The organism is Aetokthonos hydrillicola CCALA 1050, from assembly GCF_017591665.1.
GTDB lineage: Bacteria > Cyanobacteriota > Cyanobacteriia > Cyanobacteriales > Nostocaceae > Aetokthonos > Aetokthonos hydrillicola.
Genome location: NZ_JAAKGC010000005.1, coordinates 115,344 through 168,236 on the forward strand (window position 1 = coordinate 115,344; position 52,893 = coordinate 168,236).

Consider the following 52,893-nt stretch of genomic DNA (forward strand, 5'->3'; position numbering starts at 1 on the left):
TGCCGTGATTGGCACTTTGGAAACAGCGCTAAAGAATGCTCCCATCCCTACCAAAGCATAAGTAATAGGGGAAGCAGCTCCTAAAACGTAAGACTGGCAGACACCTACTAAGTAGCCGAGAGTACAGCCCAATACAAGACTAGGTGCAAATAATCCTCCGGGAACTCCTGAACCGAAGGCAACCAAGGTAAGGATAAACTCGGCAACAAAAGCGATCGCTGCCCAAGTAGGATTAGCAGATCCACTAATTATATAATCTCCCCACTTAGTAGTATCCCGAAAAGAGACAGGTAGCAGAGCAACTACAGCACCAGATATCATTCCGGCTAAAGCTACCCGCATAGGTAAGCTCATGCGGAATTTTCTGTAAAACTTAATACTCGAGACAACACCTTTATTAAACAATGCAGCAAACAATCCAGCTAAAATCCCCATAACTAGGTAAAAAGGGATTTCTGGAACTGAAAAACTGCTAGTATATTCTGTTGATTGCAGGAGATGTTGGAGAGCACTACCACCCAATAGCCGAGATACCACCCCACCAATAAACGAAGCGATAATTGCTGTTCCCAGGGTGAGTCCTGATAAATCCTGAAGTAACTCTTCGACGATAAACAATACACCTGCAATTGGAGCATTGAAAGCCGCTGACAAACCAGCACCAGCACCAGCAGCAATCATTTGTCGCCGATGGTCTGGGGACGTGGGAACCAAACGACTGATTCCTGCTGCTAAACCGGCTCCTACTTGGACTGTGGGACCTTGTCTTCCTAGCGTTATGCCTGAACCCAAAGCAATGATGGCACTTAGTAACTTCACAATAGCCACACGCCAGGATAATCTCATGGGTATGTTAGCTAGAGTTGCTTTGACTTGGGGGATACCACTACCACCAGCCTCTGGGGCTAACCTTTCTACTAGTAAACCAGCCAAAAAGCCAAGACAAAGACCAATTGTCGGTAAAGCAACCCAAGCCGGTAGAAACTCAGTAGTCTCTACTCGCCATGTTCCTAGCCATTGTGTTCCAAATTTCAGTAAAACAGCGGATAAAGCAGCAACGATACCAATAACAGACGCTTCTGCGATCGCTAAACCTTTTGTTGGGTGCCATAGAGTACGAAAGCGATGAACAACAGAAAGAGGTGATACATAAATCCAAGATTCAGGTTTCAAAAGTGGTAAACCCCATTCCTAGTTAGTTACAACAATCCTGTTCAACTGTTTCTTCCAATGATTGATAATCCTTCTACTATGAGAGACGGAGTATAGCAAGAACCATTCCAGTCCCCATCGCCACCCAGTGTAACCAATTGTTTAAGAACTGTGTAGACATTTCCTGCGACCATGGTATCTTTAACTCGCCCGGTGACTTGACCATTTTTGACCCGGTAGCCCAAATCAATATTGATGGAAAAATCGCCAGAAATACCATTTCCTCCTCCCAGCATTTGATCCACAACCAAGCCATCATCTAGTTGTTCAATTAAGTTTTGTAAAGATCCAGACCCTGGCTCAATTAAAAAATTAAATAGCCCAGGAGTGGGATAACTGCCTAAACCAGGACGAAAACCATTACCAGAAGAAGTCATACCTAAATGGCGTCCAGTAGTGCGATCGCAGTAAAAATTTTGCAACACGCCATTTTCGATAAAGACTAGGTGCTGGGTTGGTGTACCTTCGTCATCAAATGGGCAGCTATATGGTCCTGCTTGAGGATCTTGGTAGAGGGTAAGGGTGGGTGATGTAACAAGTTGACCGAGGCGTTCTCCCCAGGGGGAAGACTTTTCCTGTACTCGCTTACCATTCAAAGCTGCTTGGACAGTACCCCAAAGCATATCGGCTGCTTTAGAAGTGAACAAAACAGGAACCCGCCCTGTTGGAGAAGGCACATTTTCTCTTGCCCAGTCTAACCTCTGTATAATTTGTTGGGCGACTTTCTCTGATTGGAGTTGACTACGTTCAATTTGACCATCAGAAACACTTAAAAAATCGTCACCCCTTACCAATTCTGCTGTTATATAGCAGCTAAGAGTCGTATCAGTATAGTAGCAATCTAAACCTTTGCTGTTAACAAGTCTGGTAGTTTCAAGATCACATTCCCAATCAGCAGCGCAGACAACTTCTGGATAAACTGAGCGAATAAGGGCGATCGCGTCTTTGCCCCAATCAACCAACTTTTTTACTGGCACGTCTTCCCCTAAATTTGGGTAAGAAGGCTTAAAATCACCGTTTAATTCCACGACTTCGGGTTGATTGAGCTGACTCAGGAGTATAGCACGCTCTACCATTGCTTGTGGTTCTACAGGACCATAGGCAACAGTTAGTCCAGGACATCCGTTTCGCCACAGCCGTAGAGCTATGCCTTCAGCTTGACTGGTTTCTAACTGCTTGAGTCGGTTAGCTTCAAAAAACACTGGTCGCGATAGCGATCTCGACTGATAAACCTCTGCGGCTTCTGCTCCAGATTTTGTAGCTAGTTCTAGGAGTTGTTCTGCTAATGGATCTTCTTGTAAGTTTTCAGGCACCATGGTTGTTGTCGGTTCTCGAATTGTTAGGTGTTAGTTGTTAATTGTTGGGGATTGGTGATTGGGGATTGGTGATTGGGAAAGAACTTTTCCCCAGTACCCAGTACCCATTACCCAGTCCCCTCTCATGACTAACCACTAACCATTCCCAAATTTACGGCAGATTGACCTCTTGCAACAGCCAAAACCCAGTAAAAGATTCTGCTTGCGGATCAGACTGTATTGAGATAAAATGCACGCCATTTGCTTTTTGCTTTGCTTGTTCAAAACCTTTCGCTTCTGCTAAGGTTTGGGGATTTTTGATACTTGCCACAATCCAGCTTTCGTTAAAACCAGTCTCTAAAAGTAATCTTGCGCCTTGACTGTCATCAAACTTTAACCAAGCCAACTCTAAACCAGACATCCAGGCAGCTATTGGCAATGCTCTAGGAGAGAAAATCAAAATACCAGGAATTCGATCTTCAGGAGAAACCTGTGCCATTTCTAACGGAAAACCTTCGCCAAAGCCTATTTCCCATTCATGCATTTCCTCCAGTTCTTTTGCTTGTAAGGTAACAAATGCCCATTGTTGTCCTTCCAACGCATCTGGTAAGCGTTGGGGTGAAGGATTTTCTACCCGTACTGAGGGATTAGTGCCTGCTTGATACCCTGGTTCATTCGGGTACACTTCCTCCATCCTTTGCTCTAGCCATTGATTAAGTATTAAAGTGCGACGGCTAGGCTGAGCGGGTATGCTCAAGTCTTTGCAAGCTTTTGTGATCATATTGTTCATTTGCCGTCGGAAAAAGCGGATTCTTTTCGGCGGTTCTCCAGCTTTGCTGATTGCTTCTTCCAATGCCTGACGCAATGTCACGGAGTTAACCTCAGTACTCGGGCAATACTGAGCATACCGAAATAAAGAATCAATTTTCGTGCGCGTATCTGAGGGACTTTCGCACACCAAGACTTCCCAAACTTTTTTCTGATTTTCGTCCAGTATAGGACGCGAGTAAAAATCTAGTTCCCAAATACTGCCCATGTTATGCCGAGAAATCTCGCGACTTTATATTTTCGTTATATTTTAATCATACGAGGCTATGAGCAGCATCGACTAAAAAAGATGTTGGTAACGACAAGCAAAGTTATTAAAAGGAGTCAGGAGTCAGAATACAGGAGCCAGAATACACCACCCATAAAGGAACGGTGTTTTAGGAAAAGTTTCAACCCTTGTCTCGGTAACGAGTAGACGAGATTTTAAACCAACAACTTCATTCTGACTCCTGACTCCTGAATCCTGAATTCTTCTTGATAAAATACCAAAACTTAACAAATATCGCAGAAAAATTCATGATATAATCACACGGCTGATAGATCCCTAACTATGGTCTACTGCCTTTATCCCAGTTGCGAGAAGCCGTTAAATCCTAAAAGATCAAACTTCTGCCAAAGTTGCGGGACACAACTGGTGTCTTTGTTGCGGAACCGCTATCGCATTATCCAACCTCTTGGAGGTGGTGGATTCGGCAGAACTTTTTTGGCAGAAGATGAAGACAAGCTAAAAGAGCAGTGTGTAGTCAAGCAGCTAGTGCCGCAGGTTCATGGAACTGGTGCTATGCGTAAGGCAATTGAGCTGTTTCAAGAAGAAGCACGGCATCTACAAGAGTTAGGAGAACATCCACAAATACCAACTTTGTATGCTTACTTCAGCCAAGATAATTACCTGTATTTGGTTCAGCAGCTCATTAAAGGGCAAACCTTACAACAGGAACTGAAACAGCAGGGAAGTTTTAACGAGGAAAAGATTTGGCGACTTTTAAGTGAATTATTGCCAGTTCTCCAGTTTGTCCACGAACACCACGTTGTTCACCGTGACATTAAGCCAGAAAATATTATTCGGCGATCGCCCCAAGGGGATCTGGTACTAATTGATTTTGGGGTAGCCAAACTGTTAACAGGAACCGCTCCAACCCAACCAGGTACAAGCATTGGTTCACAAGGTTATGCTCCGATGGAGCAAATGAAATATGGTCATGCATCGCCAGCGAGTGATTTATTTAGTTTAGGTGTGACTTGCTTTCATCTCTTAACGGGAGTCTATCCATTTCACTTGTACCTGGAACAGGGCTATGGCTGGGTAACCCATTGGAGAAAATACCTAAAATCTCCCATATCTCCTCAATTGGAGCAGGTGCTAGACAAGCTGTTACAAAAAGATTTAGATAAGCGCTACCAGTTTACGCACGAAGTTTTACATGAATTATCGGGATCAACTCCACGAAATTTTTCTGCAACAAAACCGCCATCACGGATTATCCCCAAAACATTAATTTCTTCAAGAGGTTTTTTTCAAAAAATAAACCAGTTAAAAAATCCAGCGGTAGTCGGGATTGCCATTCTGGTTTTAGGATTAGCAGGTTATCGCTACTGGCAAAGCTTCGAACCTTTCACAACCCTGACAGGACATTTAGACGAAGTAAATTCCCTCGCTTTAATTCCTCAAACTAGTACTTTTGCTAGTGCCAGTGATGACAAGACCATTAAACTCTGGGATCTTAACACTAGAAAGGAAATCCGGACCCTTAGAGGACACTCAGACTGGATTTATTCTGTTGCCATCAGTCCAAATGGTCAAACTATTGTTAGCGGTGGTAAAGACGACACCATCAAAGTTTGGAACTTGAACACTGGAAACGAAAAACAAACTCTTAGGGGGCATAAGAGTTTTGTTAATTCTGTGGCAATTAGTCCAGATGGTCGTAATATTGCTAGTGGTAGTTATGACACTACTATCAAAATCTGGGACTTAAAAACTGGAGGTGAAATTCGCACTCTCAAAGGCCATTCTAGTGCTGTTTTATGTGTTGCTTTCGGCTTAGACGGTCAAACCCTTATCAGTGGAAGCGCGGATAGGAAAATAAAAGTGTGGAATTTTAATACAGCAAAGGAAATACGCACTATGACAGGTCATTCAGGTGATGTTAATGCCCTTGCTATTAGTCCAAATGGTGATCTGTTGGTTAGTACTAGCGATGATAAAACGATTAAAGTCTGGAATCCAAACACAGGTAGGGAAATACGCACTCTAACAGGTCATTCAGCTAATGTGCAAGCTGTCGCCTTTAGTCCAGATGGTAAAATGATCGCTACTGGTAGTGATGATCAAACTGTTAAAATCTGGAATTTACGCACAGGAGCCGAGGTAAAAACCTTAACAGGTCATTCAGGCGAGGTTTTTGCTGTTGCTTTTAGTCCAGATGCGAAGAAGCTTTTGAGTGCTAGTGCGGATAAGACTATCAAGATTTGGCGGCTTTCGCCTTAATTCTTACGTAGCTCACTTTCAAACCATGCCATGACCTGAGAACTGATGTGAATTCCTTGTTTACTCAACTGGTGAACAGCCTCTATGGCTCGTGTCTTCGATATTAGTCCTGCCTGACAAGCTGCAAGCATTATTCCTACAGTCCCTTTTACAGGTAACTTCATCGTTCGTGCAATCCGCCTCCCCAATCGTTCATCGATGATTACCCAATCTGCTTGAATTTCTTTAGCCAAAAGTAACACTTGCAATTCGCCTTTATCTAACCCTAACAGTAAAGGTTCAATTGTTGGTGAAGTTCGAGGAGCTTGTACCTGAATCCATTGAACACTAGCGAGTTCGGCAGATCCTGGTTGACCTGAACCTTGAATCACAACTTCCTGATACACCGCAAGGGGAACAAACACTTCATCAAACAATTTATTCAGCAGTTCTAGCTGGTTGATGAGTGAAAGTGCAATCAGTGGAGTGGCGTTAACAACAACTTTCACAAATTTTTCGTCCGAGTCGCAATTTCTCGACTGCTAATAGCTTCAGCATCAAGTTCTTCAGGATCTAAGTCAATAACTGAAAATCCATAGTCACTAAGCTTTCTGTAGAATTCCTGTCGGCTACAGTTTAGGATTGACGCTCCGATACCAGACGAAATCTTCCCTTGTTCGTACAGATGTCCTAGAGTGTAAATCATCACCAAGTGCGAAAATGTTTCAGGGGTCTCTCTAGAGGCAATCAACAATTCTTCAGGAAAGCTGACACTGATGTCCATAAAGCAGGTATTATATCAGGTTGACCATGTAACTATTCTAGAACATCTCTTCTAATTCCAATATTTAGGACTTACCCATTGACCAAGTCTATTGACACACAAAGTTCTTTGTGAGACTAATTGTGCTTCCTACTGTTCCGTGATAATCTGGCTAAACTCATTCACAGCATCATACTGATCTCCCATACGCGAAAACTTTGCCAGCAATTCTAAATCTAAGCTTGTAAGTAAAGAACTTTTTGTCACCTTTTGGTATTCCTCTTCATGTAAACAGTAAACAGAAAGCGTCCCATCTTCCCAAAACCACACCTCTGGAACTCGGAGACGTTTGTAGACCTGTAGTTTATCAATTCCACCACTGGTAACGGTAATTTCAACGACCAGATCAGGAATGGGTTTCTTAGTCCCTAAGTTATAAGACTCATCAGGCTCTGTTCGCGTACCGTCTTTTCTTTGACCTAGTGTAGCGCTTCCCCGACCGTAAAAACGGATATTTTTGATTCGCATGTAGGTTTCAAGCAACATTGCAACGGTTGTTTTAAAATCTTCATGATCGTCAGAAAGTGGGGACATGATTTCTAGAGTTCCATCCAAATAAGTTAGTCGCGCGCCTGTACCTTCTAGATCCACATCCAGCTTTTCAAGTTGATCCCAACTAACATTATCTAGTAGAACATATGAAGTCTTTGGGGTGGCAGGTTTTTCAAGCACTGGGGAATACATAGCGCTATAGCTCATCGACAAAGTTTTTGTCTACATAATAGACCACTTCCCCATTGATAAGGAAGTGCTAATGAGAAGTTAGCCCTATCAGCAGGGAAGCGGTACAATAATCCTAATTTTCAAAGCTTGACTCATACAAATATGACGATGCATCCTCTACTCAAACGTGCATTTATTGAGCGCCGCGCCCTCAAGGTTATCAGTGGGTTGAATAATTTTGATAGCGATCGCGTAGCTGCAACAGTTAAGGCAGCAGATCTAGGCGGTGCGACTTTTGTAGATATCGCCGCCGATCCCGCTTTAGTTCTATTAGCAAAAGAATTGACAAATCTGCCTATTTGTGTTTCAGCAGTTGAACCTCAGAAGTTTGTCGAAGCTGTAGCCGTTGGAGCAGATTTGATTGAAATTGGTAACTTCGATTCTTTCTATGCCCAAGGACGTAGATTTGAAGCTCCGGAAGTTTTGGCATTAACTCATCAAACTCGTGCTCTTCTTCCTGAGATTACCCTTTCTGTCACAGTTCCCCACATTCTCCCATTAGATCAACAAGTACAGTTAGCAGATGATCTAGTAAAAGCTGGTGCGGACATCATCCAAACTGAAGGCGGTACCAGTAGCCATCCAACTCACTCTGGTGCATTAGGACTCATCGAAAAAGCTGCTCCTACCTTAGCAGCAGCTTACGAAATTTCTCGTGCAGTATCAGTACCAGTGCTGTGTGCTTCCGGTATTTCTAGCGTGACAGCACCCCTTGCTATTGCTGCTGGTGCTGCTGGTGTTGGTGTTGGTTCTGCCATCAACCAACTTAACAGCGAAGTGGCAATGATTGCTGCTGTGCGGGGCTTAGTGGAAGCATTAGCAACTGGGATTAAAGTCGGTTAAAGCTTGGTTTGTTGTAAAAGAATTTCGCAAAAATTCTGTAAAGCTATCCATAAACAATATGGGTATGCCTGTGTGTTAAAAATTTGGGACGGGTAATACATTACCCGTTCGTTTCCCTCCGTGGCCTAAAGACACATGGTTTCTAAACTGATATCTTGCACCTGGGCTGTCAGCCAGCCAGCGATTTAAATCGCTGGCTAATAGCTAAAGTCCTCTTTAGAGGACTGCTCAAGGATTTGAGTCCATTTCAACGGAATGCGAGCTATTAGCCCGGAACTTCAGTTCTGGGTGGGGGATCGGGCTGATTCAGTCCGGGTGCAAGATGTCAGTAAACGTATCGGGAGGTTTGTAGATGACTATAAGTATAGAAGCTGTTTATGAGCAGGGAGTACTTAGGCTATTACAGCCAATTCAATTAGCTGAGGGAACTCGTGTTGAAGTCACTGTAACTCTAACACCTAAAGACAAAACTCCTAAAGAAATTCTGGCGGAAATTGCTGCCATGCCTCTAGAAGTTTGATCATCACTTTCGGCAATTCGGTTTCGTAAATGTTGTGCCTTAAAAGCGGGCGGTGGGCGGAGCGTCACCCGTCGCGAAGAAAAGAAAGATTACTCCCCACGCCCCATGCCCTATGCCCCATGCCCTATGCCCCATGCCCTATGCCCTATGACGTCTGCCCATTGCCCTTTATGCCAAACAATCTTTCAAGCCATATATGACTTGATCTTGCTGTTCAGATGATAACTCTGGGAACATGGGTAAGGATAAAACTTCATGACAGGCTTGCTCTGCCACAGCTAATTGTCCGACTTTATAACCCAGGCTCTCATAAACTGGCTGCAAATGTAGAGGGCGGGGATAGTAAATCATTGTATTTACGCCTCGCTCTTGTAATTGAGCGCGAAGCCAGTCCCTTTTTTCACCTAAAACCCGAATGGTATATTGATTCCATACTCCCAACCCTCCAGCTAATTCTTGGGGTGGAATTATACCAGGAATTTGGTTCAAGAATTGGTGGTAACGATCTGCTATCGTCCGGCGCTGGTTATTCCAAACATCTAGGTAACGCAGCTTAATTTGAAGAATAGCAGCTTGGATTGCATCTAGTCGGCTATTGACACCAATTTCTTCATGGATGTAGCGATTTTTTTGCCCATGATCCCTTAGCATCCTTAGCTTAGCAGCAAGCTCTGGGTCATTTGTGGTTATTGCTCCACCATCGCCACAACCACCAAGATTTTTAGTAGGGTAAAAACTAAAGCAACCTATATGTCCAATGCTTCCTACTTTTTGCCCTTGCCAACTTGCTCCTGTTGCTTGCGCACAATCTTCGATGATTGCTAAATTTTGGACTTTTGCAATATCCATTAGTGCTGTCATATCGACAGGCTGCCCAAACAAATGCACTGGTATAATAGCTTTGGTTTTGGGTGTGATTGCTTTTGTTATTTGCTCTATATCTAGATTAAACGTAGTGGCATCAGTATCGACAAATACAGGCTTTGCACCTAGAGTGCTGATAACTTCGGCGGTGGCAATAAACGTGAAGGGTGTAGTAATAACTTCATCGCCTGCACCAATGTCATATGCTCTGAGCGCTAGGTAGAGTGCATCAGTACCAGAGTTACAGGCAACACATTGTGCGACAGAAATATAAGCAGAAAATTGTTGCTCAAAGCCTTCGACTGAGGGACCACCAATATAACGACCAGAAGCTAGAACCTCCAATACGGCTGCACTCACTTCTGCTTCAATACTTGCGTATTGTTGCTTGATATCAAAAGCAGGAATGGACTGTACACTTTGAATCATGAGTTTTTATCTTAATTTTTGAAGATAGATGCCAATGCTAAGCCTTTGCAGATTGGACTTGAAATGAAAAAGCTACTGGCAGAATGTCTACTCAAATTGACCTTTGTAAGAGTTTTTACTTAGGTGAATTATCAACGAAGCTACCATTTGCTAGGGAAGATCTAAGATATAACAAACAAGGACAAATACCAACGATGAAAGTTCCTCTGGTGTTCGATTTCTGCTCTTGAGTAGAGAATTGTTAGTAATACTACTGCCATCTCACTCATAAATTACTATTATTGAACCACAAAAAGATAAAAAACCTATGCAAGATCTAATTAAACTGGATTTAGTGAATTTGGCTAGTGCGGTAGCATTAATGGGCATAGCCATTGGTTTATCTGCGTGGGAAAGAATAGGACTAGAGTTAAATTTGGCTCTTGCTACGGGGAGAAGCATTTTACAACTAGTGGTCTTAGGATACGTTTTAGACTTCATCTTTGCTGTTGACAATCCTTGGGCAGTTTTGGCGATTTTAGCAGTATTGTTGATAATTGCAGCGATTGTCGCACGAAATCGCATTACTCAAAAAAGTCCTCAGACGTTGCTCTTAGTGTGGGGAGCAATTTTGGTCAGTACTGTCTTAACACTGGTTTATAGTCATTTGTTGATAATTCACCCAGATAAATGGTATGAACCGCAGTATGTAATTCCCTTGGCAGGGATTGTATTTAGTAATGCTATGAATACCGCCGCTATTTCAGGAGAACGTCTTGTCAGTGTAATTAACAGTAGCCAGATGGAAATAGAAACTCACTTGAGCTTAGGTGCAACTCCACAACAGGCAGTTGCTCAATATCGCAAAGAGGCTATTCGCGCTGGATTAATTCCTACCCTCAATCAAATGATGGTTATAGGCATGGTGTCGCTGCCGCCAATTTTCACGGGACAGTTATTAAGCGGTGTTAATCCACGCGAAGCTGCATCCTACCAAATTGTTATCATGTTTATAATTACTTTTGCTAATGTACTGACGACGCTGTTAATCACTCGCGGTTTATCTCGTCAATTTTTTAACTTTGCATATCAGATTCAAATAAGATAAAATACGGATCTTTTTTTGTTAAAATATTGTTAACTTGACAAGAGTGGGTTAATTTGAAAAAATAATTAATCTAATCTACTAAATTACATAAAATTGAGAAAAGGAAGATATTTTTTCCGGGTTAAGTAATACTTATGATAATCATAGGCGTAAATAAATCTACCATCTATTCTCTTGGGAAATACTGATAAAAAACAGATTTGGAATTACCAATGAGTAATTTTTGATTTTAAAGATAACAGTAATAATACTTTATTTTTCAAGCAGGGTGCGGCAATTATATTTAAGGGCAGCACCGTAGCTACATAGTAAATTTAGTAAAAAAAGGTGTATGTCGATGGATTTGTTAGAATACCAAGTTAAAGAATGGTTTGGGAAAATAGGCATTCCTGTATTGCCTTCCCAACGAATTAGCCATCCTACAGATTTAAAACGGTTAAAAATTAGCTACCCAATTGTACTGAAATCTCAAGTTCATGCGAGTGGAAGAGAAAAAGCTGGTGGGGTGAGAGCCGTAGAAACGACTATTGATGCGATCGCCACCGCACAAAATATTTTCAATTTACCAATTTTAGGAGAACTACCAAAAGTATTACTAGCAGAAGCTAAGTATGATGCGGAACAAGAATTTTATCTAGCGGTGGTTTTAGATACTGCTGTTTGTCGTCCGGTACTTTTAGGTTGCAAAGAACCAGACATTGATTGGGAGTCCGCAGGCGAGAAAATGCAGCATGTTATTGTTGAACAGGAATTCTCTCCATTTTACGCGCGACAGTTGGCTTGGAAAATGGGCTTACAGGGTCACTTAATGCAGTCGGTAAGCGCTGTTGTGGAAAAAATGTACCACCTATTTGTGGAAAAAGACCTAGATTTGGTAGAAATTAATCCTCTAGCTGTGAAAGACTCTGGTCAAGTGATGACTCTCAATGGTAGTGTCAGCATTAATGAAAGAGCAATCAGACGTCATCCTGATATTGCGGAAATAGCGAAAAAAATGGTAAATCGTTACACTAGTAGTGAAACAATCAGGAACTGGGGCGATTGGGATGGAGTAGAACTCAACGGTAAAATTGGGATTTTAGGCAATGGTGCTGGTTCAGTCATGGCAACTTTAGATTTAGTTGCTAGTGCTGGTGGAAAGCCTGGTGTTTGCGTAAATCTACGACATGCTTCTCCTATCAATACCTCACCGACAACTTTTAAAAGTCGCTTAGACGAAGCCTTGAAGAATTTAGCCGCTGACAAAAGCATTCAAGTGATACTTGTTAACTTTCTTAGTCATATTGCTGAAGCTGAAAGTGTAGTTGAAGTGATTGATAACTTTGTGCAACAGCACACAGGTCAATTCCAGCCACAAGGTATAAGTTCTATTAGCAGTATAAACCCCCGAGAGAGAAATTTTCCTCGTTTGGTTTTGCGTCTTGCAGGTTTTGAGTTTGATAAAGCTAGACAATATTTCGCAAAACTCAAAATCTACGGTGATGCGCTTATTGTAGTGGATAATTTAGATGAAGCGGTCGCAGAAGCAGTCCGTCTTGCTAAATCAACAGCTTACAAAAGAGTTTAACAATTTTATCAGTAAATCGGTTAGTATTTGGATCTACCTCTATGTAGATTATTTTACTTCTCTTAAGAGTTTAAAGTAGAGCGTTTATTTGAATATATATAGTTCATAATAGTACATAAGTTTACGTAATTACAAAGTTTTTTGATTGGTTGAGTTGTAATCTATTTAACTTAATTAGGAGGAATTGCAAACTTAAACTTGAGAGCTAAGAAATACTACAAAACTACAAATTGAATCCGTCTGACGCGTTGTATTCTGCCTTTTCTTCTCAGAAGCTTTAGCTACTGGGCTATTCAATTTCGGTGCTTTTTTATGAACTTAACGCCAAACAGCAAAGTATTAATTCAAGGCTTCTGTGAATTTATAACACCAACTAATGTGGCTCAAATGAAATCCTACGGTACAAATCTGGTAGCTGCAGTGATTTCAGGATCTGGTGGACAGCAACTAGCATACGATCTGCCAATATTTGATTTGGTAGAAGAGGTCATAGGGCAATTTGGAATGATTGATACCACAATAATCTGTGTAGATCCTTACGAGGTTTTAGATGCAGCGTTAGAAGCGATCGCATCTGGTATCCGTCAAATCATCATTATTTCCCCAGGGGTACCACCTTTAGATATGGTGCAGTTACTTCGCAAGGCTGAGGCTACAGAAACTTTGATAGTTGGGCCAAATAGCCCAGGAATTATTGTACCAGGGAGAATTCTGTTAGGGACTCAACCAAGCGAATTTTATACCCCTGGTCCTGTGGGAATCCTCAGTCGTAGCACCACTCTTACCTACGAAATAGCAAGAGAACTCACTCAAGCTGGTTTGGGACAATCAATTAGTGTCAGTATTGGTAGTGATGCAGTTGTTGGTTCGTCATTTATTCAATGGCTACAAATTCTTGATGAAGATGAAGCTACACAGGTTATCGTTTTAGTTGGTCAACCAGGTGGTGGTCAAGAAGAAGCCGCAGCAAGGTACATTGTTGAGGCGATCGATAAACCTGTCATTGTCTATGTTGCAGGTACAAAAGCACCACCAGTAAAACATTGGCGTCACACCGGGACTTTAGCAGCAGTTGTGGGGCGAGATCCCGATTTCGGTACAGCAAAAAGCAAAGTCGCTGCTTTTAATGAAATACGAGTACCAGTAGCTGAACGCCCTTCTCAAATTCCCCAATTGGTGAGAAAAGCTTTGAGATGACTAGCACCGCTGCGCAAAAGTCAAAAACATGGAGCAGGCGGTAGGGAGTGTCGGTTTTCCCATCTCCCATCACTGCTAACAGATCCCCGTTCCCTGCTTCCTCTCCCTGTAGGGCTTTGTCAGGATTTCTGACTAATTAGTGCTTTTGTAGCTGACTCCCCTGCTAGTTTCAACTGGTTTTTTAACTTAAAGATTAATAACGTCAAGACACTTAATTCAGCTAAGACGGCCATGAAAATTGTTGTCGTTGTGGTATATTCTATACCAGCCCAGGAAAAAATTGAAAATAGCCACGGCACAGGATTATTTTGTATGTGACTGCCTTGATATAGAGCAATTATCGGTTGCAAAACAATTGATGATACAGCTAGACTTCCCCAAGCAACTCGCTTAGACTTTTTGAGCATCATGACGATCTGAAATATCGTTGCATAAATCATCATCAAGCTGAAGAATAAAGCCACACCTAAAATCAACTTGATTTTGGTGGTTGTATGAAAAATATTACTATTAACAGCATCTACTGGTAGTAAAACAATCCCAATTAGCAATGGAAGACTTGCAATAATAAGGTTAATAGAGATCGCTATTAATGCAGGACTTTTTTCGCCTTTTACTAAATCGTGGAACAAAGACTTGAAACCCCGACGTCCAGAATTTTCTTGGTGTCGATAGCGCGCCCAATCCTGTAAAGTTTGAAGCTGTGGTGAAAGCATGATAATTAGAGCCATCAACAACACTAAGTTGTAGAAAGATATCAAAATAAAATTCGTCGACGCGATATTCCGCCAATTATCAGCAGTGGTTCGTCCCTGGACAGCAAATCCTACAATCATGATCTCAAAAAGAAACACCAACGTATAACTTTGCTGCTTAGTCAACATTGTCCCATTTGGATTATGGAAACAGCGCTTGATTGCTTGCCAAATCCAAAAACTACATAGCGTATAATTTATGAGACTGAATGCTACAAAACTTAGGTTACTAGAACCAAGCGGTAAATAAAACCACTGCAATTGATTTAAGCTTAACCCATCATGTGTGTGCATTAATGTTGGCAACAAATATGCCATGGTAGTAAAAGGGCTCAACAGTACCAGCCAACTTGTGACATAATTTGAGTAAGCGCTAGGATAGTCAGATAGATGCAGCGTCACTATTAAAAACAGTAAAAGTAATCCACTGCCTAACCAAGGTTGAAAACCACTAAACCAAGAAGGACGTAAACTGAATAGTACCCCAGCGCTGTAAAATGAAATGCAGCTTGCAATTAAAACAGCCCAAAAGCTTAAAATCGAAACTAAGGGAATTCCTGCGCTAATTCCTGCGAAAATATGCAAAGGTATTGCTATTGCAATCACCAGGTAAATTAAAATTGGCACTCCTAGCAACTTCCCGATGAAAATGCTTGTTGCTGTCTGAGGACTGAGGCGAATAAAATTCAATGTACCACGACGATATTCTTTGACTAAATCGTTGATAAGTAAGTAGGTTCCTGCCAAGAATAGCGTAAAGACAAAAATGATACTAAGTGATAGAAATAAGTAGCCATAATGGTCTTGCCACCATTTCTGAAAATTAATTGCATCTAATGTGCAATAAGGCTGGGAAAAGTTTAGATTAATGTCATCTAGTTTCTCTTTAGTTTGAGCAATTTTATTTCTGATATCCTCAAGATTGGCAAGATTAAGTTGCTTCTCTTGGCTATTGATAAAAAACTGGTTTTGTAGGTTGTGATACTGTTCTTGCAGTTGATTTCTTTGCTGTTCATAAGATAGTCTTAACCCGCAGTATTCACCATAAAATGAATATTCCTGTGTAGGAACATTACCTAACTGAAATAGTACTAGCAAAGACTGAACAAGCAATGATACAAAGATTGCTATACCTACAGATAAAACTTTGAGCCGCCCTTTCATCTCTCGAAACAGTTGCGGATTCCAATCTCCTAACCTATCAATAAAATTGAGCATCATATAAAAAACTCCTCAAATAACTGACACAATTAATTAAACACTTTGCTTTCCTAACCCATAACCCCTCTTGATAACTGATTACTGATAACTGTTCACTGATTAAGGTGCTCCCTCTTTAAGAAGCCTGTTTATGACCTAGTTTGAGAAAAATAGTTTCTAGGTCTTCTTGGGAAGTGTGAAAATCAGTTAAGGGAATTCCAGCTTGGATCAGCGATCGCAATAAATCAGCACAATCCTCCTGCTTGCCAGAAAAGTTCACACGCACACTGTTCTTTGTAGAAAGCACTTCCCACTCTTCTACCAAGGGATTATTTTTGAGTTCACCCAAAAGTTCCTTTAATTTCCCTAGTGTTGATATGACAATTTGCTGGCGGGAAAGACGATGATAAAGTTGTTCTAGTGAGGCACTTTCTACTAAAAAACCCAGTTCCATAATTCCCACTGAGGTACACAACTGTGCTAAGTCACTAAGAACGTGGGAAGAAATTAGTATAGTCATCCCTGCTTCTTGCAACACTTTGATAATTTCACGAAACTGCATCCGTGCAATTGGATCAAGTCCCGAAACAGGTTCATCTAATAGCAGTACAATCGGTTCATGGATAATCGTTCGTGCTAGACATAAACGCTGCTTCATACCCCTAGATAAGGTAGATATTAAGCTTTTGCGTTTGTTGCCTAATTGAATGAGATCTAAAACTTCATGCAGACGCTGTGTGCGACGTGGTTCTCGTATATAGTACAGGCGTGCAAAATAATCTAGGTAATCCCAAACTGTGAGCTCATCATATAGAGGATAATCGTCTGGTAAGTAACCTAAGTGACGCTTAAAGGTATGGTTGCTTTGGTCGCACACAAGGCGATCGCCATTAATATAAATTTCACCTGTAGTTGGTTCTTCAGCCGACGCTAACATTTTAATCAGCGTCGTTTTACCTGCACCGTTGGGACCTATAAGTCCGTAAACCTCACCAGTCTGGATCTCTAAATCAATGTCATTAACAGCAACATGTCTGTCAAATTGCTTAGTCAGTCCACGAGTGCAAATTGCCAGTTCTTTTCCCATAGCTGGTGACATACCGGTATAAGTTATTAATTAACTTATCCTTTCTCTACAGGATTTGTCAGCCTCGTTTCGGAAAGTGAAACTGATTTTTATACAAACTTGATTTTATACCTGAATTGCACGGATATTAACAGCAATTTTTATACTTTTTGCCTTAAGAATGGGAGGAATTTTGTCAACTATGTAACGAAATGTGAAATCCAGAGCTTTTAACAGCAACAAACTATATGGATGAGATCGATTCAGGGAGCATCCCAATGAGTGTACATAAACCTGTGCGCCCTCACCCCCGTCCCCTCTCCCAAACTTGGGAGAGGGGAGAAATGGTTCTAGTTCCCCTTCTCCCATAAATGAGAGAAGGGGTTAGGGGATGAGGGCTATTTGGGATACTCCCTCAATTCATCTGTTTATGCTAAAACTCACCTTATCTACGCCTTCAATCATCTCTAAAGCAAATTCAGCAGAGGTAAAGCTGTTTGTCTTCAACTTAGCTTTAATATTTGCCGCAAGTTGATTGATATCGAGCGTTCTTGTGGCTGCATCGTTATTTTTCCAGCTTATATTGTCCAACAATATATTTGTTTGTTGGCCATTTAAGTCTTTTAATTGTTTTGAGAAGGTTTTCTTTATACTATCAAAATCTAGTCCAAAATGTAGTGTTTCTGGTTTTAGGTGAATCTGGAGTGTTTTTACTTCTCCTTTGAATAGACAAATCAACACATTCGCTGAAAGCCGATCTTGTCGCAGTATGGGAAGTTTATCTTGGTCAGAAATAGAGGAATTATTATCAATCACCTTATTGTAACCATCTATGATTAAACCAGGCCAGCCTGCTACTACATCAGATCGCAGTAAAAAGCCAGTGACTATTTCATGAGGGTTAGTAGCAGGACTATTGTTATTTGCTTTATGGCTACTATCATGACTATGGTCTGATGAGGTTACTCGTCCAATACTGAATGCTCCATCTAATAAGCATTCTATCCATACGGGATCGATCCAGAAAAAGCGGATGGATTCTATGGGTAAGAGATTTTCATCAGGGATGAGGTAGTTGAAGGGGACACCTTTGAGAAGACTTAAGCCTGTAAACCAGGACGCGATCGCATCAGGTAGTTCAGTATTAGGCTGATTGTTATAGAATGGTAAATGGTTTTCTGTATTTTGAATAATTTGTCCCTGTTTGTGGGTGCGTTTCCAGTTGTAGAGACTGACAGAGAAGTTTTTACTCTGCAAAGCTAGTAATCGTCCTAATTCCCAAGCCGAAGCATAGGAAATATCGAACATACCGTTATTGGGATTGTAGCGCACTAGCTCATCGGCTACACGAATTGGTAAGGTGATATTATCAGTAGGATTGTTCCCAGTTGTTAAAGGACTATGATACCAAGAAAAAGTCTTGCTTCCTTCTCGTAAAAAATGCGGTAGGGGAACATAACCCATTGAGAGATATTTTTCCGCTTCGGTATTATCAATTTTAGGTAATCTTAATGTGCTAGGCTCACGGTTGAGATTTGCTAATAATCCCTGGAAACTTTGCTTATCATCTATACAGGAAAAACTCCAAGCTTTGAGACTAACTAAACGAATATTGTCGTTATCTCCCGCACCTTGAAAGTTGAAGCCATTATCGTTATAGCGTCCTTCTATAGAAACAAGATGGACTGTGTTTCTCGCACTTTTTTTAGGGAGTCTGTTACAAATAATGACGGCTAGGGCTGATTCATCGTCAACTAAATTGCCTTGATTATCTGTTCCTTGACGTACATGAGCAAGATATGCTAAATCTTCTTTAGTTGGTAAAATTTTTCCTAATATTTTTTTATTGACATCAATAACCGTTACTTTGTCATCATCAAGTTGTCCATTTTCTAGGACGACTTTCGGAAATTTAGCAGTACTATTAATACCTTGTAAGGCTTCGAGGGTTATAATTTTGGGTTCTGTTACCTCTCCTTCTTCAAATAATAGAAGCGCTAACCAAGGGATATTGATGCTATTATTATCAGCCTGGCGTTCCCAAGGAAGGGTACTACGATTAAGAATGATATGAGGTAAAACTTTAGAATGATCCCCTAAGCTATCATTAGGAGGGAATACAGCATGGATATCTGTCGGGTTTAAATTAAAGCGTTCTCCTGATACAGAAAAGGTTTTAGTGATAGAAAAGGATTCATTAACTTGTTCGGTAGTAATTTTCTGTTGAATAGTAATTTTATAGTTACCGTCCTTTAAAGCTGGCTGGTGATATTGAATAAATTCAAGTTTTGTTGGTTCGTTTGTGGTAGTGTCTGCCATTTTGTAATCCTAGAATAATAATTATTTAACTAACTGTGCAATTTCTGGCGAAATGAAGAAATCATCGGCAATTGTTTTGCTTATGTCAATTTCTTCTATATTTAAATTGAGTCCTTTCAACAAATTTTCTCTAGTTACTTTTACCCTATTGTCTACAATAGTCTCAGAGATTCTTTGCTTTCTTGCACTATTATTCTGTTCTTCAGTCTTCGTGTTATCAAATGGCATTGCGTTAAAGGCTTGGATATTTTCCCATTTGTAAGCGTTATTAATTAACTCAGTTGAAAATGGTAAATTTGTGCGGTCAATAACATGACTTTGTCCCGCTTTATGTTGTTCTTTCGGCTTTATTTCCAAACCTGATAGCGTATTTTCTACAAATTGCGCCCCATTCAAATCAGGTGTTAACGATTCTCCCCAAAGTCCAGCTGGTACCTTTTTAACTACAGGAGTGCAGGCAAATTCTTGTGCAAATTCCTCTGCTTTTATCGCTATCTCATTTCTGGTTACATTAATAATTAGATCTGAAGTTAATTTATCAGAACTTACTCCCATGGAACCAATACCGAATTTAGCATTAATTCCATCGGTTTTTATATCTGTTTCTTGATAAACAGCTTTTTTCGCGGGAATCACTGAATTCGTCACTAAGCAGAAGTTTTTGGCATTAATAACCCCTAAATCTGATTTATCATCTTGATTGACTTTCGTCACTAATCCATCTTTCACTGCAATGCTACAAATATCATTATTCCCTGGCAGGAAGGACGTTTTGAAAGTTGACCAATCAATCGGGGTTGGTGCTTGCGAAGCATTGCTACCAAAGCGAACATCAAACGAGATAATCCAAAGATGAATTTGCGCTAGACCGGAAAATTCTGGCCCCCAGATGTGTAAATCTGCTCCTAGCTCTATGGTAATGTGTTGAGTACCAAAAAATTCAAAAGTGTAGGACACCCCCATGTCTATATAAATGGAAATATCGTAGTGATAAGGTTTCCATGACATGAGAAAGTCTGCGCCAGCGTTAAACCATGCACTTAGAGCACCACTGTTCCAGGTAGCTTGGAGATGTCCTCCTGCCATGATCGCTGAAGCTGTAAGGGCAAAGTAAGCATCGGCTTTGATCTGCAGTTCATTGTTAACTTGCCAGTTAAGGGCGAGGGGAGGAACTTTCGGGTAATGTTCAGGAACTTGAAAGCGGGGATGGTACCCTCCTAGAGTAAGGACAAAATCTCCCTCATGTTCATTAGGTGCAAACCAACTATAAAAGGCAAAGCCCCCGGTTAAGTGACAGGCTTTGGAAAGGATATAGGAGTTGGGTGTAAGTTGGGCGTTGATTCCTAAGAAACCTTCTTCGGGGAGAAAACTGGCTTTGAGTGCCAATTGTACTTCAGCAACAGGGGTTGCACCTGCTTGTGGAGGGGCGATGAGGGTGGATAAGCCCAGTATATTCAGTTCAAAACGGTTACCAAAGGCGACGGTGAGGAGAACAAAGGAGTCGATAGTTTTAAAGGAAGTGAATTTGACTCCAACTGCAAGGAAGATTTGCCCAGTTTCGGGGGGAATATATTGTTGAAGTTTTGTGAGTTCTTGGGTGAGTTGTGTGGCTTTGTCTAAGTTGGATGTACTGGTTTGAGGAGGGCTAATGGCTTCAGCGACGAGGGGAAAAGTAGCAACTTGATCAATGGTGGGGATTTTTAGGGCGCGGTTGTAGCCGAAACCTGCGGCGAGTCCAGTGACAAAGAAGAAGGAGGGACCACCAATGGGATAGTTAAGTAGGGCGTAGATGAAGAGGGAAGGGTGTCCTTCGATGTAGCTATAGGAACCGATGGCAGAAAGGTTTAGAGCTTTGCCTTTGACATTAAATTTAATGACAGCCGCACCATTGTATTCATCATAGGTTATCCCGTTTTGGGTGACTTGTTGTCTTAAAAATGCGCCGCCTATTTCTAAGGTGTCTCCACCTTTGTAATCGATGCCTAACCCTTTGAGGTCAAATTGGGGTTCAAATTTGGTGAGGGGAGAGTTGACAGACAGTCCATCCAGGGAGAGGCTAAGTCCAGCGAGGGAGAAACCAGCATCAAGCAAAACCCAGATTCTTGAATCTTTGTAGTTTAAGCCGATTCTTTCAAAGTGGACTGCACCAAAGCTTTTTTGTAGTTTAAACCATTGGGTTGTATCCTGGGAAGATGGGGTATTAATGCTGGGTGTAGTTGTTTGTAGTTGACCAGTTGTTTGATTGATGGCGACGGGTAATTGCAATTGTTGGGTTTCGTTACCCAGTTGTATTAAGGTGGCAAGGCTGAGTCTGCTGGTAATAGCTTGGTCTTGGGGTAAGCTAATTCCGCCTTCGGGGTAAAGTTTGTTAAGATTTTTAATCTCGTCTGTGGTGAAGTCTGACTTAGAAACTAAGACTTGCAATGACAATTTAATGGTTTGATTTGGCGGGAATTGTTGACCAACTAACGGGAGGTTAGAGAGGTTGATTCCACTACCAATATTTAAGCCAAAGAGGAAGTTTGTTAGGGTTGTTGCTTGTATTTTCTTTTGAGAATAGGCAAATAGAGCATCTTTCAGGCTTATTTCTAGCCCTTCTGGTATATCATTTTGGAGATTTGGAGCAATATAACCAATCAGTTCTTTAACACTGATGGTCTGGTCATCGTGGTAAGCAGCAAGGAAGGTGGTGGAGGTTGTATCTGTACCGAAGATAAGGGCAAATTTTAAGCTGCCAATGGTGATATGACCCGCAAAATATTTATTATAAGAACCATCAGCTTGTTGGGTGATATTGATGGCAACGGTAATAGCTATTGTTGCTTCATCAATGGATAACTTAGAATCGCAGGTAAATGTAAAGTTTTTAGTTGTAGTATTGAATGAAGCTTGAATATTTTCAATTTGCTTATTTTGAGACTGCAAATTTCCTATGGCTGACGGCGTTGGTGTGGTTCCAAAACTACCTTCTAACCATTTAATAAGAACGTCAAAATTGATAGTTTGTCCAGGGAATGTACTCCCTTCAAATTGCCAACCACCGCTGGTAGAAGAAGATTTTTGTGCTTTTAATATCACCACTACGCTCTCAATAGTGATGCTTACCCATAAAATACCACTGAGGGCAGTTCCTTGAGTCTTATTACCAGTAAATTGGTCAACTTTTATCGTTAATCCTTCGATTAACTTCCAGTCTTCTGCCGTTTCTCCTCTGATGGAATATTCGCCAATTTTTGGAACAGCAGAGAAGAGAATATTTTTCAACTTCAGATCTGGTAAATTATCAGGTAAGGCTATACCTTCTAATAAGTCATGAATAATGCTCGTGATATTAATGATACCGTTAGGAGATGTTCCACCAGAAAGTCTCCAACCTTGGACAGTATCATATGCTGCTGAGATAAAAACAGGTAAGTCAGCAAGGATTAATTGTCCTTCCATTGCATAAAAATTACCTTGCTCCGTATGAGTCATACCCATATCGATACTGTTTAAAGCAAAAGTTCGTCCAGCTAAGGTAAATTCCCATGAACTATTAGTATCTACAGCGATTGCTGCAGAAAACGTTTTTGCGTAAAAATTACCATACAACTCCATTTTTGTGAAGGTAATACGGGAACCGATTGGCAGAATACCAGGCAATAACAGCTGCACAAAAGCATCTACGTCGAGGTTTTGGTTGTCTGCCATTCCTGCATAGAAATTAAAGTCTGGATAATCCAGAGTGGTTATAAAATCAGTTTTTCCAAGGTGCCATGTTCCCTGTAATTGACCCTTAATAGAACGAAATTCTGATTCTAGAGGAGCATATATATCCATGCTCAAACTAGGTTTCAATGAGATAATATTTTCAACTAAATCAATATCATTTTGAGCCGTTAAACTAAAGCCAATTTGAGAAATAGATTGATTGCCAAGACTCAGCCCCATTCTCAATTCAGTTAACTTAATATTAAGCAACCGATTAAGCGGTTCTGGAAAATAATCTTTAACTAAGCTGCCTTGTGTTGTATTTTGTTCTACAAGTTCTATTATTTGCTGTAGGGTAGGAAAGTTATAGAATGATAGGTAAAGTTGTTGATAATAAGATTCTAATATTCCTTGTACATTAAAAGAAACACTCTGATTGTTAATAGTAATTTTAACAATCCCATCAATCAAGATTTGAAACTCATCCCTATATCTGTTAACCAAGGGAATAATTAGACTTATCTCATGATATTCTAGATTGAGAAAGCTAATCGTTTGAGAGGTAATATTTTGAGGGTTGAGCCTGATTTTTAAATGAGGAATGTTTTCATTTGACTCTGTCTCTAAACTATAATATTCAATTGAGTAAATAAGGCAAAGGCATTGGTTTTCATAAGCAAGTAAATTGCTTGTATTCTCAGTACCTGTCAATAATGCGTCAAAATATATGCTTATTTGATTATTGTTCAGCGCGTATAAATAGCTACTTAGTTCATTTGTTAGGGCGATATCAGCAATAAAATTAACACCCTTGTATAATTTTTTCCCCGTGGCTTGATTGGTAATTATTTGTTCTTGCGATATTGATATTTTTGGATAATTACTGTTCTCATCTTCACTATAATCTAAAGATGAGAAAATAATGACTTTGGGGTTGATAAAGTTGATACTACCAAGATATCTGTGTAGGTTTATATTGAAAGTAATTTCAGAGGGAGATGGTGATTCGTCTACAGCTAAACTGTATTGACCTAGATAAGTTTCAGCAGAGGAATCTTCAGGAAGATTGATGCGAAAAATAGTATGTCTTTCTGCTGGTAATTCAGAAGATTCGAAAAGACAAAACTTTACGGTTATATTTTTCCAAGGAGAAAAATCTTCAAAAGTACCAGAGAAGATTAAATAATTATCAGCACCTTTAATGTTTTGAATGTTTGATATTTTTGGAGAATAATCTTGCCGCCAATGAAACGAAAGTTTTAAAAAATCGAGAACTTTCTTTCTTAAGATATCTTCGCTAAGAACAAGATTTTGGGATTGTTCAATATTAGTCTTTATGCTTGATAAAGGAATGACATTACTAGACATTATCTACCACCTTTTGCTTAATTGAGACAGTGAAATTTGTGCAGAATTAATAAACGGTTTCCAAATACTTCTGAACAAATTTATTGCTTAGTATTGAATCTAGAGCTATTCGATTTTCACTTATATAAAATAGAATGATACCAATGCCAACAAATTTACGCAGATTGTCACCCTCTGTAATTTCTTTTAGTGATTCATCTAAAGTCATTAATATTTCAGTAAGTTTATTGTTGTTATTAAAACTGCCTTTGACTTTTATCTTATCTTCAATAATTTGTAACTCTCTTGCCGTTATCGGCTGATCCAAAAATACGGGTTTTCGGAGTAACATCATATATATTAAAAAGTTTGAATTGAATTCAAAAAGACAATCTCCTAAGTTCCCAGACAAATAGACATTACTGAGATGCTCCAATACTGCTCGACTTGTTGTAAACGTCTTCCACGGATCAAACAATGCTTTTTCTCCTATTATTTCTCCTGTGTTAGAAGGTACAGTCACTAAAAGTCGAAGTCCTTGTGGTCTCTCCCGAATATCTAGAATTAAACGCTGTCTTATAAATTGGGGATCGTGTGCCTTCTTTGGACCAAGTGCGTCTTTCGTATTTATCTTTATCTCATAACGTGTACCTACATGATTAAATCCTGCCGTTATAACATCCGTTATGAGGGCTACTCGCACACAGTTTTGCATCCTTCGATTAAATTCATCGCAGAATGCCGTTGTACCAACAGTAGGAGAAGCATATGTAGTCAATTTCATCTGATTCCATGGCCAATTTCTAATTGTTGCAGGTAACTGTGTGTTGTCACCGGTAGGGTTGTATTGACCAAGTTTAATTGAACTGGAAAAAAGAGTAGCCAGTGCTGCACCTAAACTGTGTCCTGTTACATATATGTTTCGAGGCGCACGATCATTTCTCCTCTGAATTTCTGTCAAGCACCTCATGATAGTAGGAAACATCGTGTTGATACTTGTTGCGAAGCCTCGGTTTAATTCTCCGACTGAGCTAATGTTGGGATCTGATACCCGTGCAGTAACTGCAATACCAGTAGAATCTAAATCAGTTACCCAATCCGGATTTCCTATTTCTTGAATCATCGCCTCCTTTGGTCTAAGTCGTCCACTTCGACTCCCACGGAATACAATGTACAAATCATAAAATAATAAATTACCGTTAGCATCTAAAGTTCTTACAGCTAAAGCAAAACCCATCATGCTCCATAAGGGATATGTAGGGGCATCTTGTTTTGCAATGGCACCTGTACCCCCTTCAAAGCAATACAACCAATCAGTTGCTACTGTTCTAGTATTTATATTTTCAGGTCGCTGATTATACAATGCATTATTTTCTCCCACTACGTTAGGCTGGTTTCCGTTAGGCCCTGCAGCTGTGGAATATCGCATCATCCAAACTTCCTGAATGCGGTTTGTGATTATTTCGGGTGTATTATATACAATCCATGGTTCGTTATTCTTATCGGGTCTAGTAAAGGTAGGTCGCCAAGGATAAATCCGACGATAATCGCTAATTATTGGTTCTAACGTGTTATTATTATTCCAACCGTTATTCTCACCGTACAAACTACCGGGGCCACGGTAAATGTGACTGGGCAGATTTTGACCTGGGGGAACAGTCTCATTCGTGTTAGGCGCTTTAAAGTTCGACCGTACCCCATCCATGAAATTCTTGCGCCGGGCAGTAACTTCCGGAGCGCTCCCCCTATTTGAGTAATATAGCAATTCCTCATAATAGGGATCCATCGGCCAAATTAGAGTCTGTGCATGTAGATGGTAAGAAAAAATGCACAAATCCAAAAGATAAATAATTTCTTCGTACATGATGATTTTTGTCCTGAATGATTGATTAAATATCTGGGCGTTACTTGCTCATAAGAATGAGGCGATCGCTTTTCCGTTTCTATGTATCTTGACCTCTAGAATTAACGCTGGAATTGGAGCGATCGCGTCTCCCATTCCATCACTTTCGGTGGCTAAAATTCAAGGCGTGATTGGGTGCGATCGCTTTTCCGTTTCTATGTATCTTGAATTAAGGGTGAGATGGAGTGCGATCGCTTTTCAATTTTGATTACTTCTACCCTATATAATCAAGGGTAAATTAAGAGTGTTTACTCTTGTTAAAATCACGTTTTCATAATATAGGCCAAAGTATAGTAAGGTGGACGGTTTTCATGAGGCTTGTCTCCACCTGATTTAGAAGTTGTCAATAAATGAGTATGAGATATAGAAAAATCGGCCTGGCGGTTCACCGCTGCTAAACAGGGAGCTCCTCCAGCTCCCCCCCCCACTCCTAAAACAATTGGTGGCTGACTATCTGTCGTACCTGTATGGGAATGAGAAGGCATTTGGTCTGGAGTTAAAGTAACAGTTTCAGCACCTCCGGTATTGCCTATTTTTCCATAGGATGAATCTGCGTTTTTATAACCAACTATGAATTTACCAGATAAATCAGGTGTCTTGTTCTTGCCATCACATAAAGCCCAACCAGTAGGAATCTTGTCAACAGTTCCACTCCACATAATAATCATACCGGTTACAAAAGCACCTTCACCTACAAACTTTGTCGCTGTCACCGTACCTTCTACTAAAAGACTATTAGCGTCAGCAGTTCTGGTTCCTGCATAGGTACTTCCAATAACAGCACCACCTTTAACATCTAATTTGTTTTGTGGATTTGAAGTCCCGATGCCAACGTTATTACCAATGAGATTAATCGCTAATGGCTTGCTTCCATGAGATTGAATCCAGCTATAGTCTTGGTGGTATCCTAATCGCAGGTTAGATTGACCCTTTGGACCGAGAATGAAGGTATTGCCATTAGGATCTTGATTGATATTAATAACCTGTAACTTTGCCTCTGGATTTGAAATCCCGATGCCAACATTACCGTTGCTATCAAATAGAACAGGTGATTTTTCGACGGCACAAACAAAAGTTCCATCCCAATATCCTGGGATATTTTCGTAGCGCAGATAGAGATTCGTCTGACCCAATTTACTAGAAAAAGACTTAATTGTTAAGGTAATTTGGATAGTATGTCCTGCTGCTAATCTTGGTTGTATTACATTTTGATGAGTTAAGATCCAATAAGGAGCCGATAGTCCTTCTACTGGTACATTAGGTGCTGCCTGTGTTTCTAGATATATATCCCAGTCCTGTTCGACTTTTCCTCCTGGCTGCCAATCTTCAACTTTAATTCCTATATTTTGCACCTCAGATTTAGTTCCCAAAGCCCAATCTGTATCAACATCAAAGTAGAGAATTAACCGAGAGGGATTTGGGCTATTTTTAGGATTAAAATCAATACTTTCACCTTTTAATACGTTGTTGATTTGGAGTATTAACGTCTGATTTGAGCCGTCATTTAAAATGCGATTTGAGCCTATAAAACCCACATGAAGGGGTATATTCTTTTTACCCCGATGGTTAATAATACTGAGAGTCTTTTCTCGATAATAGTTACTCAGGTTTTGGCTCTGATAGCTAAACTGTGGACAGAGGAATTCTGCTCTGGTTGTTCTTGCACCTCCATCTGCCGCACCATTAATCTGTTGAAGGGTTAAAGCAACACTTTGATTCGCTGCTAAAGCTTGATAATTAGTCGTTAAAAAATACAGAGAAACTGTACCATCAGCTTGAGAAACAGGAGAACTCATACTCCAGTTCGGTTTCTGAGCTAAAGCTAATTGCTGTAAAGAAGTAGGAGATAAAGTATTTGGTCTAAATCTCAACTCAAAATGATAATTATCTGGAGTTACCGATCCACTTTTTGAAGGTAAAATAATTTGTTGCCCTGAATTATTGGAGATTTCAAATACCAGTTCTTCTCCCTGTGTACCATTTTCAATAAAGATGACTGGCTCTTTATCCTCACCCTCATACAAGTTAAAATCAAGAGGATGGGTTTTGTTAAAAGAAGCGATCGCACTTAAATCATTATCCATATCCCCTTGAATTTCTTCAGGGGATAAAGCTTTATTGTAGATACGAACATTGGCAATCTTGCCTGGAAAATGACCATATTGTCCACCTCCGATGGCAGCAGAAGGATAAATACTTGTTTGTTGACTGGTTAATCCTGTCTTTATCAGTTTGCCATTGACGTACAAAGATGGTTGTTTATTAGTATAGACCACTGCAATATGGCTCCAGTCGCTAGAACTCAAATTGCCGTTACCTTGCCACACTAATAAAGGCGTGAGAGAGTTGGCTGCGTGTTCATAGACATTCACCCCATTCGTCGCCACAGAAATCCCTGCACCTGAGGCTCCTTCACCATAGTTAACTGTCCCTTGAGTAGGAAAAATCGCATACCTTTGTCCGCTTATTCCTGTTGTACCTGTTGCTGCTTGGGTATCGTTACCGGTAGTTGTAGTAGGCATGACCCACATACTCATGGTAAAGCTATTAGTTACTGTGGTAAATTTTGAAGGAGCGACCACAACCTCACCATTTACTCCATCAAAACTAAGACAACTGCCAAATGAGTCATCAGGAATAAGTTTAACTCCTCCTGTGACTGTTGCATTGTTTTGAGAATTAGAACTATCAAGGGCTTGATTGTTGACAGTTTCATCTAATTTTAGATGCAGAATTAAGTTAGCATTGCTCATGATTTTTACGTCTTAATTTTGTTGATTGTTTTAGCTTTCTGAACTAATACCAATTTAAAAAATGATTGATACAAACGTAGGTTGGGTTGAGGAACGAAACCCAACACATCAAAGCCTTGTCTTTGTTGGGTTTCACTTCGTTCAACCCAACCTACCCATCTATTTCATTTTTTTCGTGAAATGGTATAATTGGAGTGTTTTAGCTATTTGAATCTGAATCAGCTTTTTTTCTGCTTAATTTGATCCAACCTTCTCGAATTACTTGTTTTCCAGAAAATACTGCATTAGGTTCAGGCTGAGTAATGTTTTCAGAAGATACTACTAACCATTCCTCTTTTTCTTTTTCTACCCAAGACCATTCATAACTCTCTTCGTTTGGTAAAGGTAGATAAATTCTCTTATCCAAACTAGTTGTATCTCGCAAATTTCTCAGAGGGTTAAGAATAGGAGCCGACAGGAAACTAATTTCTATCTTCGCTAAAGCATCCTTATATTTATCTGGTGGAATATCAATAGATTTTGTGGGCAATATTCCGCTGGTAGCATGAACTTTTCCTCTAGGATCAATCAGCATAGTAAACGTTTGGGCAGGAGCTTGTGCATTAATATCAATATGCCAAGCGTTGTCTGGCTCATGCAATTTAATCCCAGGATGCTCAACACCATCTGCATCACTTTGGCAAGCGTAAAATACCTGACTTAAAGTATCTTGTTCCTCTAACCAATAGCCTAATAAACCGTCGTTTAATTGCTGATATTCTCCAAGGCGAACGGGGATTTGAACTTTGTCGAAATCATCTGTTGTTCTAGTATTTCGTCTCAAGTCATGCCAAAATACATCCCAATCTTGATTAATTCTAGGAAGCCCTTGTAATTCCAGCTTAAGAGAAGCTCGAACCACTGCGATCGGTCGCCCCATTAACAGTGCTAAATCTTGGTGTTGAGCAAAGTTCTCCGGTTCAATATTTTCTAACCCGCTATCTAAAGCCGTAATAAGACTTTGGATAAAGTCTGTATTTCCATTGTTATTACTAGAGATAATATGGTTGACTAATTGCCTTAAATGTATATTTTCAATATCCACAACTGCTAAAGGCAAATCGTCTCCTGGTGCAGACTCCCATCTAGCCTGATGGCTAACATTATTAATCGAACCCAGCGCTTTACCTTGGTTATCGTAAATAGCAAGGCTGTTATCCAAATAATTTGCAAGTATCCAGCCACAAATAGGAGTTGTCACTGGGTGACTATTCATTTCTTGTTCGCCTTGATTTGCTGACAACCAACGAAAATTTAAACGAGCTGGTTGGACGAAGCGCGGAGGTAAAGATACTAGATAGGAACTTCCTGGAGTCGTCATTTGTTCGGTGGTAATAATCTCACTCACATTTAAATCTTGCACTTGTCCAAAAGTATCGACTAACCGCAAGCGCAGAATTTTCATCGCTCCAGAACGAATTGGATTAAAATCGTTTAAAGGTTCCGGAGCACTACGAATACTATTTTTTACAGCGTTTCTTATCGCTTCCGTAAACGGTCGATAGTCTGCAAATCCCAAGGGGTCAGCAATGGGTAATTGTAAGGTTTGTTTGTGCATTAACAAGGCTTCGTTAAAGCCACCTAAAGACTGAGCCAAGCAATTAAAGTCCTGAAGAGTTGAATAAGCTCGAATTGCTGTATAAATGGGGTCTTTAGCTTGTTCTTCCGCAGATAAGTTAGAAAAAGTAAAATTAGAGTTATCTATTTTATAGACTGGCTTATTTGTATACCACTGTTGGATTTGCTGAATTTCCCCTTTGATTTCTTGACTCTTGTCTAACACAGGTGAACGTGACTGGTTCTCAGCAACTTTTTTAAGTTTTTCATCCAAAGCAGGTGAAGGGGGCTTGCTACTATACCAGTTCTTAAGTTTATTGAAATAATCTTCTTTTCCTGTGTCTGGCTGTTTCAGTTCCCAGTACTCACCCAGTAATTCTTTTTTTAAATAAACCTCTAACTGTTCGTTAAGCTTAATCCCTGCATCAGGGGTTAAAATACTGCGACCACTATAAACGTTAGCCACTTTAACAATAGCTCCCTTTCCTGGCTGTAAAGAAAGGTCGGGTTCGTTTTCTTTGAGAATATAACTATTGGTTATATATTGAGTGTCATAGTTATTGTTGCTAGTGACATGATTACTTCCCTCACGGATGGGAAAGACTTCCACTTCCCATTCCAGTAAAAAAGGATGCCAAGGTTGTTCTTGCCAGATACTAAAAGCGATATGCTCCGCTGTTTGGTTGTTTTCTATCCCATCAATTACCTTGCTTATAGCCGCAAAGCTATCTCTATTAAAGGTAGTGACATTCTGTAAAATTTGGCATTCTAGTAAACCATCCTCCCGCAATCGTCCATCCTGTCCATGTCTGGGAGACGGTTTGACACCTTCTCCTGTCATCAACAAAACAGGCTCTTTAGGTTGCCAGTAACGCGGACTTGATATTTGCTGGAGAGTGTAAGTTACCTTAGCTTCTTTTGTCTCTTTTTTTTGATTGAGATCTGTTATTTTTTGGAGTAACTGATTAATTGCTGTAGCTAAGATAGAAGCTATAGAGGTAGAGGAAGAATCCCCTGCAGAAGCGCTTGTAATCTGACCAGAATTATCCCCTGACAACAGCAGATTTCCTGCCTCTGTCAGCTTTGCTTGCAAGGGTATAATTCCCTTGACCTCAATAAAATGTCTGACTAAATCAATGTCGGGATATTGATCCACGCCTGCTTCTCGCGGATAGGCACTCAACATATACTTGTACCAATCTGCAAAAAGTTGCCGACGCATCGACTCAATTTCGTACAACGCGCCATCATATCTTTGCTGAGAGAGGTTTAACTCATCAAGTGCGTCAGCGATGTCATCAGGTAACGTCAGCTGTGTTTGATTCTGTCCATCCTCCGCATTAGCTGTTGTTGTCCCCACAGTTTGTGAGCGTATTGTCCACAGCGTACCCGTACCAATACTATTAAAGCCCTTCTCGTGCCGCGCCTCTTTTAACTTGTAAGTCATATCCAACCGACTATTTTCGAGGCGAGAAGATAAGAGCAAGGCTTCTAGCTGATCTTCGATGATGGGTTTGCGATCGCCATCAATGTATTTGGCTAGATACGCTGACAATGCTTCTGTACCCGTATTACCAACAGTAACGTTTACAGAATTTGTCTGGTTATCGTTATTCTTCTGGATGTTAAATTTTAAGCGGGCGTAGCAAATAAAACCAATTGATTCTGGAAATTTCTGATTCGCCCCAAGATTTACTGTCCACTTAAATTGTTCTTCTATAAATTTTTGATCGATATTAGAGGTTTGATGTCCCTGCTGAGAGAGAGTATTTTTGAGCGTTTCTAGAAAAGCTTGTAAATAAGTTTCTTGAGCGTCACTATACCAACCAATAACTTCGTACTGTAGTCCATCTGGAATTGCGGCAGTATAGTCATCATCATGGAACCCAAAAACACTATGACAGTTAGGATAAAAAGCTGCAAAAGTTGGTTCTCCATAACCGACTGCTGTCAGAGGCTTCCCTGTTATTGAATCTAAATAATTAGAGCTTACTTGATTCTCATTTAACCAACTTTGTAGGGGTAATTTGCGCCCTAAGTAGCAAAAAGGTTGAGGCTTTGTTACTGGATAGGCAATACTGCCCGCTTGTGTTCCTTCATTTTCAGGATAAACGTAATCACTCTCTACAACCCATTGCTTTTCAATCTGATTGTTTTTAGTGCGAGTGACAAGCCAACGATTGGGAACTGCTGGAAAGACTGTTCTTGTAGCACTCTGAGGCTCTTGAGACGCATCTCTATCTTTAGTTTGGATCCCTTTTGTCAAAGCATCTGGTAAAGCCCAATGCAAGTGAATTCCTGCTTTTAGATAAAGATTCTGATTTTGAAAAGGTCGAGAAACTATTTCCTCGCTGATATTGGCAATAGGATTTACATCCCGCTTATTCCCATCAAAATAAGGAAGGCGGCTAAAATCTGCCATAGCCTCGACCACCGAGCGGTCAATTTTCTGATACAAGGCATCCAAATGGATGGGAACCATCAAAGCATTTTTCACTAATTTGCACCCATTAACGCTGTTCTATCTTCAATAAAGACTTAGAAGCAAAAGTTTCTTCCATAGTCGATCTTACCCAATTGCATAGAGTACATTGTGTAGGCAATAAATATTTAAACTCGTTCAGTCATTAGCAATTAATACAGAATCCTCTAGCTGAATCCTGCTTCCTTAACTTCAATCATTTTTCTCAAAAGCTAGTATTCAATAAAAGGCGTTATAAAGTAAAGCCATGCAGACAAATATTACACATTTCTTAACTATTAGATCTAAACTATAAATGTTAAATAAAGCACTGGTATATAAATTAAACTTCCACAAATAAAGCTTGGTTTATTTGCCAACAAGTACCGATTTTTTGCACTTTTAACTTCAACAAACTGGGTTTTCAGGGTGCTGTACTGATACTTTAGTAAGTAAATTTAGGTATTTAAAGTTAAATGACTATTTCCTATATAGACAGATAAAATTAATGTTGATCACTCAAGTAACCTACTAATAATTGATGCTTAATTATTGAATTACTCAATCACTATTAAGTTATTTAAGTTTCTATTAATAGAAACTTGCGTTTCTCGCTAAATTGCACAAATATCAAAAGCATTTTTTATGGTTTATGCCCTCAATAGGGTGCAGTTTCTGCTTCAACCTTACCACCAGGTACTTTACAGCCCAAAACCCACATCATATTTCCACATTCTTGGTTAGTACTGCTATTACCATTTGTCATGTACTGTGCAACCAAACTCAGACATCTAAGTACTTGTGCAAAATTAAATATACATTTGTCATAAGGTAGACTGGACGCGATCGCACTTTGCGTTTGCGGTGAAAAAGAACCCGAAACTCTAAATAGGTAAGTAGGAATAAACCTAGCTATGTAACAAAATGTAAAAACCACCAAACCTTTGCGATCGCGTAAAGAGCAAGCGAGCGTAGTTTCATTAACTCACCCGCGTAGTTTTCATTCAAGCCTCGATGTTTACCGTAGCAATTAATACTTGAATTTAATTTTTATAGGATTATGCAAAGAAGATTTTAGCCTCAATCCTGTAAAATTAGTTATTGCTTATACATATGAGCAGTAAACATTTGTCGTTGCTGGGCATTTAGAATCTCCCGTGTAGCAAGTGTAATTTCAAACTGAGCATCAGCATACTGTTGTCTGAGCTTCTTAAGCTGGTTATATTTATCGCGCACCTGGTCTTTAGAGGCTGTTCCCGCCATGAGCGTTTCTAATTCTTGCTGTGCTTGAAGTACCGCTTGTCTTTTTTGCTCAAGCTGGTCTTTTGATTGATTGCGAATCACTTTAATTTGCTGTAACTGCTGGGGTGTTAAGTTTAGCTCTTGCAGCCAACCAGAAGGTCGCGGTTGTGGACGTGGGGAAGTTGTCAAGTTTTGGGCAACAACTTGAGGTAAGAGCAAATTTGGCTGAGCAAGAGCGCTGATACCACAGAAAGCAATGATGGTAGCTGCCACTGTGGAAACACGACGCAGTAACATAGCACCTATCTCCTAATAATTGTTAATAAGTAGATTAATTCATTTCTGAAACAGAAAATACATCGCCTTCTGGGGACTGACCAACTGTCCCATGCCAATTGTTTTCCATAAATCTTTCTAGTTTCGCAAGTTCAGCGGGACTAGTAGTTTCTTGGGTAGACATTAAGGCACGATAACCAACGATAGCAGCCACTAAAGAAGCAGCAATCATTGATGGAATCAGCCAAAGCACTGGACGGCGGTTCCGAATTTGTATTGGTGGCGATATAGGATGCAACATCGCTATATTGTCTAGGATCTGCTGTTCTAAATCTAGCGAGGCTGATGGAACTTCTGGGCGATTTTGACGGAGAAAATTAACTAGGTCGTTGTCATCCTTAGGAAATAGGGTCATAGTTGTACTCCCTGTTGCTTGAGAAATTGACGCATAGCAGCACGAGCATGGAATAGGCGTGACTTGACTGTTCCTACAGGAATATCTAGAATTTGGGCAACTTCTTTTTGTGGCACTTCTTCTAAATCATGTAAAACCAGAATCGTGCGATGGTCAAAGCTCAGGCTGTCTAGTCCTCGTTGCACCAAGTCCTGATAATGGAGCTCCATAAGATCAGGTGCGTCCTGTTGGGTAGGACTTTTTTCAGTGATATTCTGCAATTGAGTCCTTCCTTGAACTACTTTTTGTCGCTGATCAGAAGCTACATTCCAAGCAATGCGGTAAAGCCAAGTAGAAAACTTTGCTGAACCCCGAAATTTGGGCAGACCTTTCCAAGCTCTAAGAAAAACCTCCTGCACCAAATCATCTAAGCTGGATTGGTCACACAGTTGATAAAGGATAGACCTTACTCGGTGCTGATGTCGACGGTAGAGCTTACGAAAGCTTTGAGAATCGCCTTTAAGACATTGCTGTACCAAGTCGTGATCAGACTCGCCTTCCGATTTGCTATTGAATTGACCGCCCTGCGAAACATTAGTTGGCACAACTAACACCTGAGCAACCCCCATCCATCCGTTGCGTAGCTTATATTTATTAAGACTGGTCGGGTGGTAAGAAAGGTTCACTTTATTTTACATTTAGTAGGTTAAAAGGATCAGTCGGCGATTTGTACAATACTTTTGCCAAACCACTCAACCATCAACGAACAGTTTTCAGTTTCATGGATATGAGTAGTTATTAAATGTCCCGTTATTTGGATACTGTCTTATATTCTGAGTAGGGTAAGACAAATTATACTGATATCTCTGAGGAGACTGTTGCCAGCTATTAGTAGTGTAATTATTAGTGGTTACGGAGTTATACGGTGTGGTAACTCCTTGATTCCGGGTTTGCGTATAGTAAGGCGTTGTGTAAGTAGATGTAGTAGAAGTAGTGGGCGAGACTAGTGTTGTTGATGGCACCAGACTAGATGGTTGTTGGTTAACAGTAAAGTTACTATAGTTACTGTATCTGTTCAAAATTCGATTAACATTATAACGAGATGGAGCAGATGCATAGGGATAAGGATTAATACTAGAATAAGGGTTTAGCTGCTGGGTTGTTATTTGAGGTTGAGTGTAATTTGTTGTTACACTAGGAAGGTTAGTTGTGTTTGTACTTACCCCAGTAGTTAATGGGCTAATTTGTCTAGCAGAGTTATTAATAGGTAATGATTGTCCAGCAAAGGAATTTGGCTGCATTGAAGCGTTGCTGCCATCTAAAGCCTGCGGGTACTGGTTTACCGATTGATTTTGTGCGATTTGTGGGTTAACTGAAGCAGTATTTTGACTAGAGTTGGTTTGATTAAGTGATCCTACTCCTGCGCTTGAGCCCAGGGATGTTGAAGTTAATCCAGACAATATAGATGATGTCGTTGCGGAATTAGCACCTAATAACTTGCTTTCCGTCTGAAGATTTTTACCCTGCAATAAATTGTCTGCCTGTACCAAAAATGGATTTTCTGTCCTTAGAGTGGATGAGGAATTTGTTGTTTCCCCACTATTCATAGATTTAGTGTCTTGGTTTTTGCTAGCTAAATCCTTTGATGAGGTTTTGCTATTGTTGTTTTGCTCAGTAGTTGCCGCCGGTAGCTGTAAACTAGCTCGAGGAGCGGTATTATAGAGTACTGCGGAGTTATCAATGTCTGCGGCAGTACGCGAAGCATCAAGCCCTTGGTTTACCGCTTTGTCTTCTTTTGAAACAGAAGAGTCCCCAGATTGCTCTGAAACAGCTGGTTTTTGCTCTCGCTTAGTTAAAAAGTCTGGATCAGTCCAATATTCTTTGATGACTAACCCTAATACAGACAGAAAAATCGCTGTAACCCAAAAGCTAGGCCGTGCTAAATTCCACAATCTAGCTTTAAGATAGCGTAAAAAGGCGGGAGGATAATAGCGGCGTGTCATGGCTAGCGGTGTATAACTTTACTGAAAAATTACCAAAACTTCAGGGAAACTCTTTTTATCCTAACTGCTGAGCACTTATTAGTCATTACTCATATGCATAATTTTTGCTTTTTTTCAAGGAATAACCCACTGATTTGAGCGAGTGTAACCACATTGTAAGGGCAAACAGCCGTAAGCCCCCACGGATATACTTCATTCAGTTGAAATTTGCTATCAATGAGCTTGTTCAATAAGCTGCTATCGCCTTGGTAGCAAGCTGGTGTACTTTTTTAATTTTTATTTCGTTATTTAGCTTCACAAATTGTTTATGATTTGGGTCATAAACCCAAGCCTTAATAACACTTTCACCCACGGGGATGGAACTAAGAGAAACATCGACTGACCATCGTGACTTCTGATAATCGCTTGAGTTCAAAAGCTGTGCTACAACAGGTTTTTTTACTTTAACGACAGCATTTGCAAAAAATGACTTCTTATCATTATAAGATAGTAAAACTAACTGTGGTTGTTCCTTACCGTCTGGTAATACCACCCATCCGGAAAACCGAATATCCTCGTTGTTATCCACTATTAAAGGCTTATCTTTTTTGGTGGGGCTATCAATATAGCCGTAATTTTTTATCGTTTTCTCTGTAAACGCTATATCTCTGGGGAAATTTCTAAAACCTATCCTTTGAAGGATTTCAGAGGTTTCTATAAGCTGAAATTCTCTGGGAGAAATGGAGTCTAAACAGTTATTGGGTTGTTGACGAAGAGATGGATCTATAAAATGAATTATCTCGAAACAAGTTTTACCACTAGTTCTTTCGATCCAAGTTCCTCTACCTCTTCCAATCTCTTGATCAGAGTTAGAAACCCATATCAAAAAAATGATAACAAATATGCATAATGAACGTTTGTAAATATTTCTGATTTTACAATTTAGTTTATAGTAAATTAATAACCGCAAAATTTGTAGTAGGGCTATCACTAGTAATACTGTCACACTTGTATATCTAGATGACTTAGCTTGTTCAACACCAAAGCCTGCTCTACCTAAAGTTGTTAGTAAGGCAAATAAAGTCGTAAACCAACCTAATGATAACCAAGGAGTAGCATTACGGGCAAAGTCCGATTTGTAGTTTTTTAGATAGTATATATTAAATAATACAAAACTAAACGTGATGATAAACCCCAGGATAGCAACAGGAATAAATACCTTGCCAATAGAGCTTCCTAAAAGAGTTAATAGGTAAGTTATAGCAATTAAGGGTTTTTTAAAAAAGAAAAATATATCTGGATGATTACTCGGTTTTATATACCCGATTTGATAAATAAATAATGATAAGACAAAAAGCAGTATCCATACCAAAAGTCGAACTTTCTTTTGTCTATTACTACCTTCAACAGAAGCTACTGTAGGTACGAGGGAAATCCAAGAGAATAAACCGTGAGCTGAAGAAAAACTAGCAATGAAACACAGGATAGCTGAGATGGAAAGTCGGAGGATCGGAAGTAATTTTTTGGGTACGACTAGAAAGAAAATTGATAGGATTACGCAAGTGTTAATAAAAAACCAAGCCAGTTGAAATCCCCATAACCAATTCTCCCATTGAACTAAAGAAAACAGTAGAAGACACGTCGTAATGTTAAATAAGTGAAATAGTATCTTATCCTGATTTGGATTATCAGATGCAATTCTATATATTGCACAAAAAGACACGATGACTAGGAAAATACTAAAGTACATTTCCCTAGTTGTATCCCAACTTGATGTAAAGGCTAAAATGATAAATATGATTTTTGGAAAAAACAGGCGATGCTCATTATTTTGAGCAAAAAAATCTCCGAATTTTGCATTATCTGATGCAAATTTATCAAAAAAACTGACTAAACTCCACTCATCCCAAAAAGGGATATTTACATTAAAGTTGGTAACAAACCACATTATTAGAGCAACTGGTAACACATAAGCAATAAGCAAATATCTTCTAAAAAACAATTTGTTATTTGAATGCATTGTAATTAAAAACGAATCTAAATTTACATTTTGTGGTAATTGCAGTTCAGTAATTTGCAGCGAAATTACAAGGATTTTATATCATAATATATGAGTAGTCAGACAGAATAAATTAAGTACACAGTTTATTTTTTTGTTGACTATTAGAGAGCCTATTCGCTTCCTCGGTTGTAAACTTTCATGAGTAAATACTGAAGTAAAAATTGTATCAAAAAAACATATCTAGCCTTTTTCCTTGCTCCAAGTAATAATACTTACAATTATTATGATATGCGTAAAAGTATAAGCAACAATGTTGTTATCTTAGAAAACCTAATACATCTTTTCAATACTTACTATGCATAACTTTAGCGACTTTTTAAGTTATCACAAAATAAAAGATTGGAATTATAATATAGTAAATATCTATCTTAAGAGAGATTATCATAGAAAAAATATCATGTTAAGTATAATCTTAAAAATCTAAACACTAATTTGCTTTCATTCTTGGTAGAGTTAGTTTGAGTACAGGGATGTGCCCGGAGCAAACAGAATCTGTTCTTAACAAACAAGCGGGAAAAGGCGTCAAAGCTGGAATTTCTTGTTTTCTTCTAGGGTTACTTAGTATCAAGACTTTTTACCCTAGTATAAAAACTGCTCAGTAATGCATAAATTTTTTGTATCAAACAATGATTTCAACAAAAAATCAATCTGTAAGCTGTAGGTGGAAGTGATTCCATTAATTCAGTCAAAATAACTCTCGTTTACCAAAACCCTTTTAACCATAAAATTTGAGAACGAAAATTTGAGAAAGATAAAGGTTCTGTCGGTTGTGATACCTGCTCACAATGAGGAAAGCTGTATCGGTGAAACGATTCAATCTATTAGTTCCTGTCTAGAACAAAAGATTGATTACGAAATTTTGGTTGTTAACGATAACAGCCGAGATGGCACAGAAAAACTGTTGCAGCAGATTTGTTGTCAAAATAGCAAAGTGCGTTATGTCAATAACTATTACCCGAATGGTTTTGGCTTTGCAGTGCGATGTGGTCTAGAGAATTTTCAAGGAGATGCCGTAGCAATTGTTATGGCAGATAATTCTGATGCACCAGAAAATATCTTGGATTACTATTACAAGCTGCAAGAAGGGTATGACTGTGTGTTTGGCTCACGATTTATAAGAGGAGGTAAAGTCGTTGACTACCCTTCGCACAAACTAATTATAAATCGATTAGCTAACTTATTTATTCAAATTTTATTTGGCTTAAAGTTTAATGACACAACTAATGCTTTTAAAGCTTATCGTCGTGAAGTAATAGAAGGGATTGCACCACTGCTATCTCATCACTTTAACTTAACAGTTGAAATGCCTCTTAAGGCAATTGTTAGAGAGTATTCCTACACAACCGTTCCGATTACTTGGCGTAACAGAAAAACAGGGATTTCTAAGCTAAAGCTTCAAGAAATGGGAAGCCGGTATTTGTTTATTGTTTGTTATGTCTTCTTAGAAAAGACTCTTGCTAGAGGAGATTACGTTCGCAAAAACTCTCAGATAATAATCCAAAATAAAACTCAATGAGTAAACGTATTTTGATTACCGGAGGAGCCGGTTTTGTAGGTAGTTCGATAGGTATTGGACTGGCTGAACGCTATCCTGACTGGCAAATCATTGCTTTAGATAACTTGAAGCGACGGGGTTCTGAACTAAAAGTACCTTTTCTCAAGGAAGTTGGTATTCAATTTATTCATGGAGATGTCCGAAATCCAGAAGATTTAGCTCCAGCAATACTTCAACCTGATTTAATCTTAGAGTGTTCTGCAGAGCCGTCCGTTTTGGCAGGATATACTTCTCCTAGATATGTATTGCAAACCAACTTAGTAGGAACGATTAACTGTCTAGAATTAGCTCGGCATACTCAGGCTGATTTTATTTTTTTATCTACGAGTCGAGTCTATCCCATAGCATACCTTAACAATTTGAGCTTTATAGAAACGGAAACACGCTTTCAACTTTTACAACAGCAGTACTTACCAGGAGCATCTGATCATGGAATTTCAGAAGAATTTCCTTTAGATAAAGTACGCTCTCTCTACGGTTCAACTAAACTAGCCTCAGAATTACTGATTGCTGAGTACGCTGATGCTTACGGGTTAAGAACTCTTATTAATCGTTGTGGAGTGTTAACAGGTCCATGGCAAATGGGTAAAGTGGATCAAGGTATTTTCGCCTTGTGGATGGCATGTCATTACTTCCGCAAACCCTTAAAATACATAGGCTATGGAGGAACAGGTAAACAAGTTAGAGACTTTTTGCATGTGGCTGATTTACTAGACCTTATCGATCTACAGATTGACAGTTTAGAGGAGTTGAAAGGACAGACTTTTAATGTGGGTGGTGGAGTGAATAACACACTTTCGCTGTGCGAGACAACTCAGCTTTGTCAGGAAATCAGTGGTCATGAAGTTCCAATCATTCCCGTTTTAGAAAACCGAATCGGTGATATTCCTATCTTTATTACAGATTCGCGTAAAGTGATGAGTGTGACTGGATGGCAACCTAAGAGAGATGACAAAACCACTCTTACTGAAATTTATGAGTGGATTTATCAATTTGAGGCGCAAGTCTGTCATGTTTTTCACTGAACTACTCACACAAGCGATCGGAGTTTAGTCCAGCAACCTGAAGCGCCGATCGCTGCGCGGAATAGAATTGGTTTGTTTACCCCTTTTACTCGTCAGCTATCTGCTCTGAGAGAGTTGATTTTGTAAACTTTTTCTAGGCGATCGCGCAATTTTTCAGCAAGAATCTGTACATGAGGTTCTTGGAGTACAGACATATGAGAGCCAGGGATGTAATCGACATCTAATTTTCCGAGAATAATATCTCTCCAACCGAAATAAGGATCATATTCTACCCCTACAGCATCGTCTCGATTTTTATCTTCGGTTCGCAACAGAGTTATATTACCTGCGTAAGTTTGAAACACATATTCAGCAAGAGCCTGGACGTTAGCATCTATAACTTCTAAATGTTCGTTATCACCATTGAAATTACTGGTAATACTTATTGCATGTTGCGCCACATCGAAGTAACGCTTGTAATGCTGTTTAAGATGGTAATTACTGTGCTGACTCCAGCCTTTAACCTTTTGCCAGAGATAAGCTGGCCCCATTTTTATAGTATTCTTGATATGTAATAAAACTCGTATGAAAAGTGGTGTCCGTTTAATATAACCAGGACGGCAGGTATCAATCATTGCTATAATACCTACATCTTCTCCTTGGCGGTGGAGTTGCTGAGCTATTTCAAAAGCTACTATACCCCCAAAGGAATACCCTGCTAAAAAATAAGGACCATTCGGCTGAAAACGTTGAATTTCCCGAACGTAGTGAGATGCCATCTCTTCTACTCGAGTGTAGGGAGAGCGTTTTCCATCTAGCCCTTGCGGTTGTAAACCATAAACTGGTTGATCTGAGCCTAGAAGCAATGCCAGTTCACGGTAACATAAAACCTCACCCCCGAGTGGATGTATACAAAATAAAGGTGGCTTGAAACCGGTTGGCTGAATTTCTACTAGGGATGACCAAGAAACTTTTGATTCCTCCTGTTGTGGTGATAAAGCAGCTGAGGAGAGATTTACCGTAGTTTGACCAGATGCTGTATTTTCGCGTTGAGCAATCCTTTGGGCAAGAGTCTCAACAGTACCTGCTTGGAATAGTGTGGCTATTGGAAACTTTATGCCGAATTTCTTGTCTATCTCAGCAAATAGATCGACTGCTAGTAACGAATCTCCGTCCAAATCAAAGAAGTCATCCCTTACACCAATAGGTTGAACACCTAAAAGTCTCTCCCAAATCTTCGTGAGTTCACGCTCTAAATCATTCCGAGGAGCAATAAATGTTGGTTTTGTTGTTTTAGAAACACTGCTCATATATATCTTGAAAGTGAGAAATAAGCTTTAGGTAAGTACTAGAGATTTTAATGAATACGAAAGCTTCAAGAAAGAGTCTAATTTATCTTTTCCATCCAACGTAAACATTTATTTAGCATTCCGAGAAAAATGCGCTAAATATATAGCTACTTGCATCTATGCACGTAGCCAATTCACATTTCAAGTGAGAAGAATTAATATATACAGACTATTGTATATAGCAACTTGCTCTACTCATAGAACTTGAATAGATTTGTGTAATTATACACCTGTACGTTATACTTAAATTCTCGACCATATCAATTTTTCTCAACATATCAAAGACTCGGGAATTTGATGTATACGCATTTAGGCAAAACTCGAAAAAGCTTACTGTAACCATTTTTATTTAATGTATAACAATGGCTACTTTTTTGATTAAGTCCTACCTTGTTATAAGAAAATCAAGATTCATCTGAAACGACTATACCTATATATCGTATAGTTCATGAAATCAATGGGGGCTAAAGTTGTAATAGATTTCATAAAATCTTTATCTCAACTTTAATATCCTTTGCTTAAAGATAATATCTTTTCAATGCTTAATGAGGACTATATGAAACCCGCTCTTGTTTCATCAGTATTATAGTAGATTTTTCAGAAAATTAAATTGACAGATATCTATCCCATAGGTCTATCAAGTGAAGCCACTCACCTATATCAGTCTACTTTTGCTAATCAAAATCTTATCGATTTTAGAGCTTCCTGTATTACGCCACAGTAGTATTGACTGTGACCTCAAACAAACATTTATACATTATGTTTTTTGATTGATCAGGTGACATAATGCAACTTTGTGTGATTAATTTTGTTTTACTACTGAAGTTTTATGAACTTCGTTTCGGACGTTGGATAATCGTTTCTACAACCCGCCGTTTTGCATTAGGATCAATTGCTACTAAGCGAACATATTCATTGCTATGCTCAGCTAAACATGAATCCACAATAGTCATTGCATCAGATTTTGCATCACTGGGATTAATAGTGGAACAACTTTGCCAAGAGCCTGTGCGAAAACGGCGCTCATCTACATACTCAATGCTAATCTTATAGCCCTGTGAAAGAATATGACGTATCTGTTCTTGGGTTTCTAAGCTCAAATGAGGGCTTAATATCTGTTTGTCAAAACCGTTAGCTTTTACTTTTTGGCTTCCGTCGTCAACTGATTGACTAGGTATTGCTGTACCATTACCAGATGTAGGAGCAAGTTGATAATTTTTTCTATTTAAGCGATTGTACTCATCAACCAACTGAGAACTTTCTACGCGTTTTTGTTCCGCAACCATTAAATTACCCATCTCTATTAAATGGGACAAGCCAAATTGAGGCTTTTTAAATTCTGGTGGTCCTTCTACGCTATTAACTACGGTTAGCGATACACGCTCAATACCGACTTGATGGATAAAGTCGCGGATTTGTTCGTCGTAGATACGCGATCGCAAAGCACTAAAAAAGTCGATTGACTGATTAGCAAATGTATCAACTAATTGTTCAATTTCCTGGCGTGACAATCGATCTTCAACAAAAATCCCGTTGACAATACCTACCTTGTCGTCTCTGTCTGGTTCCCAGTAAAATTTTTCCATTCGACCATCCCGAATCAATGGTGCGTAAAGCGTGGAAAAATCGTTTCCTGTAACAATAATCGGCACACGATGTAAAGGTGTTGCGTCATAGCTACCAGGAAGCTGCACATTGGTAGGATTATCAGCAATATTCATTAACGTAGCATTTACCAACTGTGTATTAACAGTATACTGAGTGCCTTCATCAAAACGCCCTGCACCAGCATCTAAATCATTAATCATTAATACACACATTTTGCCACGTACACGAATCAGTTCTGCTGTTTCTCGATAACGCAACCGAATAAGGCGTGCTGGATCTCCTGCATCTGGACTTTCCAATTCTCCGCCAGATATGTGAGTGACTTCCACGCCCATTTTTTCAAAGACTAACTCACATTGAAAAGACTTTCCCTCACCTTTACGCCCATGAACACCCAAAATTAAAGGTACTCGTACACCAGGAAGGTCTAAAAAGTTTTTAGTGATATGAACAGCAATTTTATCAAGAAACCGGGGAGAGATATAATAGTTCATCGTAGGGGGATGTTGAGAAACCCAAAGGTATTTACTCCTCTGTTGATCTTACCTCAAGTTCCATCAAGTCGATTCAATAAAAAAAGGCAGATTGGTCTGCCTTTACGTATTAAAGAATAAATAAGTTCAAGCAAAACCTGCTTTATCTATTGGGTTTGTGAACGATAAAGCTGAGGATTTGGCACTGCTTGATGTTGTCAAAACCTACTACACGGATGTAGTTGTTAGGATACTGAGAACGGCAAGATTGAACTTCGTTGAGTACTTCTTGAGTACTTCCAGCACCAAACAAAGGTAGCTTCCATAGTGTCCAGTAAGCTTCTGTTGGATCAGATGTTTCGTTGAATTCAATAGCTGGAATGTAACCCTGATTCAAAATATACTGAACCTGCTTTGCGATTTGTGAATCGGTGAGCGCGGGTAGATAGGAAAGAGTCTCGAAACGGCGTTGCTTTGGTAGGGTTTGCATAGCTGAATGATAGTTGTTAACTACTTTCTGAATTAGGATCTGATGTTGCTTGGTGTTCTGATTCTGGTTCTGGGCTAGCGGTTTGAACCTCTAATTGCGTCATGCGTTCTAGATGCTGGCGACGGTGTTCCATATTGGTTTGCTTGATGCTAGTGCGAACCATTTCTGGTAAAAAATCTGTCACTTCGTCTGCAATGTGTTCCCTAACTACCATGATTCGCAAAGCTAAATCTGGCTTTTCTTTGAACAATTGCTCAAGGTAAGCTTCTCCATCCTGAACCTTGTCAGCAGAAAAGTTTTGCAACCAAAACGCCAAGGGAGGATTTGTTTCACCGAGTTGAGCTAACACTGTTCTTAGCGCCTGATAAGTCAGGTAGCTAGAAAGCATCTTGGCTGTATCCTTCGCAATTTGCTTTATATTCATGCTTGACCCCAGCCCCATTAACTTTAGATGTTGGATTTTAGATTTTAGATTGATCCAAAACCCAAAATCCGCAATCCAAAATACTCAGACGGTATCAACTGGTTTGAAATCAAACTTAATTTCTTTCCACAGTTCGCAAGCAACAGCAAGTTCAGGAGACCATCTAGCGGCTTCGCGGATGACATCATTTCCTTCGTGAGCCAAGCTCCGACCTTCGTTACGAGCTTGGATACAAGCTTCCAACGCAACACGGTTAGCAGTAGCACCAGGAGCATTACCCCAAGGGTGACCAAGTGTACCACCACCGAATTGTAGCACAGAGTCATCACCGAAGATTTCTACTAGTGCTGGCATGTGCCATACGTGAATACCACCTGAAGCAACAGCCATTACACCAGGCATAGAAGCCCAGTCTTGAGTGAAGTAGATACCGCGAGACTTATCTTGCTCAACGTAGTTTTCACGCAGCAGGTCAACAAAGCCCATTGTGATACCGCGCTCACCTTCAAGCTTACCAACAACGGTTCCAGTGTGGATATGGTCACCACCTGACATCCGCAAAGCTTTTGCTAATACACGGAAGTGGATACCGTGGTTCTTTTGACGGTCGATAACCGCGTGCATAGCGCGGTGAATGTGCAACAATATACCGTTGTCACGACACCAACGAGCCAATGTTGTATTAGCAGTAAAGCCTGCTGTTAGGTAATCGTGCATGATAATGGGCATTTTGAGTTCTTTAGCGTACTCTGCCCGTTTGATCATTTCTTCGCAGGTTGGAGCGGTAACGTTTAAGTAGTGACCTTTGATTTCACCAGTTTCCGCTTGTGCTTTATGAATTGCATCAGCAACAAAGCTAAAGCGATCGCGCCAACGTTGGAATGGTGCTGAGTTAATATTTTCGTCGTCTTTTGTAAAGTCTAACCCACCGCGCAAGCACTCGTATACTGCACGTCCGTAGTTCTTAGCAGACAGACCCAATTTGGGTTTGATCGTACAACCTAGCAATGGACGACCGTATTTATTTAATTTGTCACGCTCTACTTGAATACCATGAGGAGGTCCTTGGAACGTCTTCAGGTACGCTACAGGAATCCGAAGGTCTTCTAGGCGCAAAGCTTTTAGAGCTTTGAAACCAAACACGTTTCCTACAATCGAGGTAAACATGTTGGTAACAGAGCCTTCTTCAAATAAATCCAGAGGATAAGCTATGTAGGCGATAAACTGGTTGTCTTCGCCTGCAACTGGCTCGATGTCATAACAACGACCTTTGTAACGATCAAGGTCTGTTAGTAGGTCAGTCCACACAGTTGTCCAAGTACCTGTAGAAGACTCAGCCGCTACAGCCGCGCCAGCTTCTTCGGGGGGAACTCCGGGTTGGGGTGTAACACGGAATGCTGCTAAAATGTCTGTATCTTTTGGTGTGTAATCTGGGGTGTAATAAGTCAGTCTGTAATCTTTAACCCCTGCTTGATACCCTGTTTTTGTCTGAGTCTTCGTTTGAGCGTAAGACATATTTTCCCTTCCAAGAAGTCATTCTTTGTACTTGCAAATTACGTCCTGTGCAATTCCCCCTTATCTCCGATATGTCCCGCTCTTTCCAGAGTGACCATCGGAAACATTTTTGTCAGGTATTGTCTGTGTTAGAGTTCGCAGTTTTTCTGCTCCAGACACAAGCATGGATTTTCTACGATAATTCCGTTTTAAGGCTTCTGCCCTTGAAATTCCCGGTCTTATGCCCTTACCAGCGTCGTTTTCTCCTCTATTGGAAAATTAAAAATAATTTTTTATTCCTGACACATCGCTAAAATTTTCTCACTATAGTCTTGACAAAGGCGATAGAGAGTGATTAGCTCTAGACAAAAATTGCACTCCACGTAATTTGTAACTTATTTCACAATATATCAAGATTTTGATAAGTTCTCCTTTGAAGATTCTTAACTTTTTCATTTAAATTTCTTATAGGAATAGATTTTTTAACATTTTATTAAGGAACCTTTACAAAAGGTAAGAGATAATATTATGCTGCACTCAAAAAAGGTGATGCGGCTTTTAAGCAGCAAAATGATGCTCAGTCGCTAACGTTATGTAATTAAGCTTATTGTTTATACAAATTTAGGAGAACGGTGACTGTGGTATCGTGTCACAAGTGTAGTTATTTATTTTTATTACTTATAGCTTTCGTAACTGTGCCTGGGATAGGTGGTTTAGGGGCTATCGCCGAAACAAGAATTGCTCAAAAAACTCCTGATGTTGATCCTTCTGAGTTAACCCCAGGTTATCCGGCATCTGCGCCACCTCCCAAAAAAGACCCGTTGCCAAGAGAAAGACGACGCCAAGAAAATTTGCAAGAAACGGATTATCGTGTGAGTGCAGTGCTGGGTGATTTTACAGGTAATCTCTGGGTAGGTTATGGGCGGGGGTTGTCCCACATCGATCCCAACACAGGTAAAATTTTAGCTCGTGTTAGTTTACCGAATATCAGCATTGGTGCTTTAGCTCAAGACAAAGTTGGAAGATTGTGGGTAGGAACTTATGAGGGGCTAAAGCGAGTAGACCCCAGCACTGCCGAAGTTACAGCAGAGAATTTATTTTTGCCTTCTAAACGAGTGCTATCTTTATTAATTGACAAGCGGGGTTATCTGTGGACAGGGACAGATAATGGTTTAGTCTTGGTTAGCCCAGACGAAGGCTTAACAATGACAACACTAAGAAATCTTCCAGGTGTGAGTGCTAACGCTCTAACTTTAGATGCTGAAGGACAGCTTTGGGTTGGAACGCTTGATGGTTTAGTACGAGTCAATACTGCTAGTGCTTTGATTATGAAGCGGATTGACAATTTACCAGGGACTACTGTACAAGCTCTAGCTATTAGTCCACAAGGCTTAATCTGGGCGGGAATGCCGAATAATTTGTTAGTCATTAACCCGAAAAATGGGATAGTACTACGATCTGTGACTCCTTTAAGGGGACGTAATGTGACTGCTATTCGCTTTGCTAAAGATGGTAGTGTTTGGGTTGGCACTGATAATGGTTTGATGCGATTAAACCCAAACACTGGAGCACTACTTGACCAAGTACCTGGTCTTCCTTCTAGCCGTGTTCTTGCTCTAGCACCAGATATCGGTAACAAGTTATGGATTGGTACCAGTGAAGGTTTAGCTTGGTTAATGCCTAAAATGGTAGGTGCACACCCGCATATTGCCTTCAGTCGAGCAGTAAAATAGTAGTTGGGCAAGTTGTTAGTAAAATAACAAAATCCGGGACTACAGAAGCCATGCCCTGTGCCCCATGCCCCATGCCCCATGCCCCATCACCCTCCAACAATGCCAGTCACTACTCAGCAATTAATTGAATGGAAACAACAAAGACGTTCTATTGTGGCATTGACCGCTTGGAATTACGCGATCGCTCAGCTATTAGATGCCGCTGGAGTAGATTTAATACTTGTGGGAGATACCATGGCAGTTGTGTTAGGGTACCCGACAACACTACCAATCACTTTAGAGGAGATGTTACACCATGCTAGTGCTGTGCGCCGTGGTGTGAAACGTGCCTTGATGGTTGTGGATTTGCCATTTTTAACTTATCAAGAAAGTCTCCAACAAGCTATACACTCAGCTGGCAGAGTCTTGAAAGAAACTGGAGCACAAGCGGTAAAAATGGAAGGTGGTTATCCAATTATGGTGGAAACTATCGCTCGTTTGGTGCAAGTAGGTATTCCTGTGATGGGTCATGTAGGTTTGACGCCCCAATCGATACATCAGCTAGGATTAAAGCAACAAGGCAAGACACAGGAAGCTCAAGAGAAGATTTTTCAACAAGCGATCGCCCTAGAACAAGCAGGTGTGTTTTCCATCGTATTAGAGCATATCCCGTCTCAATTAGCAAAACAGATTACAAATCACCTCAGTATTCCTACTATTGGTATTGGTGCAGGTCCACACTGTGATGGTCAAGTTCTAGTTACCTCTGATGTCCTCGGTCTTTCGGAAAGACAGCCTCCATTTGCTAAAATTTATACAAACTTACGTGAGACAATTACAAAAGCTGTACAAGATTACGCGGTGGAAGTGAGGGAGCAAAAGTTTCCAAAAGAGTAGCCTAAAATTAACTACGACAGGTATTTTAAACCTTAATATTACGGAAAATATTATATTTTTGCGAAACATTTGTTTCTGGGCTTGTAGATAAATTTGACTAGCTAATTCTCAAAAAAATCTTCAGGATAAAATTAATGAAATCTACCTTCATTTTATCTACTGTTGCTACTGCAACTACTCTTGCCATTGCTTCTACAATCGGGTTTTTGATAAACACTCCGTCCGGACAGGCACAGCAGCAAATGACAAGACCAACTGTTGCTACTGTGAAAAGTATGATTAATGGTGATATTAGCTGTTACGTTGATTTGAGAGATCCAAAAGGCAAATATTATCAACAAGTCCCTGCTAGATTCGAGATTTGCGGTAAGGAAAAGACTTTCTTAAATAAGAAAGTCCGCCTAACATATGGCAAAGTTCGTGTTATCGATTGTCAGAGCGCTGAACCTTGTGGTAAAACACGCCTAGAAACCCTGATCACTAGAATGGCAATTATTCGATAAGCTTTTCTCAACAATCGTGCTAAGTACTAGAGGAAGTATTACACTGCGATCGCTGCTGGGCAGTACAGTTACAATAAAAAGGTAAAGAAGTGTAAAGTAAATAAAAATAAGTCTAGTGGAAACAATCACATTAGGGCAAAACGGTCCAGCGGTTACACCCCTTTGCATTGGTACTTGGGCTTGGGGTGATAAACTTTTTTGGAGTTATGGCAATGACTATGGTCCAGAGCAGTTAGAAGCGGCCTTTAACGCTGCACTAGAAGCTGGGATTAACTTCTTTGATACAGCTGAGGTTTATGGTCTAGGGCTTTCAGAACAATTGTTAGCGCAATTTATGCACAAAACAGATAAACAGGTGCAAATTGCTACTAAATTCGGCCCATTTCCCTGGCGATTTACAGCAGAGTCTGTTGCTGATGCCTTAACACAGAGCCTTAAACGCCTAGAAGTAGAACAAGTGACTCTTTACCAAGTCCATTGGCCATTCACTTTCTTTATGAGTCAAGAAACTTTAATGAATGCTTTGGCTGATGAAGTAAAGCGAGGCAGGATAGCATCAGTAGGCGTCAGCAACTACTCAGCGGAACAAATGCGGGAAGCACACCAAATTTTAGCTAAGCGCGGAGTGCCTTTAGCTGTGAATCAAGTACGTTATTCTTTGCTCAGTCGTCAAATAGAAAGTAAAGGAATTTCGAATGCTGCTCGTGAATTAGGTGTAACACTTTTAGCATATAGTCCCTTAGCTCAGGGGCTACTTACAGGCAAGTACACGACCCTAAATGGCGAAACTCCCTCTGGTGCAAGAAAATTAGACTCAAGATTTAGTAAAGAAGGCTTGCAGAAAATTGAACCAGTGGTATCCTTGCTACGCGAATTAGGACAAAAGTACAACCGCACTCCTGCACAAGTTGCTCTTAACTGGTTAATCGCACAAGGTAATGTAATACCAATAGCAGGGGTAAAAACAGCACAGCAAGTACAGCAAAATGCTGGTGCTTTGGGTTGGAGGCTCAGTTCGGATGAAGTCGATCAATTAGAGGAAGTAAGCCGTCCTTGGCTAAATTGACAAAGTCTGATAGAGCTATCTTTCTTTCACAAAGGGAGAGCGATCGTACTGCTCTACAAGTGCCGCAGGATCATCGTAAATAGCGATCGCACCCTCTAATTCGGCATCACTGTAACCGCCGCAACGAAAGACAATTGTACCAACTCCAGCTTTTTTTGCTGCCTCGATGTCGTATGGCGTATCGCCTAGCATGACAATAGACTCAGGTGGCATTTGCAATTTGCTCACAGCAGCTTCTAATGAACCACCCCACCGCATGGCGGATGGGGTTTCTAATTTACAGAGCGGGTTCAGTCGCTCCTAATAGTCGTGTATCAAGACGCTTCTTGAACCGTACCTTTACTTTTGTTGCCTACCCAAATATTGATTGTTGTGAGAACTTGACATACCCGAAAGGTTATTTTAGAAACATCAACTTTCGCCTTTCTCAATATGTTAGCCGCCCCATTGGCATCAGCATTTATTGTTGTTCCGTTTGCAGTTTTGTACTCACCGCGTTTTGTTCTTTTACCCGAAGGTTTTTGTGACTTCTGGGCTTCGGTTTCTTTGCCGAATACTGGTAATTCATCATTATCAAAAAATGACTTCTTGCTGGTGTAAGATTCGTCGGTAACTACAAACTCAATACCAACTCGTTCACACAAATATTTGAGCGCGTCACGCAGTGCGGTGAACGGAACCTGGACAAAATTCTGATTGTTTTTATGTCCGTTATTTATTTCGTTCTTGATGCCTTTGTTCCAGCCAAACACAATTTTACCTATGCCATACTCAACACATTTATCAATAACAATGCGTGCTGATTTCTTAATAAAGTCACGCACTTGATTATTTCTAGATTGTGTTGCCCTAGCTAAACTGCCATTCCAAAAATTTTCGTCTTTACCTTTTTTCAATTTGGCTACAGTCTTATTGTAAAACTGGTTTATAGCTTTGAGAGGTCGCCCATTGATAATAAAACCCTGTTCTCCTGTATTAGGAATACAAGTTACAAAGTTATTCAAGCCGATGTCAATGCCTAAAACATTTGAATTATCTAATTTTTCAATAACTTCATTTTTCTTTCTACATACCCAGTGCGCGTAAATCTGTCTGTGCTTTGATGTAATTGTCAACTCAGTCAGTGCTAACGTGTCTACAGCATCGGGAACCCTAAGTTTTATATACTCATTTAACTTAGTCCCAACCACATCTTCTTTACGTAACTTTCTAAATTGTATTCCTGTTGAAATAGTTGCAAATTTTATTCCGTTTTCTACCTCAATTTTAACTGCTTGACCTGGGTAAGTAACTTCAAACATTGCTCCTTTTTCTCTATATCCAGGCAACTTTGGTCTTTTCGTACCTTCCGCGTAGTGTTTATCTAGAAGCTGTTTGAAAGATTTGAAGTTCTCATAAACTTTGTGACATACAGATT

Annotated in this window: 40 protein-coding genes (1 of these 40 cut by a window edge); 13 read left to right on the forward strand and 27 right to left on the reverse strand. The window is 39.9% G+C overall.

Annotation, left to right across the window (positions count from 1 at the left end; all coding sequences use genetic code 11):
* From G4P69_RS04250 to G4P69_RS04260, 3 genes are all read right to left on the reverse strand, one after another.
* Positions 1-1,173, reverse strand: partial view of a chloride channel protein gene (locus G4P69_RS04250; RefSeq protein WP_243902300.1) — the 5' end (the start) only. 1,539 nt of this gene lie to the left of the window's left edge; 1,173 of the gene's 2,712 nt are visible here — the first part of the coding sequence; the start codon lies at positions 1,171-1,173; its stop codon lies off the left edge, out of view.
* Between the two features lie 41 nt (positions 1,174-1,214).
* The gene (locus tag G4P69_RS04255) at positions 1,215-2,528 is read right to left on the reverse strand and encodes a TldD/PmbA family protein (protein WP_208340833.1); all 1,314 of its coding nucleotides are present in this window, start codon (positions 2,526-2,528) and stop codon (positions 1,215-1,217) included.
* Positions 2,529-2,679: 151 nt separating this feature from the next.
* A complete protein-coding gene (locus tag G4P69_RS04260; RefSeq protein WP_208340835.1) occupies positions 2,680-3,543 on the reverse strand; it encodes a Tab2/Atab2 family RNA-binding protein in 864 nt (287 codons plus the stop codon).
* A 342-nt stretch (positions 3,544-3,885) separates the two neighbouring features.
* Here G4P69_RS04260 and G4P69_RS04265 point away from each other — a divergent pair, with 342 nt between their 5' ends.
* Positions 3,886-5,823 (forward strand): serine/threonine-protein kinase, encoded by a 1,938-nt coding sequence (locus G4P69_RS04265; protein ID WP_208340837.1) that lies wholly within the window; start codon positions 3,886-3,888, stop codon positions 5,821-5,823.
* On the opposite strand, the gene G4P69_RS40195 is transcribed toward G4P69_RS04265, so the two are convergent.
* From G4P69_RS40195 to G4P69_RS04280, 3 genes are all read right to left on the reverse strand, one after another.
* Positions 5,820-6,311, reverse strand: coding sequence for a DUF3368 domain-containing protein (locus G4P69_RS40195; protein WP_208340839.1), 492 nt, complete (start codon positions 6,309-6,311; stop codon positions 5,820-5,822). The genes G4P69_RS04265 and G4P69_RS40195 overlap by 4 nt on opposite strands.
* Entirely contained in the window at positions 6,308-6,586 is a 279-nt protein-coding gene (locus tag G4P69_RS04275) for a UPF0175 family protein (RefSeq protein ID WP_208340841.1), read from the reverse strand. Before G4P69_RS04275 ends, G4P69_RS40195 begins: the two co-directional genes overlap by 4 nt.
* 129 nt (positions 6,587-6,715) lie before the next feature.
* On the reverse strand, positions 6,716-7,324 hold the full coding sequence (locus G4P69_RS04280; protein ID WP_243902301.1) for a Uma2 family endonuclease: 609 nt from the start codon (positions 7,322-7,324) through the stop codon (positions 6,716-6,718).
* Between the two features lie 126 nt (positions 7,325-7,450).
* Here G4P69_RS04280 and G4P69_RS04285 point away from each other — a divergent pair, with 126 nt between their 5' ends.
* Both G4P69_RS04285 and G4P69_RS04290 read left to right on the forward strand, forming a co-directional pair.
* Positions 7,451-8,191 (forward strand): DUF561 domain-containing protein, encoded by a 741-nt coding sequence (locus tag G4P69_RS04285; RefSeq protein ID WP_208340896.1) that lies wholly within the window; start codon positions 7,451-7,453, stop codon positions 8,189-8,191.
* 352 nt (positions 8,192-8,543) lie between these two features.
* Positions 8,544-8,711 (forward strand): antitoxin family protein, encoded by a 168-nt coding sequence (locus tag G4P69_RS04290; protein ID WP_208340842.1) that lies wholly within the window; start codon positions 8,544-8,546, stop codon positions 8,709-8,711.
* Positions 8,712-8,879: 168 nt separating this feature from the next.
* Here G4P69_RS04290 and G4P69_RS04295 read toward each other — a convergent pair whose 3' ends face one another.
* Positions 8,880-10,004: a DegT/DnrJ/EryC1/StrS family aminotransferase gene (locus G4P69_RS04295; RefSeq protein WP_208340844.1), complete on the reverse strand. Its 1,125-nt coding sequence runs from the start codon at positions 10,002-10,004 to the stop codon at positions 8,880-8,882.
* Positions 10,005-10,311: 307 nt separating this feature from the next.
* Here G4P69_RS04295 and G4P69_RS04300 point away from each other — a divergent pair, with 307 nt between their 5' ends.
* From G4P69_RS04300 to G4P69_RS04310, 3 genes are all read left to right on the forward strand, one after another.
* Positions 10,312-11,091 (forward strand): ABC transporter permease, encoded by a 780-nt coding sequence (locus tag G4P69_RS04300; protein WP_208340846.1) that lies wholly within the window; start codon positions 10,312-10,314, stop codon positions 11,089-11,091.
* A gap of 337 nt (positions 11,092-11,428) precedes the next feature.
* Positions 11,429-12,658 (forward strand): succinate--CoA ligase subunit beta, encoded by a 1,230-nt coding sequence (locus G4P69_RS04305; RefSeq protein WP_208340847.1) that lies wholly within the window; start codon positions 11,429-11,431, stop codon positions 12,656-12,658.
* A gap of 312 nt (positions 12,659-12,970) precedes the next feature.
* Positions 12,971-13,855, forward strand: coding sequence for a succinate--CoA ligase subunit alpha (locus G4P69_RS04310; protein WP_208340849.1), 885 nt, complete (start codon positions 12,971-12,973; stop codon positions 13,853-13,855).
* Between the two features lie 119 nt (positions 13,856-13,974).
* Here G4P69_RS04310 and G4P69_RS04315 read toward each other — a convergent pair whose 3' ends face one another.
* The 5 genes from G4P69_RS04315 to G4P69_RS04335 all read right to left on the reverse strand — a co-directional run bounded on the left by G4P69_RS04315 (position 13,975) and on the right by G4P69_RS04335 (position 26,096).
* Entirely contained in the window at positions 13,975-15,831 is a 1,857-nt protein-coding gene (locus G4P69_RS04315; RefSeq protein WP_208340851.1) for an ABC transporter permease, read from the reverse strand.
* Positions 15,832-15,946: 115 nt separating this feature from the next.
* The gene (locus G4P69_RS04320; protein ID WP_208340898.1) at positions 15,947-16,897 is read right to left on the reverse strand and encodes an ABC transporter ATP-binding protein; all 951 of its coding nucleotides are present in this window, start codon (positions 16,895-16,897) and stop codon (positions 15,947-15,949) included.
* Positions 16,898-17,296: 399 nt separating this feature from the next.
* Entirely contained in the window at positions 17,297-19,195 is a 1,899-nt protein-coding gene (locus G4P69_RS04325) for a hypothetical protein (RefSeq protein WP_208340853.1), read from the reverse strand.
* Between the two features lie 21 nt (positions 19,196-19,216).
* On the reverse strand, positions 19,217-24,253 hold the full coding sequence (locus tag G4P69_RS04330; protein ID WP_208340855.1) for a DUF6603 domain-containing protein: 5,037 nt from the start codon (positions 24,251-24,253) through the stop codon (positions 19,217-19,219).
* A 46-nt stretch (positions 24,254-24,299) separates the two neighbouring features.
* Positions 24,300-26,096: a lipase family protein gene (locus G4P69_RS04335; RefSeq protein WP_208340857.1), complete on the reverse strand. Its 1,797-nt coding sequence runs from the start codon at positions 26,094-26,096 to the stop codon at positions 24,300-24,302.
* 88 nt (positions 26,097-26,184) lie between these two features.
* Here G4P69_RS04335 and G4P69_RS04340 point away from each other — a divergent pair, with 88 nt between their 5' ends.
* Positions 26,185-26,343 carry a hypothetical protein gene (locus G4P69_RS04340; protein ID WP_208340859.1) on the forward strand — a complete coding sequence of 53 codons (159 nt, stop codon included), beginning with the start codon at positions 26,185-26,187 and terminating at the stop codon, positions 26,341-26,343.
* Between the two features lie 55 nt (positions 26,344-26,398).
* Here G4P69_RS04340 and G4P69_RS04345 read toward each other — a convergent pair whose 3' ends face one another.
* The 8 genes from G4P69_RS04345 to G4P69_RS04380 all read right to left on the reverse strand — a co-directional run bounded on the left by G4P69_RS04345 (position 26,399) and on the right by G4P69_RS04380 (position 38,823).
* A complete protein-coding gene (locus G4P69_RS04345; protein WP_208340861.1) occupies positions 26,399-28,888 on the reverse strand; it encodes a LamG-like jellyroll fold domain-containing protein in 2,490 nt (829 codons plus the stop codon).
* Positions 28,889-29,087: 199 nt separating this feature from the next.
* The gene (locus G4P69_RS04350; protein WP_208340864.1) at positions 29,088-32,966 is read right to left on the reverse strand and encodes a hypothetical protein; all 3,879 of its coding nucleotides are present in this window, start codon (positions 32,964-32,966) and stop codon (positions 29,088-29,090) included.
* A gap of 637 nt (positions 32,967-33,603) precedes the next feature.
* Positions 33,604-33,882, reverse strand: coding sequence for a hypothetical protein (locus G4P69_RS04355; protein ID WP_208340866.1), 279 nt, complete (start codon positions 33,880-33,882; stop codon positions 33,604-33,606).
* 161 nt (positions 33,883-34,043) lie between these two features.
* Positions 34,044-34,484 (reverse strand): Spy/CpxP family protein refolding chaperone, encoded by a 441-nt coding sequence (locus G4P69_RS04360; protein WP_208340868.1) that lies wholly within the window; start codon positions 34,482-34,484, stop codon positions 34,044-34,046.
* Between the two features lie 34 nt (positions 34,485-34,518).
* Entirely contained in the window at positions 34,519-34,878 is a 360-nt protein-coding gene (locus G4P69_RS04365) for a hypothetical protein (RefSeq protein WP_208340869.1), read from the reverse strand.
* A complete protein-coding gene (locus tag G4P69_RS04370) occupies positions 34,875-35,543 on the reverse strand; it encodes a sigma-70 family RNA polymerase sigma factor (RefSeq protein WP_310834394.1) in 669 nt (222 codons plus the stop codon). The genes G4P69_RS04365 and G4P69_RS04370 overlap by 4 nt, the downstream gene beginning before the upstream one ends.
* Positions 35,544-35,636: 93 nt before the next feature.
* Positions 35,637-36,860, reverse strand: a complete 1,224-nt coding sequence (locus tag G4P69_RS04375; RefSeq protein ID WP_208340871.1) for a hypothetical protein — start codon at positions 36,858-36,860, stop codon at positions 35,637-35,639.
* A 226-nt stretch (positions 36,861-37,086) separates the two neighbouring features.
* A complete protein-coding gene (locus G4P69_RS04380; RefSeq protein ID WP_208340873.1) occupies positions 37,087-38,823 on the reverse strand; it encodes a hypothetical protein in 1,737 nt (578 codons plus the stop codon).
* A gap of 820 nt (positions 38,824-39,643) precedes the next feature.
* Between G4P69_RS04380 and G4P69_RS04385 the strand changes: the two genes are divergently transcribed.
* Both G4P69_RS04385 and G4P69_RS04390 read left to right on the forward strand, forming a co-directional pair.
* The gene (locus G4P69_RS04385) at positions 39,644-40,417 is read left to right on the forward strand and encodes a glycosyltransferase family 2 protein (protein ID WP_243902302.1); all 774 of its coding nucleotides are present in this window, start codon (positions 39,644-39,646) and stop codon (positions 40,415-40,417) included.
* Positions 40,414-41,481 (forward strand): NAD-dependent epimerase/dehydratase family protein, encoded by a 1,068-nt coding sequence (locus G4P69_RS04390; RefSeq protein ID WP_208340875.1) that lies wholly within the window; start codon positions 40,414-40,416, stop codon positions 41,479-41,481. Before G4P69_RS04385 ends, G4P69_RS04390 begins: the two co-directional genes overlap by 4 nt.
* Before the next feature lie 92 nt (positions 41,482-41,573).
* Here the strand turns inward: G4P69_RS04390 and G4P69_RS04395 are convergent, their stop codons facing one another.
* From G4P69_RS04395 to G4P69_RS04415, 5 genes are all read right to left on the reverse strand, one after another.
* Positions 41,574-42,770, reverse strand: a complete 1,197-nt coding sequence (locus G4P69_RS04395) for a thioesterase domain-containing protein (protein ID WP_208340877.1) — start codon at positions 42,768-42,770, stop codon at positions 41,574-41,576.
* Between the two features lie 866 nt (positions 42,771-43,636).
* Entirely contained in the window at positions 43,637-44,911 is a 1,275-nt protein-coding gene (locus G4P69_RS04400) for a ribulose bisphosphate carboxylase small subunit (protein ID WP_208340879.1), read from the reverse strand.
* Between the two features lie 142 nt (positions 44,912-45,053).
* Positions 45,054-45,380 (reverse strand): ribulose bisphosphate carboxylase small subunit, encoded by a 327-nt coding sequence (locus G4P69_RS04405; RefSeq protein ID WP_208340881.1) that lies wholly within the window; start codon positions 45,378-45,380, stop codon positions 45,054-45,056.
* 16 nt (positions 45,381-45,396) lie between these two features.
* Positions 45,397-45,804: a RuBisCO chaperone RbcX gene (gene rcbX / locus G4P69_RS04410; protein ID WP_208340883.1), complete on the reverse strand. Its 408-nt coding sequence runs from the start codon at positions 45,802-45,804 to the stop codon at positions 45,397-45,399.
* Between the two features lie 84 nt (positions 45,805-45,888).
* Positions 45,889-47,319 (reverse strand): form I ribulose bisphosphate carboxylase large subunit, encoded by a 1,431-nt coding sequence (locus tag G4P69_RS04415; protein ID WP_208340888.1) that lies wholly within the window; start codon positions 47,317-47,319, stop codon positions 45,889-45,891.
* Positions 47,320-47,930: 611 nt separating this feature from the next.
* Between G4P69_RS04415 and G4P69_RS04420 the strand changes: the two genes are divergently transcribed.
* From G4P69_RS04420 to G4P69_RS04435, 4 genes are all read left to right on the forward strand, one after another.
* Complete coding sequence (locus G4P69_RS04420) at positions 47,931-49,031, forward strand: ligand-binding sensor domain-containing protein (protein ID WP_390691842.1); 1,101 nt, start codon at positions 47,931-47,933, stop codon at positions 49,029-49,031.
* Between the two features lie 99 nt (positions 49,032-49,130).
* Positions 49,131-49,907, forward strand: coding sequence for a 3-methyl-2-oxobutanoate hydroxymethyltransferase (gene panB, locus G4P69_RS04425; RefSeq protein WP_208348648.1), 777 nt, complete (start codon positions 49,131-49,133; stop codon positions 49,905-49,907).
* 134 nt (positions 49,908-50,041) lie between these two features.
* Entirely contained in the window at positions 50,042-50,410 is a 369-nt protein-coding gene (locus tag G4P69_RS04430; RefSeq protein WP_208346334.1) for a hypothetical protein, read from the forward strand.
* Between the two features lie 115 nt (positions 50,411-50,525).
* On the forward strand, positions 50,526-51,476 hold the full coding sequence (locus G4P69_RS04435; protein WP_208348617.1) for an aldo/keto reductase: 951 nt from the start codon (positions 50,526-50,528) through the stop codon (positions 51,474-51,476).
* 15 nt (positions 51,477-51,491) lie between these two features.
* Here G4P69_RS04435 and G4P69_RS04440 read toward each other — a convergent pair whose 3' ends face one another.
* Together G4P69_RS04440 and G4P69_RS04445 are read right to left on the reverse strand one after the other, a co-directional pair.
* A complete protein-coding gene (locus tag G4P69_RS04440) occupies positions 51,492-51,734 on the reverse strand; it encodes an HAD family hydrolase (protein ID WP_208348620.1) in 243 nt (80 codons plus the stop codon).
* 56 nt (positions 51,735-51,790) lie between these two features.
* On the reverse strand, positions 51,791-52,893 hold a 1,103-nt coding region (locus tag G4P69_RS04445; protein WP_208348635.1), incomplete at its 5' end, for an RNA-guided endonuclease InsQ/TnpB family protein.

Excerpts from the sequence above, each read along its gene's own strand:
- G4P69_RS04255 (WP_208340833.1), bottom strand. The coding sequence starts at position 2,528 with ATGGTGCCTGAAAACTTACAAGAAGATCCATTAGCAGAACAACTCCTA.
- G4P69_RS04260 (WP_208340835.1), bottom strand. The coding sequence starts at position 3,543 with ATGGGCAGTATTTGGGAACTAGATTTTTACTCGCGTCCTATACTGGAC.
- G4P69_RS04265 (WP_208340837.1), top strand. The coding sequence starts at position 3,886 with ATGGTCTACTGCCTTTATCCCAGTTGCGAGAAGCCGTTAAATCCTAAA.
- G4P69_RS04275 (WP_208340841.1), bottom strand. The coding sequence starts at position 6,586 with ATGGACATCAGTGTCAGCTTTCCTGAAGAATTGTTGATTGCCTCTAGA.
- G4P69_RS04280 (WP_243902301.1), bottom strand. The coding sequence starts at position 7,324 with ATGAGCTATAGCGCTATGTATTCCCCAGTGCTTGAAAAACCTGCCACC.
- G4P69_RS04285 (WP_208340896.1), top strand. The coding sequence starts at position 7,451 with ATGACGATGCATCCTCTACTCAAACGTGCATTTATTGAGCGCCGCGCC.
- G4P69_RS04290 (WP_208340842.1), top strand. The coding sequence starts at position 8,544 with ATGACTATAAGTATAGAAGCTGTTTATGAGCAGGGAGTACTTAGGCTA.
- G4P69_RS04295 (WP_208340844.1), bottom strand. The coding sequence starts at position 10,004 with ATGATTCAAAGTGTACAGTCCATTCCTGCTTTTGATATCAAGCAACAA.
- G4P69_RS04300 (WP_208340846.1), top strand. The coding sequence starts at position 10,312 with ATGCAAGATCTAATTAAACTGGATTTAGTGAATTTGGCTAGTGCGGTA.
- G4P69_RS04305 (WP_208340847.1), top strand. The coding sequence starts at position 11,429 with ATGGATTTGTTAGAATACCAAGTTAAAGAATGGTTTGGGAAAATAGGC.
- G4P69_RS04310 (WP_208340849.1), top strand. The coding sequence starts at position 12,971 with ATGAACTTAACGCCAAACAGCAAAGTATTAATTCAAGGCTTCTGTGAA.
- G4P69_RS04315 (WP_208340851.1), bottom strand. The coding sequence starts at position 15,831 with ATGATGCTCAATTTTATTGATAGGTTAGGAGATTGGAATCCGCAACTG.
- G4P69_RS04320 (WP_208340898.1), bottom strand. The coding sequence starts at position 16,897 with ATGGGAAAAGAACTGGCAATTTGCACTCGTGGACTGACTAAGCAATTT.
- G4P69_RS04325 (WP_208340853.1), bottom strand. The coding sequence starts at position 19,195 with ATGGCAGACACTACCACAAACGAACCAACAAAACTTGAATTTATTCAA.
- G4P69_RS04330 (WP_208340855.1), bottom strand. The coding sequence starts at position 24,253 with ATGTCTAGTAATGTCATTCCTTTATCAAGCATAAAGACTAATATTGAA.
- G4P69_RS04335 (WP_208340857.1), bottom strand. The coding sequence starts at position 26,096 with ATGTACGAAGAAATTATTTATCTTTTGGATTTGTGCATTTTTTCTTAC.
- G4P69_RS04345 (WP_208340861.1), bottom strand. The coding sequence starts at position 28,888 with ATGAGCAATGCTAACTTAATTCTGCATCTAAAATTAGATGAAACTGTC.
- G4P69_RS04350 (WP_208340864.1), bottom strand. The coding sequence starts at position 32,966 with ATGGTTCCCATCCATTTGGATGCCTTGTATCAGAAAATTGACCGCTCG.
- G4P69_RS04360 (WP_208340868.1), bottom strand. The coding sequence starts at position 34,484 with ATGTTACTGCGTCGTGTTTCCACAGTGGCAGCTACCATCATTGCTTTC.
- G4P69_RS04365 (WP_208340869.1), bottom strand. The coding sequence starts at position 34,878 with ATGACCCTATTTCCTAAGGATGACAACGACCTAGTTAATTTTCTCCGT.
- G4P69_RS04375 (WP_208340871.1), bottom strand. The coding sequence starts at position 36,860 with ATGACACGCCGCTATTATCCTCCCGCCTTTTTACGCTATCTTAAAGCT.
- G4P69_RS04390 (WP_208340875.1), top strand. The coding sequence starts at position 40,414 with ATGAGTAAACGTATTTTGATTACCGGAGGAGCCGGTTTTGTAGGTAGT.
- G4P69_RS04395 (WP_208340877.1), bottom strand. The coding sequence starts at position 42,770 with ATGAGCAGTGTTTCTAAAACAACAAAACCAACATTTATTGCTCCTCGG.
- G4P69_RS04400 (WP_208340879.1), bottom strand. The coding sequence starts at position 44,911 with ATGAACTATTATATCTCTCCCCGGTTTCTTGATAAAATTGCTGTTCAT.
- G4P69_RS04405 (WP_208340881.1), bottom strand. The coding sequence starts at position 45,380 with ATGCAAACCCTACCAAAGCAACGCCGTTTCGAGACTCTTTCCTATCTA.
- rcbX (WP_208340883.1), bottom strand. The coding sequence starts at position 45,804 with ATGAATATAAAGCAAATTGCGAAGGATACAGCCAAGATGCTTTCTAGC.
- G4P69_RS04415 (WP_208340888.1), bottom strand. The coding sequence starts at position 47,319 with ATGTCTTACGCTCAAACGAAGACTCAGACAAAAACAGGGTATCAAGCA.
- panB (WP_208348648.1), top strand. The coding sequence starts at position 49,131 with ATGCCAGTCACTACTCAGCAATTAATTGAATGGAAACAACAAAGACGT.
- G4P69_RS04430 (WP_208346334.1), top strand. The coding sequence starts at position 50,042 with ATGAAATCTACCTTCATTTTATCTACTGTTGCTACTGCAACTACTCTT.
- G4P69_RS04440 (WP_208348620.1), bottom strand. The coding sequence starts at position 51,734 with ATGCGGTGGGGTGGTTCATTAGAAGCTGCTGTGAGCAAATTGCAAATG.